General features: G+C 42.3%; 51 protein-coding genes and 1 riboswitch (2 of these 52 cut by a window edge). Of the genes, 31 read left to right on the forward strand and 20 right to left on the reverse strand.

Translation table 11 applies throughout. The features are described from left to right. The 4 genes from Q0R52_RS16225 to Q0R52_RS16240 form a co-directional block, all read left to right on the forward strand. On the forward strand, window positions 1–2,694 hold the 3' portion of the coding sequence (locus Q0R52_RS16225) for an efflux RND transporter permease subunit (protein WP_295796108.1). The gene continues 741 nt to the left of window position 1, outside the view; only the last 2,694 of its 3,435 coding nucleotides appear in the window; the start codon falls outside the window, past its left edge; it ends in the stop codon at window positions 2,692–2,694. A 139-nt stretch (window positions 2,695–2,833) separates the two neighbouring features. Further along, window positions 2,834–3,097, forward strand: a complete 264-nt coding sequence (locus tag Q0R52_RS16230; RefSeq protein ID WP_295796110.1) for a hypothetical protein — start codon at window positions 2,834–2,836, stop codon at window positions 3,095–3,097. Beyond that, entirely contained in the window at window positions 3,058–3,330 is a 273-nt protein-coding gene (locus Q0R52_RS16235) for a hypothetical protein (RefSeq protein WP_295796112.1), read from the forward strand. Before Q0R52_RS16230 ends, Q0R52_RS16235 begins: the two co-directional genes overlap by 40 nt. A 136-nt stretch (window positions 3,331–3,466) precedes the next feature. Further along, on the forward strand, window positions 3,467–4,087 hold the full coding sequence (locus Q0R52_RS16240) for a TetR/AcrR family transcriptional regulator (protein WP_295796114.1): 621 nt from the start codon (window positions 3,467–3,469) through the stop codon (window positions 4,085–4,087). Between the two features lie 515 nt (window positions 4,088–4,602). Here Q0R52_RS16240 and Q0R52_RS16245 read toward each other — a convergent pair. After that, entirely contained in the window at window positions 4,603–5,841 is a 1,239-nt protein-coding gene (locus tag Q0R52_RS16245; protein ID WP_295796116.1) for a nucleoside recognition domain-containing protein, read from the reverse strand. 90 nt (window positions 5,842–5,931) lie between these two features. On the opposite strand from Q0R52_RS16245, the gene Q0R52_RS16250 reads away from it, so the two are divergent. The 5 genes from Q0R52_RS16250 to Q0R52_RS16270 all read left to right on the forward strand — a co-directional run bounded on the left by Q0R52_RS16250 (window position 5,932) and on the right by Q0R52_RS16270 (window position 8,953). Beyond that, on the forward strand, window positions 5,932–6,369 hold the full coding sequence (locus Q0R52_RS16250) for a DinB family protein (RefSeq protein WP_295796117.1): 438 nt from the start codon (window positions 5,932–5,934) through the stop codon (window positions 6,367–6,369). Window positions 6,370–6,376: 7 nt separating this feature from the next. Further along, complete coding sequence (locus Q0R52_RS16255; RefSeq protein WP_295796119.1) at window positions 6,377–6,832, forward strand: DinB family protein; 456 nt, start codon at window positions 6,377–6,379, stop codon at window positions 6,830–6,832. After that, window positions 6,811–7,248: a DUF3052 domain-containing protein gene (locus Q0R52_RS16260; protein ID WP_295796120.1), complete on the forward strand. Its 438-nt coding sequence runs from the start codon at window positions 6,811–6,813 to the stop codon at window positions 7,246–7,248. Before Q0R52_RS16255 ends, Q0R52_RS16260 begins: the two co-directional genes overlap by 22 nt. 153 nt (window positions 7,249–7,401) lie before the next feature. Continuing rightward, window positions 7,402–7,935: an AraC family transcriptional regulator gene (locus tag Q0R52_RS16265; RefSeq protein ID WP_295796121.1), complete on the forward strand. Its 534-nt coding sequence runs from the start codon at window positions 7,402–7,404 to the stop codon at window positions 7,933–7,935. Between the two features lie 142 nt (window positions 7,936–8,077). Next, window positions 8,078–8,953 carry an ice-binding family protein gene (locus Q0R52_RS16270; RefSeq protein WP_295796122.1) on the forward strand — a complete coding sequence of 292 codons (876 nt, stop codon included), beginning with the start codon at window positions 8,078–8,080 and terminating at the stop codon, window positions 8,951–8,953. A gap of 95 nt (window positions 8,954–9,048) precedes the next feature. On the opposite strand, the gene Q0R52_RS16275 is transcribed toward Q0R52_RS16270, so the two are convergent. The 3 genes from Q0R52_RS16275 to Q0R52_RS16285 form a co-directional block, all read right to left on the reverse strand. Next, window positions 9,049–10,164: an aminotransferase class I/II-fold pyridoxal phosphate-dependent enzyme gene (locus Q0R52_RS16275; RefSeq protein ID WP_295796125.1), complete on the reverse strand. Its 1,116-nt coding sequence runs from the start codon at window positions 10,162–10,164 to the stop codon at window positions 9,049–9,051. 80 nt (window positions 10,165–10,244) lie between these two features. Then, a complete protein-coding gene (locus Q0R52_RS16280; RefSeq protein ID WP_295796126.1) occupies window positions 10,245–11,708 on the reverse strand; it encodes a S41 family peptidase in 1,464 nt (487 codons plus the stop codon). Between the two features lie 53 nt (window positions 11,709–11,761). Then, window positions 11,762–12,127 (reverse strand): DUF6717 family protein, encoded by a 366-nt coding sequence (locus tag Q0R52_RS16285; protein ID WP_295796128.1) that lies wholly within the window; start codon window positions 12,125–12,127, stop codon window positions 11,762–11,764. Window positions 12,128–12,244: 117 nt separating this feature from the next. On the opposite strand from Q0R52_RS16285, the gene mqnE reads away from it, so the two are divergent. The 3 genes from mqnE (at window position 12,245) to Q0R52_RS16300 (ending at window position 14,938) form a co-directional block, all read left to right on the forward strand. Then, window positions 12,245–13,438 carry an aminofutalosine synthase MqnE gene (gene mqnE, locus Q0R52_RS16290; protein WP_295796129.1) on the forward strand — a complete coding sequence of 398 codons (1,194 nt, stop codon included), beginning with the start codon at window positions 12,245–12,247 and terminating at the stop codon, window positions 13,436–13,438. Window positions 13,439–13,545: 107 nt separating this feature from the next. Beyond that, a complete protein-coding gene (locus Q0R52_RS16295) occupies window positions 13,546–14,166 on the forward strand; it encodes a histidine phosphatase family protein (RefSeq protein WP_295796131.1) in 621 nt (206 codons plus the stop codon). Window positions 14,167–14,170: 4 nt separating this feature from the next. Next, a complete protein-coding gene (locus Q0R52_RS16300; protein ID WP_295796133.1) occupies window positions 14,171–14,938 on the forward strand; it encodes a menaquinone biosynthesis protein in 768 nt (255 codons plus the stop codon). Window positions 14,939–15,047: 109 nt separating this feature from the next. Here Q0R52_RS16300 and Q0R52_RS16305 read toward each other — a convergent pair whose 3' ends face one another. Continuing rightward, window positions 15,048–16,181, reverse strand: coding sequence for a glycosyltransferase family 2 protein (locus Q0R52_RS16305; protein WP_295796135.1), 1,134 nt, complete (start codon window positions 16,179–16,181; stop codon window positions 15,048–15,050). Between the two features lie 61 nt (window positions 16,182–16,242). Beyond that, the gene (locus Q0R52_RS16310) at window positions 16,243–17,463 is read right to left on the reverse strand and encodes an alpha/beta hydrolase-fold protein (protein ID WP_295796137.1); all 1,221 of its coding nucleotides are present in this window, start codon (window positions 17,461–17,463) and stop codon (window positions 16,243–16,245) included. Window positions 17,464–17,582: 119 nt separating this feature from the next. Here Q0R52_RS16310 and Q0R52_RS16315 point away from each other — a divergent pair, with 119 nt between their 5' ends. The 4 genes from Q0R52_RS16315 (at window position 17,583) to Q0R52_RS16330 (ending at window position 22,658) form a co-directional block, all read left to right on the forward strand. Then, window positions 17,583–18,392, forward strand: a complete 810-nt coding sequence (locus Q0R52_RS16315) for an SDR family oxidoreductase (RefSeq protein WP_295796138.1) — start codon at window positions 17,583–17,585, stop codon at window positions 18,390–18,392. A 353-nt stretch (window positions 18,393–18,745) separates the two neighbouring features. Then, window positions 18,746–19,222, forward strand: coding sequence for a hypothetical protein (locus Q0R52_RS16320; protein ID WP_295796140.1), 477 nt, complete (start codon window positions 18,746–18,748; stop codon window positions 19,220–19,222). Between the two features lie 316 nt (window positions 19,223–19,538). Beyond that, complete coding sequence (locus Q0R52_RS16325) at window positions 19,539–21,731, forward strand: bifunctional alpha,alpha-trehalose-phosphate synthase (UDP-forming)/trehalose-phosphatase (RefSeq protein ID WP_295796142.1); 2,193 nt, start codon at window positions 19,539–19,541, stop codon at window positions 21,729–21,731. Between the two features lie 135 nt (window positions 21,732–21,866). Then, window positions 21,867–22,658 carry a hypothetical protein gene (locus tag Q0R52_RS16330; protein WP_295796144.1) on the forward strand — a complete coding sequence of 264 codons (792 nt, stop codon included), beginning with the start codon at window positions 21,867–21,869 and terminating at the stop codon, window positions 22,656–22,658. A 188-nt stretch (window positions 22,659–22,846) separates the two neighbouring features. Here Q0R52_RS16330 and Q0R52_RS16335 read toward each other — a convergent pair whose 3' ends face one another. Continuing rightward, window positions 22,847–24,631 carry a glycoside hydrolase family 15 protein gene (locus Q0R52_RS16335; protein ID WP_295796145.1) on the reverse strand — a complete coding sequence of 595 codons (1,785 nt, stop codon included), beginning with the start codon at window positions 24,629–24,631 and terminating at the stop codon, window positions 22,847–22,849. Window positions 24,632–24,980: 349 nt separating this feature from the next. Between Q0R52_RS16335 and Q0R52_RS16340 the strand changes: the two genes are divergently transcribed. From Q0R52_RS16340 to Q0R52_RS16380, 9 genes are all read left to right on the forward strand, one after another. Continuing rightward, the gene (locus tag Q0R52_RS16340; RefSeq protein ID WP_252790243.1) at window positions 24,981–25,616 is read left to right on the forward strand and encodes a peroxiredoxin; all 636 of its coding nucleotides are present in this window, start codon (window positions 24,981–24,983) and stop codon (window positions 25,614–25,616) included. A gap of 140 nt (window positions 25,617–25,756) precedes the next feature. After that, window positions 25,757–25,954 (forward strand): cold-shock protein, encoded by a 198-nt coding sequence (locus Q0R52_RS16345; RefSeq protein WP_090650362.1) that lies wholly within the window; start codon window positions 25,757–25,759, stop codon window positions 25,952–25,954. Between the two features lie 117 nt (window positions 25,955–26,071). After that, the gene (locus Q0R52_RS16350) at window positions 26,072–27,304 is read left to right on the forward strand and encodes an MFS transporter (RefSeq protein WP_295796149.1); all 1,233 of its coding nucleotides are present in this window, start codon (window positions 26,072–26,074) and stop codon (window positions 27,302–27,304) included. A gap of 357 nt (window positions 27,305–27,661) precedes the next feature. After that, window positions 27,662–28,573: an oxygen-dependent coproporphyrinogen oxidase gene (gene hemF / locus Q0R52_RS16355; RefSeq protein WP_295796151.1), complete on the forward strand. Its 912-nt coding sequence runs from the start codon at window positions 27,662–27,664 to the stop codon at window positions 28,571–28,573. A gap of 146 nt (window positions 28,574–28,719) precedes the next feature. Further along, complete coding sequence (locus tag Q0R52_RS16360; protein ID WP_295796153.1) at window positions 28,720–29,076, forward strand: hypothetical protein; 357 nt, start codon at window positions 28,720–28,722, stop codon at window positions 29,074–29,076. Between the two features lie 270 nt (window positions 29,077–29,346). Then, entirely contained in the window at window positions 29,347–31,935 is a 2,589-nt protein-coding gene (gene gyrA / locus Q0R52_RS16365) for a DNA gyrase subunit A (RefSeq protein ID WP_295796154.1), read from the forward strand. A 3-nt stretch (window positions 31,936–31,938) separates the two neighbouring features. Beyond that, on the forward strand, window positions 31,939–33,057 hold the full coding sequence (locus Q0R52_RS16370) for a hypothetical protein (RefSeq protein WP_295796156.1): 1,119 nt from the start codon (window positions 31,939–31,941) through the stop codon (window positions 33,055–33,057). 6 nt (window positions 33,058–33,063) lie between these two features. Beyond that, window positions 33,064–34,374 carry a hypothetical protein gene (locus tag Q0R52_RS16375; protein WP_295796158.1) on the forward strand — a complete coding sequence of 437 codons (1,311 nt, stop codon included), beginning with the start codon at window positions 33,064–33,066 and terminating at the stop codon, window positions 34,372–34,374. A 181-nt stretch (window positions 34,375–34,555) separates the two neighbouring features. Further along, complete coding sequence (locus Q0R52_RS16380; protein WP_295796160.1) at window positions 34,556–35,350, forward strand: SDR family oxidoreductase; 795 nt, start codon at window positions 34,556–34,558, stop codon at window positions 35,348–35,350. A 59-nt stretch (window positions 35,351–35,409) separates the two neighbouring features. Here the strand turns inward: Q0R52_RS16380 and Q0R52_RS16385 are convergent, their stop codons facing one another. After that, window positions 35,410–35,586: a hypothetical protein gene (locus tag Q0R52_RS16385; protein WP_295796161.1), complete on the reverse strand. Its 177-nt coding sequence runs from the start codon at window positions 35,584–35,586 to the stop codon at window positions 35,410–35,412. 243 nt (window positions 35,587–35,829) lie between these two features. Here Q0R52_RS16385 and Q0R52_RS16390 point away from each other — a divergent pair, with 243 nt between their 5' ends. From Q0R52_RS16390 to Q0R52_RS16400, 3 genes are all read left to right on the forward strand, one after another. Further along, window positions 35,830–36,300, forward strand: a complete 471-nt coding sequence (locus Q0R52_RS16390) for a GNAT family N-acetyltransferase (protein WP_295796163.1) — start codon at window positions 35,830–35,832, stop codon at window positions 36,298–36,300. After that, a complete protein-coding gene (locus Q0R52_RS16395) occupies window positions 36,297–36,920 on the forward strand; it encodes an RNA-binding domain-containing protein (RefSeq protein ID WP_295796164.1) in 624 nt (207 codons plus the stop codon). Before Q0R52_RS16390 ends, Q0R52_RS16395 begins: the two co-directional genes overlap by 4 nt. Before the next feature lie 169 nt (window positions 36,921–37,089). Then, complete coding sequence (locus Q0R52_RS16400) at window positions 37,090–38,421, forward strand: MATE family efflux transporter (protein ID WP_366520911.1); 1,332 nt, start codon at window positions 37,090–37,092, stop codon at window positions 38,419–38,421. On the opposite strand, the gene Q0R52_RS16405 is transcribed toward Q0R52_RS16400, so the two are convergent. From Q0R52_RS16405 to Q0R52_RS16430, 6 genes are all read right to left on the reverse strand, one after another. Further along, the gene (locus Q0R52_RS16405; RefSeq protein WP_295796168.1) at window positions 38,418–40,715 is read right to left on the reverse strand and encodes a glycoside hydrolase family 95-like protein; all 2,298 of its coding nucleotides are present in this window, start codon (window positions 40,713–40,715) and stop codon (window positions 38,418–38,420) included. The two genes, Q0R52_RS16400 and Q0R52_RS16405, sit on opposite strands and share 4 nt — an antisense overlap. Window positions 40,716–40,742: 27 nt before the next feature. Continuing rightward, complete coding sequence (locus Q0R52_RS16410) at window positions 40,743–41,681, reverse strand: histone deacetylase (RefSeq protein ID WP_295796170.1); 939 nt, start codon at window positions 41,679–41,681, stop codon at window positions 40,743–40,745. A gap of 342 nt (window positions 41,682–42,023) precedes the next feature. Next, complete coding sequence (gene kynU, locus Q0R52_RS16415; RefSeq protein ID WP_295796171.1) at window positions 42,024–43,304, reverse strand: kynureninase; 1,281 nt, start codon at window positions 43,302–43,304, stop codon at window positions 42,024–42,026. Between the two features lie 34 nt (window positions 43,305–43,338). Further along, window positions 43,339–43,941, reverse strand: coding sequence for a DNA-3-methyladenine glycosylase (locus Q0R52_RS16420; protein ID WP_295796173.1), 603 nt, complete (start codon window positions 43,939–43,941; stop codon window positions 43,339–43,341). Then, the gene (locus tag Q0R52_RS16425; RefSeq protein WP_295796175.1) at window positions 43,938–44,585 is read right to left on the reverse strand and encodes an alpha/beta hydrolase; all 648 of its coding nucleotides are present in this window, start codon (window positions 44,583–44,585) and stop codon (window positions 43,938–43,940) included. The genes Q0R52_RS16420 and Q0R52_RS16425 overlap by 4 nt, the downstream gene beginning before the upstream one ends. Then, window positions 44,582–45,061, reverse strand: coding sequence for a GAF domain-containing protein (locus Q0R52_RS16430; protein WP_295796177.1), 480 nt, complete (start codon window positions 45,059–45,061; stop codon window positions 44,582–44,584). The genes Q0R52_RS16425 and Q0R52_RS16430 overlap by 4 nt, the downstream gene beginning before the upstream one ends. 98 nt (window positions 45,062–45,159) lie before the next feature. Here Q0R52_RS16430 and Q0R52_RS16435 point away from each other — a divergent pair, with 98 nt between their 5' ends. Further along, complete coding sequence (locus tag Q0R52_RS16435) at window positions 45,160–45,408, forward strand: hypothetical protein (protein WP_295796179.1); 249 nt, start codon at window positions 45,160–45,162, stop codon at window positions 45,406–45,408. Between the two features lie 232 nt (window positions 45,409–45,640). Here the strand turns inward: Q0R52_RS16435 and Q0R52_RS16440 are convergent, their stop codons facing one another. The 6 genes from Q0R52_RS16440 to Q0R52_RS16465 all read right to left on the reverse strand — a co-directional run bounded on the left by Q0R52_RS16440 (window position 45,641) and on the right by Q0R52_RS16465 (window position 55,339). Then, on the reverse strand, window positions 45,641–46,357 hold the full coding sequence (locus Q0R52_RS16440) for a diphthine--ammonia ligase (RefSeq protein ID WP_295796180.1): 717 nt from the start codon (window positions 46,355–46,357) through the stop codon (window positions 45,641–45,643). Between the two features lie 128 nt (window positions 46,358–46,485). Next, window positions 46,486–48,123, reverse strand: coding sequence for a RagB/SusD family nutrient uptake outer membrane protein (locus Q0R52_RS16445; RefSeq protein WP_295796182.1), 1,638 nt, complete (start codon window positions 48,121–48,123; stop codon window positions 46,486–46,488). Window positions 48,124–48,143: 20 nt separating this feature from the next. Then, a complete protein-coding gene (locus tag Q0R52_RS16450; protein WP_295796184.1) occupies window positions 48,144–51,377 on the reverse strand; it encodes a SusC/RagA family TonB-linked outer membrane protein in 3,234 nt (1,077 codons plus the stop codon). 571 nt (window positions 51,378–51,948) lie between these two features. Continuing rightward, window positions 51,949–52,632, reverse strand: coding sequence for an NAD-dependent deacylase (locus tag Q0R52_RS16455; RefSeq protein WP_295796186.1), 684 nt, complete (start codon window positions 52,630–52,632; stop codon window positions 51,949–51,951). Window positions 52,633–52,794: 162 nt separating this feature from the next. Further along, window positions 52,795–53,370: a DUF6580 family putative transport protein gene (locus Q0R52_RS16460; RefSeq protein ID WP_295796188.1), complete on the reverse strand. Its 576-nt coding sequence runs from the start codon at window positions 53,368–53,370 to the stop codon at window positions 52,795–52,797. A gap of 49 nt (window positions 53,371–53,419) precedes the next feature. Next, window positions 53,420–55,339, reverse strand: coding sequence for a TonB-dependent receptor (locus Q0R52_RS16465; RefSeq protein ID WP_295796190.1), 1,920 nt, complete (start codon window positions 55,337–55,339; stop codon window positions 53,420–53,422). Between the two features lie 106 nt (window positions 55,340–55,445). Then, window positions 55,446–55,641, reverse strand: a riboswitch (cobalamin riboswitch). 90 nt (window positions 55,642–55,731) lie between these two features. On the opposite strand from Q0R52_RS16465, the gene Q0R52_RS16470 reads away from it, so the two are divergent. Together Q0R52_RS16470 and Q0R52_RS16475 are read left to right on the forward strand one after the other, a co-directional pair. Then, entirely contained in the window at window positions 55,732–56,979 is a 1,248-nt protein-coding gene (locus Q0R52_RS16470; protein ID WP_295796192.1) for a serine hydrolase, read from the forward strand. A gap of 186 nt (window positions 56,980–57,165) precedes the next feature. Continuing rightward, window positions 57,166–57,671: the 5' portion of an SRPBCC family protein gene (locus Q0R52_RS16475; protein ID WP_295796195.1), read on the forward strand. Its footprint extends 202 nt past the window's final position; the window shows 506 of its 708 coding nt (coding positions 1–506); the start codon lies at window positions 57,166–57,168; its stop codon lies off the right edge, out of view.

Here is a 57,671-nt window from a genome sequence, read left to right on the forward strand (position 1 = left end):
GTGAAAGCGATGGCTATAAGAAATCCAAAAGGACAAGCCATTTACTTGCGTGACATTGCTGATGTAGAGGATTCATTTTTGTTGCAAGAGAGCTATGCCCGTTTAAAAACGAACGAAAACCCCAAATTTAAAAATGTAATTACCCTGAATGTTAGCAAACGAGCAGGCGAAAACTTAATTGAGGCATCTGATAAAATAAATGACCTGATTAAGCAGAAACAAAAATCTGTTTTCCCGAAAGGCTTGAACATTACGGTAACCGGTGATCAATCAGATAAAACCCGTACCACGCTGAATGACTTAATCAACACAATTGTGATTGGTTTCTTATTGGTAACTGTTATCCTGATGTTTTTTATGGGTACCACCAATGCCATATTCGTGGCGTTATCGGTTCCGCTCTCGTGCTTTATTGCCTTCTTAATAATGCCGGCTATAGGTTTTACGCTTAACATGATCGTGCTGTTCTCTTTCCTGCTCGCGCTGGGTATTGTGGTGGATGACGCCATCGTGGTAATAGAGAACACTCACCGTATTTTTGCCAACGGAAAAGTGCCTATCAAGCAGGCGGCTAAAATGGCCGCAGGTGAAGTATTTTTACCAGTATTTTCGGGGACCATGACTACGCTTGCGCCTTTTGTTCCCCTTGCATTCTGGAATAGCCTCATCGGTCACTTTATGTTCTTTTTACCTATTACCTTAATTATTACGTTACTCGCTTCGCTGGTTGTAGCCTACATCATGAACCCGGTTTTTGCGGTCGACTTTATGAAACCGCACCACGAAGGCGAGCATGACAATCCAAAATTCGATAAAAAGACCCGTCGTGTGGTATTGATTTTGGGGGTATTAGCCGCTTTTAGTTATTTGATGTTTATAGTTGGTAAATGGACCATGGGTATGGGTAACTTTATGGCGCTGGCTATCATTTTATACCTCCTGAACCACTTCGTTCTATTGAAAGTGATAGACCGGTTTCAAAAAAATGGATGGCCGCGTTTTCAAAACTGGTATGCAGGGTTACTTGAAAAAGCTGTTCGCAGACCGGTGACGATCCTTTTGGGAACGATTGTACTGTTTATTTTAACGATATTTTTTATGGTAGCCCGCTCGCCAAAGGTTGAATTTTTCCCGGCAGGCGACCCCAACTTTGCTTACGTTTATATCACCATGCCTATCGGTACCGACCAGGCTACTACCAACAAGGTGACCGGGCAATTGGAAAAACGGGTAGCACAGGTGGTAGAACCTGATAAAGGCTTGGTTACTTCCATCATATCCAACGTTACCAAAGGAGTTACCGACCCGCAGGATGAAGACCAGGGCGATTACGAAAACAAAGGGAAGATAACTGTTGCCTTTGTTGAATTTGGTAAACGCGAAGGCAAGGACACTAAAAAGGTGCTGGCTAATATCCGCGCTTCGGTACAAGGTGTGCCGGGGGTTAAGATTTCAGTTTCGCAGGAAGCCTCAGGTCCGCCGGTGCAAAAGGATATCAGTATTGAAATTATCGGCGATAACCTGGATTCGCTGGTTAAAACAAGTGATCGCCTTAAGAACTATTTGGCCAAACAAAATATAGCTGGTATTGAAGGATTAATTCCTGACGTACAAAACGATAAGCCGCAGATAGTATTTGATATTGACAGGGAGCGCGCTAACCGCGAAGGCATCACTTCTGATCAGATCAACAAAAATCTGGGTGCAGCAATTTACGGCGCAAAAGCTGGCGATTTCAGGAATACAAAGGAAGATGATTACAAAATAATGGTAAGAGCGGCGGAAAGTCAAAGGGGCGATATCGATGCCTTGCGAAACTTGAAGATAACTTACCGCGATCTAGCGACCGGTGGTTCCATCCGCCAGGTGCCTATTTCAGCCTTTACCGATATCCGTTATACCGATACGTATAGCAATATCAAGCACAAGCAACAACGTCGGGTGTTAACATTGGGGTCGAGTGTAATAAAGCCTTACAACGCTAACGAAGTTAACGCCGCTATTTTAAGTGCCATCAATACTTTCAAAAAGGCAGACAATATCCAGATAAAAATGGGTGGTGGCCAGGAAGATCAGATGGAAGCGATGAACTTTTTATTAGGAGCATTGGCTACATCATTTGGCCTTATCCTCATCATCCTGATGATTCAGTTTAACTCAGTAGGTAAAACATTCATTATCATCAGTGAGATATTCTTTAGTATCATCGGTGTATTGCTGGGAGTAAGTATCTTCGGTATGACCATATCCATCGTGATGACAGGTGTGGGTATAATTGCCCTTGCCGGTGTGGTAGTGCGAAACGGGATTTTGCTGGTTGAGTTTACTGATATGCTAATTGCTGAGGGCGCCAACCTGCACGATGCGGTAGTTGAAGCAGGTCATACCCGTATGACACCAGTGTTACTAACCGCAACTGCTGCCATATTAGGTTTAATACCACTGGCAGTTGGTTTCAATATTGATTTTGTTGGTTTGTTTACCCATTTTCAGCCGCATATTCACTTTGGCGGCGACAACGTGGCGTTCTGGGGCCCGTTAGCCTGGACAATGATATTCGGCCTTGGTTTTGCAACCATAATCACACTGATATTAGTGCCTTGTATGTATATCATCAGGGTTAATATGAAAAACTTTTTCTTCGGTAAAAAGGAAAAAGCAGCTGAACCAGTGTTGGAAGAAGCTACTGCCTGATAACTGAAAATAAATTCTTAAAACACAACGCCCCGGAGATTTCCGGGGCGTTTTTATTTTATAGCGGTTTGTGGTTTTTAATTGCTGTAACGCAAGGTGAATTGCATTTGGGAATGATTGTTGTCTTGTAACTGCCATCATGAAAACATCAACACAACTAAAAATATCAAAACCATTTTGGCAAGTACTGGGCCTGGGCATATTGGCGGGCATGCGCACCACCTCGGCGCCGGTTATCGCCAGTCAAATATTGAACAAACATCCTTCTAAACACCTTGCGGCCTCACCTTTGCGCTTTATGCAGTCGCCAAATGCCGCTTTGGGTATGAAATTACTGGCCCTGGGTGAAGTAGTAGGCGATAATTGCCCAATACACCCAACCGGATTGCTGCCGGCGGGGTAGTTGGTCGTTGCCTGGCAGGCTCGTTAGCGGGTGCAAGTATTTATAAGGCAACGGGTAACAATGCGCTTATCGGCGCGCTTCTAGGGTCGGCTGTTGCGCTTGGTTCCACCTTTGGCAGCTATTACCTGCGCAGGTTTGTGGTTGCTAAAACAGACATTTTCGACCCTTATATTGGTGCAATTGAGGACGCCGTTGTAGCGGGGGCGGGAGCCGTGTTAATCATTTCAGCGTAATTTTGCGGCTGTTTGTAGCGCTTGCTATAGGTAAATCGTATATATGTTTAGAAAAATTGATAGTTTTGTTAAAAAAGTCAGGATTTACTCAGCAACCAGTTTTACCTTACACAAGTATATTACTATATAATTGTTAATGATGATAACAGCTAACGACCAGCAGGATGTAAAAAAGGAGAAGATTTTAGAGGCTGCCCACCATAGGTTTTTACATTTCGGCTATTCGAAAACTACCATGAATGAAATAGCCGGCGACCTTTCGATGTCGAAAGCGCTGCTTTACTACTACTTCCCCGATAAAAGCCAGCTTTATGTGGCAGTGATGCGCAAAGTGGCTGATGGTTATTTAAAATCGCTTACTGACAGAATAAATACTTTTGCTGATTTAAAAGAGGCATTTATTTTCCAGATTGATACCCAGCACGAATTTATTGTAACCAACTATAATTTTTTCGACTTCTTCAGGCTCAACGAACAAAACCTGCCCGACGCTATTTGGGAGATTGTAACCCAGGTACACGAATCAGAAACGCATATGCTGGTTAGTGCTATTAAAACAGAAGTTGACCGTGGAAAAATAAAACCAGTATCAAACCCAACTGAAATAGTTGAGCTGCTGCTCGATGCGCTTCATGGAGTAAGGGTGAAATCAGTTTCGCACAAAAAAACAATGTTCCCCAACAAAGAGCACCTGGAGGAAATCCGCTCAAAACGGTTGCTGCTTGCTGATATATTTATCAAGGGGTTGATGTATTAGTCCATAGTCGATGGACCATAGCGTTGAAGGGATAACTGCCTGAGGACCAAAAGCCACATTGTGTCACCTGTTAGTCAAAAGTCTTACGGAGATACTTAACGCAGGGGCATTAATAGTATATTTGACTAAATAATTGAATTGGTCAACCCTGATCAATCAATTAATAAAAATACTTCTAATTAGAGGTGATTGTTTTAGAGTGATTGAAGCGGGCCCGGGAATATTTCGGGCCTGCTTTTTTTTGCAAGCCTTAAAGCAGTAAATAACCGTTTACTCTATTAATACCGGGCACACCTAACTATTATCGAAATAAAAATTATGATAAAAATCCATAATATTATTATTCCCAGCCGGCTGGCTTTAATTTTGGCTTCCTTCTGCGCAGCGTAATCCCCTTTCATTTTTCAATAATTTAGCCTTGTAAACTAAATTTAAACTACCTGCGTCGTAAAACCAAATTGTCGCCAAAAGAAAATGAAAAATCACATCATTATAAATTATTGGTTTAATTGAGATTAACCAAAAAATAAATAGGATATTGAAATTGCAGTTATAATACCGAAAAAATCGGCAATTAACATAGCCGATAAGGTATAACGTGTGTGTTTTATCCCTACGGCACCAAAATATAAAGCAATAATATAAAAAGTGGTATCAGCTGTGCCGTATAACACGCTTGACATATGCCCAATAAAGCTATCGGCGCCAAAATGCTTTAAATTGTCGAGCATAAGGGCCCGGGCACCCGAACCGCTAAGCGGGCGTATAAATGCAATAGGTAATACATCTGTAAAACGTGTATCTATATTAAAATGACCGAAGAACCATCTAAATCCGTCGCCAAGATATGTTAACGCTCCGCAAGTACGGAACAAACTTACCGCAACGAGCAAGCCAACCAAATATGGAATAATTTTAACAGAGACCTCGAAGCCCTCTTTAGCGCCTTCAACAAAAGCTTCGAACACATTAATTTTTTTTCGTACGCCACCTAAAATGAAAATTACCGGAATACCCAGATAAATTATATTACTGAAAACTGCTGAAAATCCACTTATCTGAGCTTTGTTAAGGTATTCCGTAAAATACCATATTAACACTGCTATAAAACCTGTTATACCAAGAAGCCAGGCTAAAACTACTTTATCAAATAAATTTATTTTTTGTTTTATCGATACAACAATCAATCCGGCAAGTGTTGCAACAAATGTTGCCACTATACAAGGAATAAAAATATCTGTCGGGTCTTTAGAGTGATAAATAGCTCGTTGTGCAATTATGGCTATCGGCAAAATGGTTAAGCCGGATGCATGCAGCACCAAAAACATAATCTGTGCGTTAGATGCCGTTTCCTTATCTTTATTTAACTCCTGAAGGCCTGCCATGGCTTTTAAGCCAAGCGGTGTTGCTGCGTTATCGAGTCCTAATAAGTTTGCAGAAAAGTTGAGCATCATTTGCCCTGCAGCAGGGTGATTTTGGGGGACTTCCGGAAAAAGCCTGCTGAAAAATGGGCCTACAATCCTCGAAAGAAAGTTTATAGCTCCCGCCTTTTCACCTATCTTCATTATTCCCAACCAAAGTGACATAATACCAACAAGCGGAAGAGCAATATCCATAACTGATGACTTTGCCGAATCAAATGTGCCTTCAGCCATCATCTTAAAGATTTCTGTATCGCCAAAAAATATAAGCCTGATAAGGGCTATTACAAAAGCAACCAAAAAAAATGCTACCCAGATATAATTAAGCGCCATAGATAATATTTACGCTTTGAAGATAAAGTTTTTTGATTATTAATAACGAATAACCATCTTTAAATTGATTTTTAAGGACATCGCCAATACATGATCACAGATACCACAAAACAGCTAAAACAAACTATAGACGATATTTTACGACGGGATACTGCTGCCATTGACTGGGCTGCCAAACCCGCACAGGATAAATGGAGCAAAAAACAAATTATAGGGCATTTAATTGATAGTGCCCAGGTTAACCTGCAGCGTTTTGTGCGCTGTACCTATGAGGAAAACTTTAAGCTGACTTATGAGCAGGTGGAATGGGTTGATGCAGCTCACTACCAGGACGCCAATGTGAATGAATTACTTGGTTTGTGGAATTTATTGAACCTTCAAATAATAAGGGTGCTTGAAAACTACCCCACATACCGGCTGCAGGCTCAATGCGATAACAGCAAAACCGAGCCCAGTCTGCATACCGTTGAGTGGCTAGCAGCCGACTATGTGGCACATATGCAACATCACTTAAAACAGTTTAACTAAATATAAAATGAACGCGTTAACCGAAACCTGGCAAATTCATAACCGCATTAATTTGTATTTATTGGATGCAATTGACGAGGGAAATTTGGGTGATATATCATCATCAAAAGGGCGTACGGTTGGCGAGCAATTTGCACATATGCATAATGTAAGGCTGATGTGGCTAAAGGCAGCGGATCCGGTACTGCTAACCGGGCTGGATAAGGTTGATAAAGAAAATATTAGCAAGGCAAAACTTGGGGAGGCATTAAAAGCCAGCAGCCTGGCAATTGAACAACTATTTGAAAAGGCCGGTACTGACGGTAAAGTGAAAGGTTTCAAGCCCCACGCGACCGGATTTTTAGGCTACCTGGTGTCGCATGAGTCACACCACCGCGGACAAATTATGCTTACTTTAAAACAAGCTGGTCACCCGGTTGATAAAAAAATACAATTCGGCATATGGGAGTGGGGGACAAGATAGCGGTACAACCGGCGGGATATTCCGGCACCCCACTGGCTAAAAAGCTGGGGATCAAAGCGGGTTTCAACATGGTGCTTATCAATGCCCCGGAACATTATTTCAGCCTGTTTACCGATCTGCCTGCCGATTTAACAATTAACAATGGCGAGCCGGCGGCTAAAGACTTTATCCATTTCTTTACCAAACAAAAAGACGAATATTTAAATCTTCTGCCCGAACTTAAGGGCCAAATTAAACCCAACGGCATGATTTGGGTGTCGTGGCCTAAAAAGGCATCGAAAGTAGCAACCGACATAACCGAAGACATTATCCGCAATTTTGCGTTGCAAAACGGATTGGTAGATATCAAAGTTTGCGCGGTTGATGAGGTATGGTCGGGATTGAAATTGGTGATACCGGTGGCGGAGAGAGGGTGATTGAGTTGAGATTAACTACCTTAACTATCAATTTTCTACATGCAATATACATTAGTTTTTTCCTTTTGAGTTTTTAACCCTTGCTTTTTTTGCAATACTATCCGTTTAATGGCGTTTAACTTATACCTGTTCATTAATTCTAACTCATTTATAATGAAGTTCTACATAAAAAATATGGTATGCGTTCGGTGCAAGATGGTTGTAGAATTTGAATTGAAAAAACTAGGACTGCGTTTGACACTGATAGAATTAGGAAAAGCTGAGACAACAGGACCCGTTTCAGTTGAAAAAATCAAAAGGTTTAAGCAGGCCCTGCTTAAATCGGGATTGGAATTACTGGAAAATAAGAAAAATATCCTCGTCGAAAAAATAAAAAATGTTGTGATCAACATGGTTTGCTATACCGACAACAAGTTAAAGACCAATTTTTCTGATTATTTAAGCGAAGAATTAAACTTAAATTATACCTACATGGCCAATGTATTTTCGGCAGAGCAGGGTAATACAATCGAGCATTTTATCATATTTAATAAGATAAAACGGGCGAAAGAGCTTATTTGCTACGATGAGCTTAACCTTACTCAAATTTCCCTGGCGCTGAATTATAGCAGCGTTGCACACTTGTCTAATCAATTCAAAAAAGTTACCGGGATCACTCCATCCCGCTATAAACTATTGAGCGCTTAAGCGTTGCCTCCTTTTAAACGTGTGAATTATGCAACTTATTTAAAAAGTTGTGTAACACTTTGTGCTTTCGTAAGAGGTATGTTTGTGCCATCTACTTAATCATTGAAATATTTTAATTAATCAATTATTTAAATTATTAATCATGAGTGAAAAAACAAACTTACCAGCAAGCTGTAAACCGGCCCTGCAAAACATTGATTTATTAAAGGCATGGTACCCTATAGCGTGCTTTGCCATGTGTCTTTTGTTAATCATCTCCGGGTGTAAAAAGGATAGTGAAAACGCTACCCTGCCAAATGCCGACAGTTCGGCCAACCTTTCTTTATCTACTGTACTTGCAGCAACAGTTAGCTCGCCCGTTAACTTAAAAACGGCAAACGACTTTACAATATTAACTGAAACCGGGATAACAACAACCGGCGTTACTGCCATAACTGGTAATATTGGCACAAGCCCTATAGCAGCAACAGCTATTACCGGGTTTGGATTAATAATGGCAACTGATAATCAGTCTTCGCATACCCCCATAGTTACCGGCAAAGTGTACGCATCTAACTATGCAGCCCCTACACCGTCGAAAATGACAACGGCTATCGCCGATATGAAAACCGCATTTACTACGGCCAACGGACTTACCATTCCATCGCCGATAGTTGAAAAATATGCCGGCGATATTAGCGGGCATACTTTACGGCCCGGCTTATATAAATGGGGCACCGGGGTTTTAGTAACAGGCGTAGGCGCTACGTTAAGCGGAGGGCCAAATGATATTTGGGTTTTCCAGATAGCAAAAAACCTTACGGTAAGTAATGGGGCTATAATTACTTTGTTGGGAGGCGCGCAAGCCAAAAATATTTTTTGGGTAGTTTCGGGCAAAGCAACGCTTGGCACAGCTGCAAATTTTAAAGGAATTATCCTTAGTAAAACGCTTATCTCGCTTAATACCGGCGCCCGGGTAACCGGCAAATTGTATGCACAAACTGCAGTTACCCTGATTGCAAATACAGTGCATCCTTAGGCAGTAAGGTTAAAATAGATTTTCAAAAAAAATAGGTTTGTCGGCTTTTAAAAAGTTGACAAATCTTTTTCGTTATAAAAGCAAGCCACCGATCACTATCCCAGGGCCACTTCCAAATCCTCAATCAAGTCATCGATATGCTCCAAACCAACCGACACTCTTAATAAATTAAACGGTGTTTTGGTATCCGGTCCTTCAACAGTAGCGCGATGTTCGATCAGACTTTCAACACCGCCAAGGCTGGTGGCGCGGGTAAATAGTTTAAGCCCGTTTATTACCCGTCGTGCCTCGGCCTCACCTCCTTTAACGGTAAATGAAAGCATTCCACCGAACCCAAGCATTTGTTGCTTGGCAATTTGATGCTGCGGATGCGATGACAATCCGGGGTACATTACCTGCTCAATTTTGGGGTGTTTTTCAAGATATTCTGCCAGCAACTGTGCATTATGAATATGGCCCCGTATACGATATGGTAATGTTTTAATACTGCGTACCAGCATGTAGCAATCCATAGGCGAGGGGATTGCGCCACCATAGCCTTGTACATCCCTTATTTTTTGCCACCAGTCGTCTTTTTGAGCGGTTACCAATGCTCCGCCCATCAGGTCGCTGTGGCCGCCAAAATATTTGGTTGACGAATGCATTACCAAATCGGCCCCAAGTGAAAGGGGCAACTGGCAAATAGGTGTGGCAAAGGTATTATCGACAGCAACCTTAATGCTGTGCCTATGCGCCAGCGCGACAATCTTTTTGATGTCGGTTACTTTAAGCAGCGGGTTTGATGGGGTTTCGAGCCATATTAAGCCGGTGCCGGGCATAAGGTGACGGTTTACTGCATCAATATCATTTACATCGATAAAATCGAATTTTAGGATACCCGCGAACAGGATTTTTAGTTGGTTGCGTAAACCATGGTACATGTCATCGGGCGCAATAATATGCGTGCCCGGTGCCAGCGATTGAAAAACAGACATACCTGCCGCATTGCCTGATGAAAATGCCGCGGCATCTGCGCCGCCTTCAAGTTTGGCTATAACATTTTCAAGCAGCGCCCGGTTGGGGTTGCTCGAGCGGCTGTAGATATGCCCGCCCGGAAAAGTACCATCTTCAGCACGTTCAAACGTGGTGGATAAAACGATAGGCTGTATCACTGCTTTTGACGCACCATCAACATGGTTGCCGGAGTGTATGGCGATGGTTTCTGGTTTCATAAAGGCAAATGTAATCCAGAGGCGTAATATTTTACATTTGTTTACTGTAAATATTTGCAGCATCTACATTATTTTGCAGTTTATTTTTCCTGTATCCAGGCTGTAGCGGCCTTTATCGTTGCATCGTCGTCTTTTTCCGCAGTGTCATTAATTACCACGTCAGGTGTTATCTTACCCAGGTACTGTTTTTTATTTCTGTCTGCAGTGTAATTATTTGCTAAATATAGGTAAGCGCCGGTGGATAATTTAAAGCCCGCATTTGCCGTGGTAAAACCACCGGTAGCGGTGCCAAAGAGTTTTGCATTGGGTTTTCCAACAAAGCATAACGCAGTCATTTCACCGCTGCTGGCCGTCTCGTGGCCGGTTAAAACGGCTATTTTTAATCCGGGCCTTTTTGTCACATAAGGCGACAGTACCTTTGCTGTGACGCCATTGTTAACGGTTACTTTTCCGTTTTTGTAAGCCCAGGCATCGCTTTTACCATTTTCGGGCGATATGAAAAAGCCCAGTGTGCCTTCACCAATTATTGGCCCCAGGCCAGCTATCATCGGGTGCATGTTGCCTCCGTTATCGTGCCGTAAATCAACTATCCATCCGGCAATTTGATTTTGTGTATCAAGCTCGTAAATTAATTTTTGAGTTTTAGTGGCAAAAGCAGTTGATGCGGTATCGCTAGTTGACCCAAATCCCGGCATCCATACATAACCAATATTACCCGGCAGCAGTTTTGCAGTTGGTTGCCGCGGGTCGTCGTTTTGTTTTGAGTAACTTACAGCGTTTACTTTTGACTGCAAAAACGAATGATTATCGCCGGCCGCACGTAGCTGGCTCATGATATAGCCGGTTAGCAATTGTGCATCATCCGTTGTTTTTAGACCACCTGACAGTTTAGATACAGCAGAATCGATGGCTGGCCAGTTTAATTTTTTTGTATAAATGGAATGTTTCTTAATCAGGCCCGTAAATTCACTCACAAATTGCTTTACCTCTTTTGACGGTGGTGAATTATCAAAAGGTACATCTTCCATCAGGTAATCATCAAACCAGGCGGTGCCCTCACCAAACAGGTAACCGCCAATCAGTATCTTTTTTGCAGTACTGTTGATAACAACGGGCAAAGTGTACTTAACCCAGGATCCATCCGATTGAAGTGGAACGGCAGGTGAGTCAGACCGCTGCATTGATATAATAACGCCATCTTTGTCCTTTACCTGGCAATACAACGCAACCGACGTGTTGGTGCTGCCTTCTTTAATGAAGGCTGAAAACCTGATAATTTTCAACTTACTGGAAGCTATATCCAGTGGTTGCCAAAACATGCTGTAGCTGCTACTGCCAGCTGCATTGTGCAATTTGAGAGCACCAGAACCGCTATGTTTCACGCTTTCATCGATTGCAATAGTAAAAGCGTTAGCTGGTTTAAACGTCCAGTTCGCGGGCATAGTTGCAAGTGTATCATTTTTTAAGTCGAAACCGGGATTTTTTATTTGAGCGGACGTATTCAAGAACGCGATTATGCAACAGGCTGTTAAAAGTTTTTTCATTTAGGTAATTGTGATGAATCGTTTGTCTGTTATTCAATGAACAAATCAGGTAGTTACACCTTCTTAAAATAAATAAATTGCGGCAGTTTCCCAAATACCCATTCAGTAACCTCGCAAAGCCACATTTCCTGGTTTAATGTTTCACCTTCATAATTGGCCAGTAAATAAATGCCGCCGCCACCAACTTCCTTTGAATAATCGTGAATTAATTTTAAGACATTGCTCCCGTCAAAAGGTTGTTCGGCCAATATAAGTTCTACCGGTGAAGTCCCCTTTCCAACATAATCGAGCATGGTATCTGCACCTTCAACCATTTCCAGTTCTGCCTTGGTACCTTCCCAGTTTGGTATGTCGATATACCACTTTCCGGTGTCTTCTTTTATGAATTTATAAGTCTGTAATTCCGTTTGCGTATTCATAGTAGCGAATATAGCAAAATTCGGAGTGGATGCTGGCGATGAATAGTTGTAATAATCTCCTGTTATATTACACCCCAATTACACTAACATTTCCTATTTTTGCACAAATATTAATTAATGGAAGCCGAAGACAATCTGCTTATATTATTACAAAACCGGCACCTGTCTGCTGGTTTAAAACAAATTGCCGAAAAGGTATTGAAGGGCAAACGCATTACTTTTGATGAAGGCGTTTTGCTGTACGAGGAAGGTGAATTGGGTTATTTGGGTGTGTTAGCCAACTACATACGCGAAAAACGCCACGGCAACAAAACTTATTTCAACCGCAATTTCCATATTGAGCCAACCAACCTTTGTGTTTACGATTGTAAGTTTTGTTCGTACTCCCGTTTGATCAAACAAAAATCGGAAGGGTGGGAGTACACGATGGACGAGATGATGGACATCGTAAAAAAATACGATGATGAGCCGGTTACCGAAGTGCACATTGTTGGCGGTGTGTTGCCGCAATATGATGTTGCTTTTTACAGCGAATTGTTCAGCAAAATAAAGGCCCACAGGCCAAATCTGCATGTTAAGGCTTTAACGCCAGTTGAGTATCATTACATATTTAAGAAAGCTAAAATTGACTACGCTACCGGTATGAAAAAGATGCTTGATGCCGGTTTGGAATCGATCCCAGGCGGCGGCGCAGAAATTTTTCACCCTGAGATACGTGAGCAAATTGCGAAAGATAAATGTACAGGCGACCAATGGCTGGCGATACATGAGGAATGGCATAAACTGGGTCAGCGCTCAAACGCAACCATGCTTTACGGACATATTGAAAAATACTGGCATCGTGTTGACCATATGGACCGATTGCGCCAGCTGCAGGATAAAACAGGCGGCTTCCAAACATTTATCCCGCTGAAATTCCGCAACCAGGATAACCAGATGTCACATGTGCCTGAATCAACAGTCGTTGAGGATTTGCGTAACTATGCCATCGCACGCATTTATTTGGACAACTTCGACCATATAAAAGCTTACTGGGCCATGATCAGTCGGACTACTGCGCAGCTATCCCTGAACTTTGGTGTGGACGATATCGATGGCACACTGGATGATACCACTAAAATATACGCGATGGCCGGCGCTGAAGAACAGCACCCCGGTATGAGCACCAAACAATTGGTAGAACTGATAAAGAACGTTGGCCGCGAACCGATTGAAAGGGATACACTTTACAACGTGGTTACCGACTACACTAATTTTGAATTCCCTGAAGAGGCAAAACCGCAATTTTACAGGCTGCCGGTCGTGAATTAGTCATTGAGTCATTAGGTCATAAAGTCATTAGCTAAAGTTAACTAGTGTCTACGAAGGGAAATGACCAATGACAGCAAAGCGAAATGACTTAATGACAGTAAAACGAAATGACTAAAAAAGAAATATACATTGTCCGCCACGGGCAAACCGACCTGAATAAACGCGGCATTGTGCAGGGGCGGGGCATGGATACCAACCTGAACGATGAAGGGCGCAAACAGGCGCGGCAATTTTTTGAGGCTTTTGGGGATGTAGCATTTGACAAAATTTATATCTCTGCGTTAAGGCGTACGCAACAAAGCATACAGCAATTCATCGATTTAGGGATCCCTTATGAAAAATTATCCGGGCTGGATGAGTTGGCCTGGGGCATACACGAAGGACAACCCGCCACCGCTGAAAATAAAGCTGCTTTTTTACAATTGATGCGCGATTGGATGGATGGCAAGCTCGACTCGAAATTTGAAGGCGGCGAAAGCCCTAACGAAGTAAAAGCCCGGCAGCAGGAAGCGCTAAAAGTTATCATAAGCCACCCTGAAGAAAAGACGGTTTTGATATGCATGCACGGCCGCGCGATGCGCCTGTTATTATGCCTGCTTACCGAAAGGCCGCTTACCGAAATGGATAGCTTCCCACACCAAAACCTGGTGCTTTATAAAGTTAATTACGATGGCAAAAAGTTTGAAATTACCGACTTTAACAATGCCAATCACCTGAAAATATCTTAACACTTTGGATACCAAAATACGAATATCAGCGGTAAGCTACACCAATACCAAACCATTTTTATACGGCATACAACACAGCGACATGATCAATGATATCGAGCTTAGCCTGGATATGCCCTCGGATTGTGCCCAAAAACTGATTGACAATAAGGTTGATATAGGCCTGATACCGGTTGCTGCCATCTTGAGTTTACCGCGTTGGGAAATAGTTTCCGACTATTGCATCGGTGCGTCCGGCCCCGTTAACTCGGTTTTTATTTTTAGCAATTGTGAAGCAAAAGATATCAAAACATTGCAGCTCGACCCCGAGTCGCGCTCATCAAATAATTTGGCGCTTGTGTTGCTGAAAAATTACTGGAAGGCCGATCATCAGACGATTAAAAATGCGCCGGACTATGCTGCCCCGACAGACCCGCACTCAGCTTTTGTACAGATAGGCGACCGCACCTTTGGCAAAAAACAGCAGTATAAATACGTGTACGATCTGGCCGAAGAATGGCATAAATTCACCGGCCTGCCGTTTGTGTTTGCCGCCTGGGTTGCCAACAAACCTATCCCGGCAGGCTTTATGGAGGAGTTCAACAAAGCCTTAAAATTTGGCCTGGAACACCGGACAGAACTACTAAAGGAACTTCCTCAACGGGCGGATTTTGACCTGGAAGATTACTTAATGCACAAGCTTGATTTTGAGCTGACAGAGGATAAAAGGAAGGCGTTGCATTTGTTTCACGAATATATTAAGGCATTGAACCGGGATTCTTCACAGGATTAAATCATTTTTTTTAAAGGCGTTCAGGAGGGCTAAGCCGTTAAGCAGATTTGATGGATTTAAACTGATTTAACTTCAGTTCTCATCAGTGCAACGGTAACTTGACAGTAATTCATTTTTCGTCTCTCAACATCTTCAGCGAATAAAAGCTGTCGCGCCAATAAATGCCGCCTTGCTTTACAGTTATTACCGATGCTTTTAAAACTATCCAGCCAATAAAGAATCCGGAAAATGGGATCATGAATGCGTACCACCATTTGTTGGGCGGGATAACCGACATATAGATGATGTGAAACAACAGCATGCCGGCGGCCATCAGCCTGATAGTTGCGGTACCAAAAATAAACATTACAGGCATGGGCAACGCGATTGATACCAGGACAAGTAACACATTGGCAATTGCTATTGATAATTTATAATCGGACACAGAAAAAGAGTTTTTTAATAATCCGTTACCAAACTGTGTAAGGTTTTTATACCATTCCAAACATACGTATCCTTTACCGGCCAATACATCCTGCATCAGCTTTGCCTGTTTAACTTTTATACCAAGCTGCAGGTCGTCATCGGGCCTCAGTTTAATTTCCACATGCGTCCCAATTTTCTCATAGGCGTCGCGCCTTATTAAATTGAAGGCACCGATACCCGAGGATGATTTTGATTTCGGATTTCTGGCCTCCCAGGGTTTCATATGCATCATCGGCATAATGCAAAATGTGGCATATACGCTGTTTAAAAGGCTCGACCTTGATATCATTTCAGGCAGTATCGTCAGGTGGTCTAGTTTATTGCGTATCGCATAGCCCATCGCCCGGCTGATAGCATCAGGGTGGAAAACAATATCCGCATCTGTAAACAGAATCCATTCTTCCGTGCTGTTGAGATAACCTTGGTACATCGCGTTATTTTTGCCCATCCAGCCTTCCGGCAGCGTATTGATGGTTACTATATTAATCTGTGGGTAGCTGCTCTTAAAATCGTTTAGTATTTCGGCGGTACGGTCGGTCGACCGGTCATTTATCACGATGAGCCGGTAGCTTTGATAATTGATATTGCAAAGGCTTTTCAGTGCCATATCAAGGTCTTCCTCTTCGTTACGTACAGCAACGATTATGGCAAGCGGCACTTCCGGCTCTATAATTGGCTGCCTGCTTAGCTGTTTTATTTTATTGAACCCAATAACGAGGAAGAAATTTAGAAATATTGTGATTAAGCAAATTGCCAGGCTGCAATAAAAAAATACCATTGCGATTAGATTTTGGGCCAAAGCTAATGAATATGAGATATTATTAAGCCTGATAAAGTATTCACTTCAACAGGCTCTTCAATTTATCCTTAACTTTTGCATCTTCCGGGTTTAGCACGAGGGCTTTTTTATAACTGGCGACAGCTTTTTCGCGCTCATCTTTTTTTACATAGGCATCGCCCAGGCTGGTAAACGCTTTAGATGATGAAGGATAATTTATAGCATTCATTTCAAACAGACTTATTGCATTATCCAGCGTTTCGGGATTCTTCATTAAATAGGATGCCCAATCGTTAATATTCGCTTCGTTTGGTAAGATAGTATAGCCGTAACGTCGTGATAAATTCAGGTAATGCTTCATTAATATGGCAGCATTAACCTGTTTTGGCTCCTGTGGCGGCAAATCCCATTGCCCGAAAATAAACCGCAGGGCATCATAATAGGCTTTTACGGGTTCGGTCATATGGATATCGTCAGGGTAATTTAGATACTTATGATCCAGGCCGATAATTTGCCTTTGGGCTATCAGCGAGTCAAATTTCAGCAGATTAGTATGGAAAGTGCTTTTATCAGCTACTCCCTCGCTGGCATCGCTATAAAAAAGTATTTTGCTTATGGCCGATCCCTTTTGCAGCTTCTTATCTGCCAGCTTTAACAAATATCCGTTATCCCACCAAAAAGAGGGGCTCAGGGCTATGTAAGCATTGAACATGTTGGGATTGTTCAAAAAGCAATCAATAGCTGTTATCCCGCCAAAAGAATGCCCGGCGAATATTTTAAAAGGATGTGTTTTATAATGCGTTTCAACATATGGTATCAACTCTTCGCTAATAAATTGCAGAAACTTATCATTTCCGCCGCTTGGTTTAAGCCACGACGTTGCGCTGGTATCGGGTTTCCCATAATAATCAATAATACTATGGGTAGGTGTGAGATCTCTTGTGCGGTTGGTGTTTGGGATGCCTACTATAATCATTTCAGGCATCACATTTACATCCCAACGGCTCAGGTACCTGCAAAGCTCGGCTATCATACTAAAATGACTTTCACCATCCATTAAATATAATACCGGGTAACGTTTTGCGGTATTTAGGGAGTCGGCAGGTGGAACATAAATATAGATCTTGCGGGGTTCGTTAAGGATCTTTGAGGGGATTTGTGCGTTATCGGCTGTTAATGGTTTATAATCAGCCGTATTTTGGGCCTGTAAAAACAAGGGAATAATAGAAAATAAAAAGATAAAGCTTTTCAGGAACCTGGGGTTTAAGTAAAGACTGATCATAGTTAATGTAATTGGTATTGAAGGTATTAATAAAACCATAAATTTTAAGATTAATTTACACCGGGCTAAAACCAGATCAGTTATTTGCGATTTGTATATTTATAACTCAACAATATCATATGAATTCAACCCCATCATTAAGCGGACAATCAGCATTGGTAACAGGCGCCGACAGCGGCATAGGCAAAGGTGTGGCATTAGCTTTGGCACAGGCCGGCGCCAGGGTTGTTATCAACTATGCCCATAACAAAGATGCAGCAGACGCAACCGTAAACGAGATAACGGCTGCAGGTGGTGAGGCATTCGCTTTCCAGGCGGATGTTAGCCATGAAGCAGAGGTGCAGGCCATGTTTGCCGAAATGTTTAATCAATACGGCACTATTGATATTTTGGTAAACAACGCCGGCCTGCAAAAGGACTCGAAGTTTGTTGATATGACGCTCGATCAGTGGAACACCGTAATCAACATCAACCTTACCGGTCAGTTTTTATGCTCGCGCGAGGCTGCAAGGGAATTTATCCGCAGGGGAGTGGTTGAAGTCAGGAGCAGGGCGGCCGGAAAAATTATCTGCATGAGCAGCGTACACGAAGTTATCCCATGGGCTGGCCACGTAAACTATGCTGCCAGCAAAGGCGGTATCAGCATGTTTATGAAAAGTATTGCGCAGGAACTGGCACCCCATAAAATAAGGGTAGTGGGAATTGGGCCCGGCGCTATACAAACGCCTATAAATAAAGCAGCATGGGATACGCCAGAGGCTTTGGACAAACTTTTAACCTTAATACCTTATAACCGGATTGGTAAACCCGAAGATATCGGCAAGCTAGTCGCCTGGCTGGCATCGGATGATGCTGATTATATTACCGGCACCACCATATTTATGGATGGGGGCATGACGCTATATCCGGGTTTCGCGGATAACGGATAAAGTTTTAATAGTTGTAGAAGTCGTACGGTGGTGGGTTGGCAATTAATAGTTTCTGTTACCCGGTGCCTTATCTGCGCGTTTTTGGAAAAAAAGAGGCAATTGCATCAAAACTTCCAATATGTGATTAATTTCATGTTAAGTTATTGTAAAATAGGCGTCACCATTTAATGAGGGCCATTTTTGATGCAATTTTCTGTTTACATATTGTAAAAAATACACTAAGTAAAATATGATAATTTCAAAATATCGTGTTAAAGTGACGGTTATTATAAAATATTCATAAAAATTCATTTTTATTTACACAATTATCAATTTAACCTTATTTTTGTTGCGGATTTAAAATTTAACATAACATGAAAAAGATATTTTTAACAATCGCAACTGCTGCTTTATTCAGCGTAAATGTATTCGCCGGTGATGGCGGTAAAAAAGTTGATGGTGGTGCGGCTTCTTATGCTGTTCAACAGGCATTTGCCTCTGATTTTGCCAGCGCAACCAACACTGTTTGGACTGTAACTAAAAACTGCCAGAAAGTTGATTTCTTAATTGACGGTGTAAAGAAAACTGCTTTCTACACTTTGGCTGGTGATTTTTTGGGTACAACTCAAACTGTTTCTTACAAAGCTATCCCTGCTAAATCGCAAAAAATGATTGCCGATAGCTACAAAGGCTATACTGCCGACAACGTTATTGTTTACCAGGCTAATGAAGCTTTAAACAACGACATCGAGCCAACTTCGTACTTTGTTGATTTGAAAAACGACAAACACGAAATTTTGGTAAGGGTTGCAAACTCAGGTAGTGTTGAGTTTTTTAAACAGGTTAAATAACTATTAACTAATAACACATTGTGTAAGCCATCCGCATTTGCGGGTGGCTTTTTTGTTTAATACGAATTTTAATGAAGCGTTAATCCGCTCGAATTTCACGGATTTGATTTGCAGCGGATTAGGGGAATGAACCAACCTAAACAATAGCATCGCCGATTACCTTCTTTTCTTAAAAAAGCCCTAAATGGCATAAAAATGCACTTTTTTAAAACAACTTGGGCGAATAAACCTTGTTAAGTAGTGCGAATTAATTATCGAATCGTACGCTCGATTCGTGTAATCCGAAATAATTCGTGGAATTAGTGCTACTAAAATTATGTCAAAAACAATAATAGTTTCAAACAGGCTACCCGTAAAAATTTCGAAAACAGGTGATGAATATACATCGGCTGCAAGCGAAGGGGGGCTGGCTACCGGTTTGGGATCAATTTACAAAAAAGGAAATAACAAATGGATTGGCTGGCCGGGTATTGAAGTTGCCGAAGAAAAAGACCGCGATCAAGTAACCGCTCAACTGAAAGACCTGAGCCTGGTGCCGGTATTTTTAGACCAGGAAGAAATTAATCAATATTATGAAGGCTTTAGTAACGATGTTTTGTGGCCGATATTTCATTACTATACGTCAACATACGCTGTTTATAAGGAATCGAACTGGGATTATTACAATATAGTAAACCAAAAGTTCAGGGATGCCATATTGGCAATTGCCGAACCCGGCGACGTTATATGGATACACGACTACCAGTTAATGCTTTTACCACAACTGGTGCGCAACGTAATGCCTGATGTTTCTATCGGCTTCTTCTTGCATATCCCTTTCCCGTCGCATGAAATGTTCAGATTGATACCCTGGCGCAAAGAGTTGCTGGATGGCATGTTGGGCGCCGATTTAATTGGCTTTCATACGTTTGACGACGTGCGGCACTTTTTGGGTGCTACAACCCGCATACTTCCTGTAACTTCTTCGGCAAACGTTATTACCAGCGGCGATCGCTCTATAGTCGTCGAATCGTTCCCGATGGGGATTGATGATAAAAAATACGCTTCATTACCGCTTGAAAAAGAGGTTATTGAACAGGTTGCTGTAATAAAGGAAACTTTTAAGAGTACAAAGCTCATCATATCCATCGATCGGCTCGATTACAGCAAAGGTATATTGCAGCGCCTTCAGGCTTTTGAGCAACTGCTGCAGTTGCATCCGGAATATTGCGGCAAAATAACCCTGCATATGATTGTGGTACCATCGCGCGATACTGTGCCGCAATACGCTCATCTACGCGATGAGATTGACAAGAGAGTCGGGAACATTAATGCCCTGTACCGTAATATGGAATGGACGCCGATTCATTACTATTACCGTTCGTTCCCGATTGAAACACTCTCAGCATTGTATTACTCGGCAGATGTTTGCCTGGTTACCCCGATGAGAGATGGAATGAACCTGGTTAGCAAAGAATATGTGGCCAGTAGAATAAACAACGATGGTGTTTTGATATTGAGCGAAATGGCAGGCGCCTCGAAAGAATTAATTGACGCCATAATTGTTAACCCTAACAATACCAACGAAGTATGTGATGCAATTATAGCAGCCATTAACATGCCATTGGGTGAGCAGAGACGGCGTATGCAAACTATGCGGCAGTTGGTAAGTAAGTTTAACATCACCCATTGGGTAAAAATTTTTACGGACAGACTCAAGGAAGTGAAACAAATGCAACGCTCTATGCAAACGCGTCACGTCAGCTTCGCTACCGAACAATCTATTATTAACAGGTACCATAAGACCAAAAAACGCATCATATTTTTAGATTACGACGGCACACTGGTAAATTTCAAATCGAACATAAACCAGGCAACGCCGGATAAAGAATTGCACACTATTATCGACAGGCTAAGCGAGGATCCTGCTAACATGGTGGTGCTTATAAGCGGCCGCAAGCACGAGAATTTGGGTGAATGGTTTGACGAAAAAAATATTTACCTGATCGCGGAGCATGGCTCATGGTTTAAACAGCAAAATACAACATGGCATAAAGTATCCGGACTGTCCGACAGTTGGAAGCATGATATTTACCCTGTATTGGAAACCTACGTTGACCGTACGCCGGGCTCATTTATTGAAGAAAAAACGTATTCACTGGTATGGCACTATCGCAATTCCCAGGGTGGCCTGGGTGAGTTGCGTGCCAACGAATTGATGAATAACCTGAAATACCTGGCAAGCGATAAAGGATTACAGTTGCTTCCCGGTGATAAAGTACTGGAAGTTAAGAATATGGAGATAAACAAAGGTAAAGCCGCTTTAATGCTGCTTGATAAAAACGACTACGATTTTATTATTGCCTTTGGAGATGACTATACAGATGAAGACGTGTTTAAGGCCTTGCCTGAATCGGCTGTAACCATTAAAGTGGGTGGCAATGTTTCTGCTGCCAAGTTTTACCTGCGCAACCCGGCGGAGGTGAGGAGGTTGCTATTGAGCTTTGCCGAGGCCGTGCCAGTTCATTAACTGCAGGTGACTGATGGATAGTAAATGGGGAATGATTGGCATTTTACGCACAACGCGTTAAAAATATTGTAGCATTCATTGAGTTTGTTTCATAGATAAAATCGGAAAGTCAATCTTTACCGGAAATGAATAACTATGAAATTGTTTTTAATTGCAGCCTTATCCGCATTTACAATTCCCGCCATTGCAAAAACCGGTGATACTATACGGGTTGAGCCCGCCACCCTCGAACTAAAAAACCTGCAAAAAGGTGATATCAGCTATCTGCAATTCGTTAAAAAAACGAAAGATGGCGCGGCAACCCGGGTTGCACTTATTAAGTTTAATGTTAAGGCCGGACAATATCATCACAAACCTACCATTACGGTAACCCAGCAGTGGGAAATGGATACAATAGTACATAAATGCTATACCGTATTTGATGCTAAAAACTTCAGTACGCTACTACATGATACGTATTGGAAACGCCTGGGTTATTCCGTCAAGCTTGATTTTGAAACCAAACATCTATCCTATACAAACGTGAATAGTAAAAGCGATGTGCCTGATTCAATAAAAACAGAAGCTACAAAAGATTTTAACGACTCCTTTCACAAATATAACCTCAACTGGCATGCTGATATGCTTATTTACTCATTGCTACCCTACAAGGAGGGTCGGGTATTCCTTATCAATTACTACGACCCGGGTTTTGAAAAATCGACAGAGGTTGCCTACACGGTAACAGGCAGTGATTTTTTAATCGGCAGCAGCGGCGAAAAGGTTGATTGCTGGGTGCTAAACAATTATAATGATAATAATGCCCCGGATAAAGGGTATGAACGGTTTTGGATATCGAAAAAAACGCACGAGGTTTTGAAGCTGGAAAATGATTTTGGCGGTGGGAGAGGCTTTAGGTATAAGTTGAAATTGGGGATTGCAGGCTGATGTGAAATTACACCGACAATATTATCCGTAATATTAAATTGTGATTGCGAGCGAGGAACGAGCGCGGCAACCGCACGCCCGCACAGCCGCTCTTGCAAAATGGATACCTCTCTATTCGCCCTGTAAAGTTCGCGGTTGCCGCGCTGCGCTCGCAATGACAAATTGAAGAAAAAGTTACTTTAACCTCCCTATAAAAATATCGGCCTGTCCAATTTAATAGCAATCCGGTAAGCTGCATTCATCAATCCCACATGACTATAAGCTTGTGGGAAATTGCCCCATTGGCTGCCGTCATTTTCGTCAACATCTTCGCTGAAAAGCAGCAGGTGATTTGAATATTTCAGGATGTTTTCAAACTCGCGCATGGCGTCGTCCATGCGGCCAACGCAGGCCAGGGCTTCGATGTACCAGAAGGCGCAAATGAGGAAAGTAGTTTTGGGTTTGCCAAAATCGTCTTTATATAAATATCTGTAAAATAAGCCATTACTCGCTTTTAGTTCTTTTTCCAGTGCAATTAAATGGTCTTTTGCACGGTCTGACGCGGGATCGAGGTAGTTCATCATTATCAGCTGCAGGGTGCTGGCATCGAGGTTGGGGTTGCCGGCCGAGTTGGTGTAAACTTTCCGTACAGGGTCGTAACAACTTTCGATATGTTTGGCAGCCTGCTTTTTAACCTTTATGGCCCTTTTTACCAGGTCTTTGTTATCAATGGTCAGTGCCATTTTTTCGGCGGCCGAGGCACCGGCCCATTGAAACAGGTTGCTGTAACAATGGATGTTGGCCATGTTGCGGAATTCCCAAATACCGGCATCTTTCTCATCGATGGTACGCTCAATTTTGCTCAATAAAAACTCAATCCAGCGCACGGAATCCTTTCTTTCAGAGAATATAAAACGATGGTCGGTATACAGCGGTAGCAGGGATATCATTACCTGCCCATAAATATCATTCTGTATGTGTTCCGATGCCTGGTTCCCCACGCGTACCGGCTGATTAGCCATATAACCGGCCAGGTCCTCGCGTATTTCTTCCACTAAATCCTTTTTACCGGTGATGCCGTAAAGGGGTTGGTAGCGTTCGTGTTCGTTAAAAGATATATCAGTTACATAACTAAAATATTTCTCCATCTCTTCAAAATGGCCGATGTGATTTAGCGAGGTAAGCACATAATAAGTATCGCGCAGCCAGCAATAGCGATAGTCCCAGTTGCGGCCGCTCCCCGGCGACTCCGGCAAACTGGTGGTGCTAGCCGCAATAATAGCCCCTGTATCTTCATACTGGTGAATTTTCAAGGCCAACGCCGACCGGATGACAAACGGCTGGAAATAAGTAGCTATGGATGAGTGCTTTATCCAGGTTCGCCAGTATTGGGTAGTTTCGCGCAGAAAGCGTTCGGCGGTGCTGACAAGCGGCGCTTCCAATGGTTCGCCGTAGGTAAGCACCAAGTACTTGCATTCGTTCAACACAAAAGGCTGCTCGTCAAAAACATAACTGATGGGGATATTAGTGGTAAGCCGCATATTTTCATCACCACCCAAAAACTGTATATGGTTGCTGCCGCGGTTTACATGCAGCTTTGTGCGCCCGTAGTCAGATACCGGGTCGCATTTTACAACAATTTGCGCGGTACCTTCAACCGGTTCAATTTTACGGATAAGCATTAGCGCTTTATAATAACGCTGATGCTCGTAAAATCTTGGAGCAAAGTCTGTTATGCGGTATTTGGCGCCTTTTGCCGTAGTTATTTCGGTTGCAAGTACATTGGTATTCTCCAAGTAATATTGATGCGATGTATAATCGTCAGTAGGTAAAATGGAGAATGAGCCGCCTTGCTCTTTATCCAGCAAACCACCAAAAATAAAAGTGCTGTCGAAGCGTGGCCAGCACAGCCAGTCGATATTAGTATTCTTGTTTACATGCGCCAGGAACGCACAATTGCCAATTATCCCGGTATCATAGGTATGTCTCTTCATAGAGGGACCGCCGTTTTAAGGCAGTTAGTTTGTTTAACAATGATATTGGGGAATTGTTGGGGGGGGGATTATGCGAAGGGGCGAATTGCATTCGCCATTGGCGGACGGGTAATCAACTATATTTTGCACCTGATTGCGGATACCGTTCAATAAACGGCTATGGGGCCACAGCAGTTGGGTAGATTCTGTAAATTGACTTGGCAGACGAGGGCGGATGCAATTCGCCCATACAATATGCGATAAACTATAATCCCTATGTAATTAATAGAATTAAATAAAAATCAATATTGATAAGTTCAACAATCCGCTTACCTTAGTATATTATTTAAATAAATAAACATTTAATATTATGGGTTTACGATTGGGAGACTTAGCTCCAAACTTTAAAGCACAAACTTCGCAGGGCGAAATTGATTTTTACGAATTCCTGGGCGATAGCTGGGGTGTATTATTTTCGCACCCGGCCGATTATACCCCGGTTTGCACTACGGAACTGGGTAAAACAGCATCGTTAAAAAGCGAATTTGACAAACGGAATGTTAAGGTAGCCGCCTTGAGCGTTGATTCTGTTGAATCGCATAAAGGCTGGATAAACGATATCAATGAAACCCAGAACGTTGAGGTAAATTTCCCGATAATAGGGGATGAGAACCGCGAAATAGCTTTGGCTTATGATATGATACACCCCAATGCATCGTTAACTGCTACGGTGAGATCGCTATTTATTATCGCACCTGATAAAACGGTGAAGTTGATGATTACTTATCCTGCGTCAACCGGCCGTAACTTCCAGGAAATTTTAAGGGTGATTGATTCGTTGCAGTTAACAGCAAAATACAGCGTTGCAACACCAGCCGATTGGAAAGACGGGGAAGACGTAATTGTGGTGCCCGCAATTAAGACAGAAGACATCCCGGCAAAATTTCCGAAAGGTTTTACACAGGTTAAACCCTATTTAAGGACGACGCCACAACCAAATAAATAATTTTATTTGGTATTTAATAATTTTATATATTTGAACTGATGGTTTTTCTAAATCCTTCTGATAATAATGCCATTTTATTCAGTATGGGTCTGGTTTTTAAATCTTTAACACAAATTTTTAATACACAATTATAATTATTTATGAAAACTGGAAAAGTAAAATGGTTTAACACACAAAAAGGTTATGGTTTTATTGTTACCGAAGATGGTAAAGATCTTTTTGTACACTTTAAAGATGTACAGGGCGGCGTAAATGCCATTAAAGATAACGATAGCGTTACATACGAAGTGGAGGAAGGCAGAAAAGGACTACAGGCAGTAAATGTAAAAAAAGCATAATTGAAGGAAACCGATGTTTCACACAAAGCCTCTGCTCCACAGGGGTTTTTTTGTGCTCAAAATTTTTGATGATATATTAATAAATCTGTTATTTTAGCCCCACCAATAACCCTGAATATGACCGACGCAGCCGCCGCCAAAGCAAAAAGAAACATTATATTTTTAGTACTGGTAGCCTCTTTAGGCTATTTTGTTGATATATACGATTTACTTGTTTTTCTGATTGTAAGGATAAAGAGCCTTAAAGAAATTGGTATAAGTGACGCAGATATGCTGAGTAAAGGCCAATTGATAATTAACCTGCAAATGGCAGGTTTACTATTAGGCGGAATATTGTGGGGCGTGATGGGCGACAAATTGGGCCGTATAAAAGTTCTGTTTGGGTCAATTTTACTGTATTCTATCGCAAACTTTGCCAATGGTTTGGTTCATGATATAAACACTTATGCAATTATCCGCTTCATTGCCGGCGTTGGCCTTGCCGGCGAATTAGGCGCAGGCATTACCTTGGTTAGCGAAACATTAAGCAAAGAAAACCGGGGATACGGAACAATGGTTGTTGCGGTAATTGGCCTTTTAGGTACCACAGCGGCATTTTTTGCTGCAAAATTCGGCTGGCGTAATGCGTATTTTATTGGGGGCGGATTAGGAATAGTGCTCTTGTTACTAAGGATAGGGACTTTTGAATCGGGGATGTACAAAAAACTCGAGCAAACGGAGGCAAGTAAAGGTGATTTTTTTATGCTCTTTACCAATTGGGGAAGGTTTAAAAAATACCTGTTCTGTATATTGATAGGCGCGCCGTTGTGGTATGTAGTAGGCGTATTTATCGGTTTTTGCGACAAATTTGGCGTTGCCTTAGGCGGCAAAGTTCCGTTAAGCCCTGCTGACGGGGTGTTTTACAGTTATTTGGGTATTGCCATCGGCGATATTTTTGCAGGACTGCTCGCGCAGATTACCAAGTCGAGAAAGCTTACGATGGCAGTATTTCTGATTTTATCGGTTGTTAGCGTTGTGTTTTATTTAAGCGCAACGGGGATCACCCCGGCGGAGTTTAAGTGGCTGGCGTTTTTTATGGGATGTTCTGTGGGTTATTGGGCAACTTTTGTTACCATCGCATCCGAACAATTTGGTACCAACATCCGCGCTACAGTTACTACTACGGTCCCGAATTTTGTCCGCGGCTCGCTGATTCCTATAACCTTAGGATTTAATGCGTTGGTAGCCAGCTACGGTTTTATTAACAGTGGATATATTATGATGGGTATATTAACTCTTGTTGCATTATTATCTTTAAGCCAGCTAAAAGAAACATTTGGCAAGGATTTAAATTACCTGGAAATCTCTTGACCAGAAATTGTAAGGGCAAAAAACAAAATTGTCAGTTAAAATATTGATTGTCAATTTGATTTGACCTAAGTCGATTAATTAAAGATATCAACCCTAATTGCTATAGTATATTAATATAACAATCTTGTATACAGTTAGTTACAAACAGTATCAACCCTAAGAAGCGACAATCCTGTCAACTACCTATCTGGTTTGCTTAACTTAACGACACACGTTTGCTGACTCAATGCCGTTTATATCTTGTACGCTTGCGTTATACGTTCGCATTTATAAGATAATATTTGCATTTTAAACAGGCCCTTAATTCAGTTAATGAATTTTTAAACTTAATCAACCTAATCAACTAAATTTGCCGCGATGATAACCAAGGAACAAATAGCAGCCGAATACCAGTTGATACAGGATGAAATTTGTGCCGCGCTGGAGCAATGTGATGGCCTGGGCCATTTTGAAGAGGAACTGTGGGAACGTGATGGCGGAGGGGGCGGCCGCACCCGGATTATTCAAAACGGGAATGTTTTCGAAAAAGGCGGGGTCAATTTTTCAGCCGTGCACGGGCAACTGCCGCACAATATGAAAAAGGCATTGAATGTTGACCAGGAAGATTTTTTTGCAACCGGGGTATCTATCGTTATCCACCCGAACCACCCGATGGTGCCCATTATTCACATGAATATCCGGTATTTTGAAATGCCGTCGTTAAGCCCGGAACACGAGCCTTTGCGCTGGTTTGGCGGGGGGATTGATCTTACGCCGCATTATGTTATTGAGGAAGATGCGCGCTATTTCCATGCTTACTTAAAATCGGTTTGCGACAGCTTTAATCACGACTTCTATAACCGTTTTAAAACATGGGCCGACGATTACTTTTTCATCAAACACCGCAACGAAACCAGGGGAGTAGGTGGCATATTTTACGATCGCCTCACTGCCAGTGATGATATTAGCTGGGAAAGTATTTTCGAGTTTTCAAAAAAGCTGGGTCGCGCGTTTATTCCTATTTATACCGAGCTGGTTAAGCGCAACCGTGATAAACAGTTTACCGAACAGCAGCAGCTATGGCAATACCAGCGCCGCAGCCGCTACACCGAGTTTAATCTGGTGTATGATGCTGGCACAAAATTCGGACTGGAGACGAACGGACGGATAGAATCGATATTGATGAGTTTGCCGCCAACGGCCAAATGGGTTTATAATTATAAACCCGAACCTGGGAGTGAAGAGGAAAAAACAATATCGTTACTGAAAAAAGGAATAGCATGGGTTTAATAGTCATCGGTGATTTGCTGCGCTGTCATTTGCATCGTGTCACTGGTCATAGGGATATTGGAGTACCATTTATATTGATGTTTAATTAAACTATGAATACAGGAAAAACATATAAAACGGGTTGCCTAATAATTTTAACGTTAATCATGACGTCATTTAATGCTGCCAATCCGCTGAAAGGTACCTGGGAGTATGCCGGGGATGTGTTTAATGGCAAAGCCGAAGGCCCACCAACAGACTACTCCCTGCAGCGTAAATATGGCTCGAAAAGCTTTGAGTCGTTTTTGCTGGAGAAAAGCGAAAAGCCACATAAATACGAGACAGGTGATTACACCTTGAGTGCCGACACCTGTTCAGAAACACAAACTTATAGCTCGCAAGATTCGCAGCTGATAGGGGTAACTGTGCATTACCTGTATACCATTCAGAATGATACGCTTACACTAAGCGGAAAGCTGCCAAACGGCAACTCTGTTAAGGAGTTTTGGAAAAAGGTTAAATAAGCATAAGTGGTTTACGAGAAACTTACGAAGTTTTAAAAACTTCGTAAGTTTGCCGTTTACCAACTTCGCCCGCGTTTTCGGAGCCTGGACGTTTGGGACATTTTTCTTCTTTCCGACTTTACTGACTTTCCGGCCTTTTCTGACTTCTTCACACACGGATTTGTTACCAACATTCATGGAAAAAACCATAAAGTTTCTTAACTTCGCGGGTTGTATAGGAACACTTTTTTTATACACGATTATAGAGAAGAATCTACAGAGAAATAAAAAATGGCCGAAGAAACAGGAAACGGAAGTACCCCACCAGAAGACAGAATAATTTCCATAAATATTGATGAAGAAATGCGAGCCGCCTACATTGATTATTCAATGTCGGTTATCGTATCACGTGCATTGCCTGATGTACGCGACGGTTTAAAACCGGTTCACAGGCGCGTTTTATATGGCATGCTCGATTTGGGTTTAGCCAACAACAAACCCTACAAAAAATCAGCTCGTATAGTAGGAGAGGTGCTGGGTAAGTACCACCCCCACGGCGATACATCAGTTTATGATGCCATGGTTCGTATGGCACAGGACTGGAGCCTGCGCTACCCCTTTGTTGAGGGACAGGGTAACTACGGTTCGATTGATGGTGACCAGCCCGCAGCAATGCGTTACACAGAAGCAAGGCTTGAAAAGATTGCGGAAGAAATGCTTGCCGACATCAACAAAGATACTATTGATTTCCAGCTAAACTTTGACGACTCGTTGCAGGAACCCACTGTTTTGCCTGCTAAATTCCCTAACCTTTTGGTTAACGGTGCATCGGGTATCGCGGTGGGTATGGCGACCAATATGGCGCCTCACAACCTTACCGAGGTTGTTAACGCTACACTGGCACTTATTGATGATCGCGATATCACCGTTGATGGATTAATGGTGCACATCAAAGGCCCTGATTTCCCAACTGGAGCAATCATATATGGCTATGAAGGTGCCCGCCAGGCTTTTGAGACCGGTCGCGGCAGAATAGTTATCCGCTCGAGAGCTGAAATTGAAATTTATAACGGTGATCGCGAACGTATCATCGTCTCTGAAATACCTTACCAGATAAACAAGGCGCTGATGATTGAGCGTACTGCGGAACTGGTGAACGATAAAAAAATTGATGGTATATCAGCCATCAGGGACGAATCGAACAGGGAAGGTATCCGCGTAGTTTATGAAATAAAGCGCGATGCCAATGCTGCTATAGTTCTTAATAATCTATATAAGCACACCGCCCTGCAAACATCGTTCAGTATAAACAATATTGCGCTGGTACACGGCAGGCCTATGCTGCTTAACCTTAAGGACCTGATTCATCATTTTGTTGAGCACAGGCACGAGGTGGTAATCCGCCGCGCCAAGTTTGAGCTTTCTGAAGCGGAAAAACGCGCACATATTTTAGAGGGTTTGTTGATTGCCTTAGATCATTTGGACGAGGTAATAAAGTTGATCAGGGCATCAAACACACCTGATGATGCAAGAGAGGGGTTAATTACCCAATTTGGCCTCAGTGACTTACAGGCACGCGCCATTTTGGATATGACCCTAAGAAGGTTAACTGGCCTGGAACGCGATAAGATTAAAGACGAGTACGAAGGCTTAATGAAACTGATTGATTATTTGAAATCCATTTTGGCTGATGAAGGCCTGCGGATGCAGATAATTAAAGATGAGTTGATTGAGATCCGCGATAAATATGGCGATGAGCGCAAAACCGAAATGGTACACTCATCGGCAGAGATGAACACGGAAGACTTTATTGAGGATGAGGATGTTGTAATCACGATATCTCGTGAAGGGTATATTAAACGTACACCGTTAACGGAGTACCGCAGGCAGGGCAGGGGTGGTAAAGGGGCGATCGGCAGCAATAGCCGGGATGCCGACTTTATTGAGCACCTGCTGATAGCATCGAACCACAATTATATGTTGTTCTTTACCGAATCCGGGCAATGTTTCTGGCTGCGGGTATTTGAAATTCCGGAAGGAACGCGTACTTCGAAAGGTCGTGCGATCCAGAATATCATCAACATACCTAAAGAAGAGAATATCAAGGCTTACATTAAGCTGATCAGCCTAAAAGATACTGAGTACCTGGAGAACAACTTTATTATTATGTGTACTAAGAAAGGTACCATCAAGAAAACGTCGCTCGAGGCTTATTCACGTCCGCGTGCCAATGGCATTAACGCAATTAACATTAACGAAGGCGATTCGTTATTAGAGGCAACTTTAACTACCGGCAGCAGCGAAATTGTAATGGCGCTTAAATCGGGCCGTGCAATTCGCTTCAACGAGTCGACTGTTAGGCCTATGGGCAGGACAGCAACCGGGGTGAGGGGTATATCTCTTGAAAATGAAGCAGACGAAGTTGTTGGTATGATAAGTATTGATAACCCGGAAACAACCGTGCTGGTAGTGTCAGAAAAAGGTTACGGCAAGCGTACAGACATTGACGACTATCGTGTAACCAACCGTGGTGGCAAGGGTGTAAAAACTTTAAACATTACTGAGAAAACAGGAAAACTTGTTGCCATAAAAGGTGTTACTGATAATGAGGATTTGATGATAATCAACAAATCTGGCATTTTAATCCGTATTGCCATTAGTGAATTGAGAACTATGGGCCGTGCTACACAGGGTGTTAGGTTGATAACATTGAAAGGCGATGACGAAATAGCATCGGTAGCCAATATTGAGCATGATGAGGATGAAGAAAAAGAGTTGGACGAAAATGCTGAAAACACCGGTACAGAGAACGGCGGCGGAGAAAACCCAGCAACAGAAGCTGCAGGGGAAGAGCCAGCAGGGGATGAACCAAAAAAATAATTAATGATTTACCGTAAAATTATATTACCGGTATTACTATTAACCTTTAGCACTTCTGTTGCATTTTGCCAAACAGAAGTGCTTAAAGGGGTAGTTAATAGCCTGGCATTTTATAAGCAGAAAAAGGATTTGAAATACCTGGCAAATGCCAAAAAATCCGTCGATAGTCTAATTACCAATAAAGCTGACTCCGCTGATATTGAAAAAATGGTTTACCGGGTAGTTGTTAATTCAAGCATATTGTATATTGATACGCTGAATAAACTTAACCAGCCGGCAAGTTTTTTCGCACAAACAACTTCACTTGTCGATAATCTTGTTTCCAGGCGAAAGGCCTATAAATACCAGGCCGAAATAGATTATTCAAAAAGATGTTTGGCAAACGTTTATATCCGGAAGGCTTTTGCGTACACGCGCAACTCTGATTACAACAATGCACTTGAGCTGTTTACCAACGCACAAAAGTATGCGCCCAATTTTAAAGAGCTGAAAGCATACATTGCATTTTCGAATAATAAACTCGGCAATATGCAGGACGCGGCAAAAAATTACGCCGACCTGGTAAATGCCGACAGTACAAAAATTGAATATGTGCAGGCCGCATCAAATAACTACAAACTATTAGGAGACACTGCCAGCGCCCTCGCCATTATAAAAAAAGGTCGCAAACTATTGCCAAATGATAAAACCCTGCTGCTTGATGAGGCGAATATTTACAGTAACAGGAAAGATTACCGGTCGTTAGCACCATTGTTACCGGCACTGCTTGACATTAATTCAAATAACGCCGATATTGCGTTTGTTGCCGCTGTTTGTTATGACAATTTAAACCAATATGATAAAGCAGAGTCTTTATATTTACATTCGATAGATTTGAACAGTTCGGCTTACGACCCTATATTTAACCTGGGGCTATTGTACTTTAAAGAAAGCACCAAAAAGCAGGAGCAGGGCAACACACCAAACAACACACGTGCTGCGCAATGGCTTGAAAAGGCCAATGAGATATCGCCGAATAACAAAAACTGCCTGCAGATATTGCAACAAGTTTATACACAGGCAGGTAACCAGGATGAAATTAACAAGGTAAACAATAAACTAAAACAGTTAACCAATCAATAATAAATCATGAAAATGAAACTTTTGATGACATGCCTTTTAGGCATAGCTTCGGTTGCGGCTTTTGCACAAAAAGGCGAACTGAAAGACGCACAATCAGCCTATGACAACTATGCCACCTTGCGCGGTCAAAAAGTTGCCGCAATCCAGGCACAATCTAAAAAGAGTCTTGGAGATGCCAAAACATCTATTGACAAGGCTTCAACCAACGAAAAGACGGCAACTATGCCTCAAACTCACGCGTTAAAAGCTGCTATCTACTCGTCGCTGGCGGTTGACGATACCGTGGCTACAACGTCGGCACCGTTATTTGCTACCGCAGATGAAGCAGTTAAAAAAGCTAAAGAATTAGATACCAAAAATGAATTTAAAAAACTGATTGACGATGCCAATATCAATCTTGCCCAATATAAGTTAACGGCGGGGGTTAAGGATTACCAAAGTAAACGGTATGACGAGGCTTATAAGGAATTTGATTACTATCGCACAATTTTGCCCGACGATACAAATGCTATTTATTATACAGCACTTTCCGCCGGTAATGCCGCAGATAAAGACCCTAAGTATTATCAATACGCGTTGGATAACTATAAAAAACTTGTTACCACCAAATACTCAGGAGCTCCCAAGGCATATTATGACATGACGACCATCTACCTGACTACAAAAGACACAACTAATGCATTGAAGATAGCAGCCGAAGGAATTGAAAAATTCCCAAAATACTCCGAATTGCGTAAACGGGAAATTGAAATCGCATTGGTATCAGGTAAACAGGCTGATGTTGTGTCTAAAATACAAGCTGCGATAACAACTGATCCTAAAAACAAGGACCTATATTATTACCTGGGTTTAACTTATTCGCAAGTTGCTGACGCTGCAATTGCGAGAGCGGCAAAAGCTAAAGACGATGCTACCAAAGCCAAGGAAAAGGCAACTGCTACGGAAAACCAGGGTAAAGCTGCAGATGCCTACAAAAAGGCATTGGAAATGGATCCGGATTTTTTTGAAGCAAATATGAATTTAGGTATCACATTAATGCAGCCAGCGTTGGACGTGTTTAACGCTGCTCAAAAATTGCCGTCGAGTGCACAGAAACAATATGATGCGGAGATGGCAAAATCAGACAAAATGTTGGAACCCGCAAAACCATACCTACAAAAAGCAGTCGACCTTAAACCGAACGATGTAAATGCGCTTACAAATTTAAGGAACTATTACAGGGCAAAATCAGATCCTGCGCATGCGGCGGAGAATAAGGCCAAGGCGAATGAGTTAAAACAAAAGATTGATGCTGTAAACTCCGGAGGGGGTAAGTAGTAAATAAGGGAGAGAATAAGTAACTCTCCCTTATAATTAAATTTAGTACTTAACATAATGTTAATTATGTGATAAATTATTATTTAAGATTTAAGAGACATTGTCAATATCATTCCATCTTTTTTGCAAATCTTAACATATTGAAAAAACATCCTTAAACTTGTTAAAAGCAGAATTAACTATGGATTTAAAAATAAAAAATAAAACGGCGCTGGTAACCGGCTCAACTGCGGGTATCGGTTATGCAATTGCAAAAGCGTTAGCTAATGAAGGTGTAAATGTTTTTGTAAATGGACGCACGGCGGAGCGCGTTAACCTCGCCGTGGAAAACTTAAAGCGGGAAACGGGAAATGCGGCGATTAAAGGCTTGGTGGCAGATTTTGCCGACGTACACCAGGTTAATCTATTAATTGAGCAATTGCCAGAGGTTGATATTTTGATCAATAATGTTGGAATTTTTGAACCAAAGCAATTTAGTGATATACCGGACGAGGACTGGATTAAATTTTACGAGGTAAACGTTTTAAGCGGCGTGCGTTTGTCCAGGGCATATTTTAATAAAATGCTGGCTAAAAACTGGGGGCGTATTATATTTATTTCAAGCGAATCGGCTATTCAAATTCCTGAAGAAATGATTCATTACGGGATGACGAAAACCGCCCAGATCGCCGTCGCTCGTGGCCTGGCTGAACTAACTAAAGGCACCAATGTAACGGTAAACGCAGTATTGCCCGGCCCAACATTTTCTGAAGGCGCAGGTACATTCGTTAAAGACATGGCGAAGCAACAAAATATCACAGTTGAAGAAATGGAAAAGGAGTTTTTTAAAACTGCCCGCCCAACATCAATCCTTCAGCGATTTTTAACGCCGGACGAAATAGCAAGTACGGTTGCCTACATAGCCAGCGATTTATCAATCGGAACCAACGGAGCAGCAATCAGAGCTGATGGCGGCCTGGTAAAGAGTCCGTTTTAACTTTTCTTTAAACACAACAAAGGCTCTGGTAGTTTCCAAAGCCTTTGTTGTTTATGCGTTTAGTGATGCGTAGTGTCCTTCTTCATCGTGTCGATTTTTGCCGGTGGCGGCGGAGTCATTTTGGTTGTGTCTTTTTTAGTAGTGTCACTATCGGTTGCGCTTTTTGACGAGCCGCAGCCAGCTATTGATCCAATTATTGCAGCGATTAGCGCAAAATTTACGATTTGCTTTTTCATAGGTTTTGTTTTTTATCGATAAATGTTTGATAACAACACTAAAACTTTCGTTATTATTTGCAATATTTTCGTTTTAGAAAATATTAACAGAATTACTTTTCCCGATAAAATCAAAAAAATTACCTCCCTCCCACAATTTTAAATGGCTTTTTCAGCAGAAATTTCTGATATTTAGATGCTTGGGCTTATGTAACTTTTGTTGATACTCCCCTACTTATTTTATATTTAATCTACTGATAGACAATGCATACTATAATAAATGATGAAGCCTTTCTTAAAAATAATTATAAAATTTCAACCGATAAAAACCTGCTCGACGTTGAGTTAATTTATAATTATTTAGACGGGGAATCGTATTGGGCCCAGGGCATCCCGGCAGAAACGCTGAAAAAGGCAATTGAGGGCTCATTATGCTTTGGGGTTTACCATGAGGATAAACAAGCAGGTTTTGCCCGCGTGGTGACTGACAATGCCACATTTGCCTACATTTGTGATGTTTTTATCCTTTCGGAGCATCGCCGTATCGGCTTATCGAAATGGCTGGTACAAACAATTGTTAAATATCCCGGTTTACAGGGCTTAAGGAGGTGGTCGCTGGCCACTGCAGATGCACACGGACTTTACAAACAGTTTGGTTTTAGCGAACTGAGTAAGCCCCAAAATTGGATGGAAATTCATTCGCCTTATAAAGCGCTTAAAAAGGAAAAATTATGAACGTGAAGCGGTTAATTTTTGAGGGCGAAGGTGTAACACTCGACTTTAAAAAAACCATTACCAGCTGCGAGAAAATCGCCCGCACCATGGTTAGCTATGCCAACAACAGGGGCGGCAAGCTGCTGATTGGCGTAGCGGATGACGGCACCATAAAAGGTGTAAAATCAGAAGATGAGGAGCGCTACATGATAACTAAAGCAGCGCATCTGTTCGCCAGGCCAGCACTTGAGCCTGTGTTTGAAGAAGTTTATGTTGATGATAAGCTGGTGCTGGTAGTTGATATTGCTGAAAGTACCATAAAACCACATTACGCATTGGCTGAGGACGGTAAATGGTGGGTTTACGTTAGGGTGAAAGACAAGAGCGTACTGGCCAGCAAAATTGTTGTTGACGTGCTCAAACGATCATCTGGCGACGAGGGCGTCCTGATAGAATACTCCACCAACGAAAAAGCACTGCTTCAATACCTTGAAACTACTGCCCGTATCACCATAAAAGAATGTTGCGATTTGCTAAAGATTGGCAGGCGTAAAGCCCAAAAGCTATTGGTTGATCTAATCCTTTCGGGTATCATCAGGATAAACACGACTGAGAAAGAAGAGTTCTACACAGCGGCTTAAATCAAAATTCAAGGAGCAACGTCAGCATACTGAGAAATGAATAATAATGAAATTCTTTTCTCATGGCAATTTTTGAATAATAAGTATGTACTAACTTAGCCTCAAATCTTCGAGGCTTTCATTGATGACCTTTTTTACCAAGTATAAACCGCATTATCGCACTAATCTTGTGCTAGCTTTACCCGTTGTAATATCACAAGTGGGCCATACACTGGTGCAATTTGCTGACAGTGTAATTATCGGGCACTTTGCTGGCACTATCAGCCTTGCAGCTGTTGCTCTTGGCAGCAACATATTTATTATTGTGATGGTAATAGGGCTCGGTATATCCTATGGATCAACCCCGCTTATTGCGCAGCTTAACGGACGCAACGATTACGATGAGTGCGGCAAGCTGCTTTCGAACAGCCTGTTAATAAATTTAATTACAGGAATATTACTTTTTACGGCTACAGCCTTGTCGTCGGCATTTCTACTGCAGCACCTGCACCAAACTCCGGAGGTTGTACGGCAGGCCAAACCGTTTTTAATGTTGTTGGGCTTGTCCGTTATCCCAATGCTGATATTTAATACTTTTAAGCAGTTTGCAGAAGGCTTGGGCTTTACCAAACAAGCTATGCTTATCTCAGTATGGGGCAATGTCCTGAATATAATTTTAGGAGTCATTTTTGTAAAGGGCCTTTTTGGCGTACACCCAATGGGAGTTAAAGGCGTTGGTTACAGTACACTGATAGACCGAAGTATTATGGCAATTGCCATGAGTTTGTATATTTTTAAATCCACACGTTTTAAAACGTATTTAAACAGTTTTTCCATTATACGTGTGAGTCGTAAACGCTGTATGCAAATATTGAGGATAGGCGCGCCGGTGGCATTGCAATATGCCTTCGAAATCAGTGCTTTCAGCGGTGCAGGCATATTGATTGGTACAATTGGTTACCATCAGCAAGCCGCCCACCAAATAGCACTTAATATGGCCGGCATTACTTACATGATGGCCAGCGGCCTTTCGGCTGCTGCGGCAATTAAGTCCGGAAATTATTTCGGTGTTAAGGACCACCGTACTTTAAGGGATTCGGCGATATCAAACTACCATATAGTGATCGCATTTATGTTCGTAACAGCTTTTATTTTTACGCTTGGGAATCATATATTACCATGGATGTATACTACAGACAAAGTAGTAATAGATATTGCAGCACAGCTACTTATAATAGCCGCACTGTTCCAGTTGTTTGACGGCACCCAGGTTGTTGGCTTAGGCATACTGCGTGGCATGGGCGACGTGAATGTGCCCACGGCTATAACATTTATTGCATATTGGGTAGTAGGTTTACCGGTTGGTTATTTGCTGGGGATGCCGCTTCATCTAGGCGTTAATGGTATTTGGTTCGGATTGGTGCTTGGCCTGGCGGTATCCGCTATCCTGCTATTTTTACGTTTTCAATTTATAAGCAAAAAACACCGGGATAAAACCATTGCAATTATTGCCCAGGATTAATCATAGCCATTATTTATGGTGATTTCGCCTTTAGCTTTAAAATTTAATGTAAGGTAGCCAGTCGGGCCGTTTGTTATCTCAACTCCTTTTTTCGACAGTATAACGTGGGTTCTGAATGGCAATTTAAGTTTCGTTATACCGCCCTTTTCCGACGATATCTTTACTTCGGTTACTTGGGCATCTGCTTTTTTAGCGCTTACCAAAAATGCCCCCTCGGCTCTTAACGTTTTAAAGGAAATATCTTTCCAACTGTCAGGAACCGCCGGGAAAACCTCTATAAACCCAGCGTAGCTTTGCAGCAGCATTTCCTGCAGGCCTGATGCGAAAGCAAAATTCCCCTCCAGCGTAAAAGGCCTGTAGGTAAATTTTGACAGCCCCGATTTTGTTTGGTCGCCGTTTAGGTGAAAGCTGTTTACAGAACAAAACGCTTTTGCAAAAATACCTAATGCATCGGCAGCTCCTGCCCCATCTTTTGCACGGGCCTTCAAACTGCCGAGCCAGGCATAAGAATAGCCGCACCAATATGCCGGGCCGATGCTATCCAATTGATGGATGGTGTTCTTAATTATCTTTTGTGATCTCGGCCCGTCCTCCCATTTTATTAGACCTAACGGATAGATTGACATAGCATGAGAAAAATGCCTGTGCGATTGATTATAGGCCATGGTTGGCGCAAACTTCAGTTCATTATTTGCTGTAAGGGCAAAATCACCCAATTCAAGGGATATTTTACGCCAGTGGGCGGCTTCTGCGTTTTGTCCAAGTTCCGTTGCCAGCTCGGCCGCAGCTCGGAATGTAAATTTCATTAGCGACAGATCGTAGTTAGTATTTTGAGGAAACCAGGCACTTAATGAATTGTCGTTAATTTCCGGGCTCGAGCTCATGGGCAATTGGCGTTTACCATCTTTACCGGTAACTGTTAGGTGTTCCAGAAAAGTTGCGGCGTCCTTAATCCATGGATAAGCCCTGTTTTTTAAAAACTGCCTGTCCATGCTATAACGCCACTGCAGGTAATAATGCTGGCCCAGCCATGACGACACTGTGGGAGATAGCGAATACTGTATCCACCCACCCATCTCGATACCATCGAGGGTGGTTACACCGGGCACAGCAAGACCCGGTTCATTAAAATACATTTTGGTATACCGTTTATAATCGGCTTTATTGGCATCCAGGTGATTGAGGTAACCCATGCCCTCTTTCAAATGATTGCTGCTGTATGATGGCCAATAGCTAAGCTGGGTATTTAAATCGTGGTGATAATCGCCCTTCCAGGGTGGGATACGGCCGTTGTCGGCAGTCCATACTGCCTGCAGTGAAATTGGCGGCGCATCGGCTCGGGCCGCCGAACCAAATTTATACTGTTCAAGGTACCATTGCTTTTCGAGCAAACTGTCAGGAACATGAATGGCAGATTTGCTCCAAAACTTTCCCCACCATGACTGATGGCCGGAAAAATCATCTTTAAAGCTATGTTGTAAAGCTTGTTCGGTCAGTACCGATGCTAGTGGATTTACTTTTTTATCGGCTTTTTGCGAAGATATGCTCCAAACACCTTCAACACTGTTACCAATTCTTTTCCACCGCACGTTAACTTCATATTCAAAACCACCCCATCCTTGCTGCTCGTAAGTAATGCTGTTTCCCTGTCGTTTTACTGTACCCTGCTTGTACCCCAATTTGGATAAATCATCCCCAACCAGCGAATTTACCTCGCCTTTTGTCGGTGGGGCCTGGTATAAAGGCGGTACTATTTTAGGAACGAAATCTAACGGCACGTTTTCAAATCTGAACCAGCCAACGGGGTTCGTAGCGTTTACATAAGTTTTTAATGTAGTGCCATCTATCCATTTTACTTCACAAAGCGCATTGTTTATTGAAAGATGTACCGATTTAACTTTTCCCCACGCTTTGGTATCAAACTCGAGCCCTGCGCCAGGTATTTTTGACGGTGCCGGTTCATTGTCGTAAGGCTCGTCGAAATATTTTTGTACCTGCTCATAGTTCGTTTTTTGCACAACCTGTTCGTGCACCCATTGGTAACTGAATTCTTTCCGGTGCAGACCTTTCATTGGGCGTTCGTCCCAGAGATCAGCCCTATCCAGCGAGAAGCGCAAGTGGTTTTGTTTTTGCCAGATGAGCGCGCCCAATGTGCCGTTACCCAGGGGAATACCCTCGTCCCACCGGGCTGCAAGAGAATCAAATTTTAGGTCGTGAACTCCAGGCTGGGCAATTCCACTCGCGTGGGCGAACGTTAAAACTGCAACAACAATCAGTTTAATAAATTTATGCATTGTATTGTAAGTATGTTAGTTGTGTGTTTAAAAATACATTTCACCCGCCAGCCTGTAAGTATTGCAATGTGCGTTTACAATATCCTTGATGTCCGGCGAATATCCGCCACCCATGCTCACCTGCACTGGTATTTTATTGGTTATACATTGCTCGAAAACAAACCGGTCCCGTTCTTTACAACCCTCAATTGTCAATGCCATCTTACCCAATTTGTCGGATGACAACACATCCACGCCAGCAAGGTAAAATATAAAATCTGGTTTTTGCCTGCTTATCAAATCGGGCAGCGTTTGTTTTAGCAAATGCAAATACTCTTCATCTGTCACACCATCCGGCAGTGCAATGTCCAAGTCAGATTGCTCTTTCCGGAATGGGAAGTTATTGGCACCATGCATCGAAAATGTAAACACATTTGGATCACCGGCGAATATCTGGGCCGTGCCATTTCCCTGGTGCACATCTAAATCTATTATTAAGACAGAAGAGGCCAATTTGTTATTTAACAGGTAATTAGCCGCAATCGCCTGATCGTTTAACAGGCAAAAACCTTCGCCCCAGTTTGTGCCAGCATGATGGGTACCGCCGGCAATGCTAAAGGCAATTCCAAATTCTCTTGCGTAGTGGCAGCCATCGATTGTGCCCTTTGCTATCCGTATTTCGCGCTCGATTAGGCTAGCCGACAATGGAAAGCCCGTCCGCCTTTGTTCGCGCGGCGGAAGGGTTAAATCGCGCAGCCGTTCCCAGTAGGTTTCATTGTGTGTCCACAGAATAACTTGTTCATCAAGTAGCCCTGGCGAAAATAAATTACCAGCTTCAATAAGTCCCTCATGCAGCAACTGTCCGGGTATCAGCTCGTATTTCAGCATCGGGAAACGATGGCCTTCTGGTAAAGGATGTGCATAAATCGGATCGTAAGCTATTTTTAAATTGGTCATAAATAATTTCGCTGCGCTGTCATTGGTCATTCAACCCGGTTTACGTAAGCCTTACCTGAACGCCAACATTATCTGCTGATTAGCGGACAATATTATACCATCAGTTGTTATAATAACCCAAAAAACGTTGCTGTTCACAGTGAAACATATAGAACAGGGTGGAACAATAAAATGTCGATACACTTCGTCAAAAAGTTCATTCATGGGCCAGATAAGTTGTTTTTGAGTTTTAATACATCGTCAAAAACGCAAATATTACTGACAAAACTGTGTCAGTATTTCTTCATTTTTATTTCCGAAATTTGCAGCTCCATAATAACCGACAGGTAAAAAGTCGCATACCCATTAATAAATCAATGTTGTTTATTCCCTTTACAACTTCACTCCCTCACTCAATATCTGCCCAAATTCAAATACCTGTTTAAAACTGTTATACAACGGCACAGGGCTTATGCGGATAACATTTGGTTCGCGCCAGTCGCCTATTATGCCGTTATCGGTTAGATAATTGAAAGTGGCTTTGGCGTTTTGTTTGCAAACTATGGAAAGCTGGCAGCCGCGGTCCTGTTTATTTGGGGGAGTAATGATCTTAAAAAGCTCGTCGCCGTTAGCTTGGTTAACTTCGTTTATAATGAACTCCAAATAAGCCGTCAGGAGCTCGCTTTTTTTTCGGAGAGGTTCTATGCCGCCTGCTTGTTCAAAAATGTCCAGGGCGGCTTTATGCAGCGCCAGGAGCATTATTGGACTGGTGCTTACCTGCCATCCTGCGGCGCCGCGGTCGGCTTCAAATACCGGCGGCATTAAAAAACGACGATCTTCGCGGTGGCCCCACCAACCGGCAAAACGGTCCAACGAATTATCGCTAAAGTGCTTTTCATTCACAAATGCTCCACTTATTCCTCCTGGCCCCGAGTTCATATACTTGTACGAGCACCAGCAGGCAAAATCCACATCCCAATCGTGTAACTTCAAAATCACGTTGCCCGCGGCGTGTGCCAAATCAAAACCGGCGATGGCGCCAATATCATGGCTAGCCCTGGTTATCGCAGCCATATCAAAACACTGACCGGTATAATAGTTTATGCCACCAAATAACACCAGTGCAAGTTCGTCTTTATTATCGGCGATCGTTTTAAGTATTTCTTCAGTCCGTAAAGTATCTTCTCCCGGGCGTGGAAATTGTTCAATAATTGCGTCTTTGGGGTCATAACCATGAAACCTGACCTGGCTGGCTAAAGCATACTGGTCGGACGGAAAAGCGCCGCCTTCCATTAATATTTTAAAACGCTTTTGTGTTGGTTTATAGAAACTTACCAAAAGTAAATGAAGGTTTACTGTAAGCGAATTCATAATGGTTATTTCTTCGCTTTTTGCGCCGACAATACCCGCAAGTGTGCCGGTAAGTTGTTTATGATAACCAAGCCATGGGTCATCTCCGGCGAAAAAACCTTCAATCGCCAGGTCTTGCCAGTTACCCATTTGTTCATTAATATACTGCCGCGCAGTTACAGGCTGCAACCCTAATGAGTTACCGCAAAAATAAATCGCGTCCTTCCCATTGTGTTTCGGCGCAAGAAATTTACCCTGAAAATCTTTTAGCGGATCCTGCTCATCCAATTGGGTGGCATACTCCAAAGTGTTTTGGAAATTCATGTGCCAATATTACAAAAAACCAAACAGAGATGATTTATTTGTTGGGTTTGCTGACGTAAATATTCCCTTTTACATAAAAACGATAAGGCAGCAACGCATCTTCACCGGCGTAGTCAACGCCCACACGCGGCACGGCTGCAACATTTTCATCAGGGAAAGTTAATCCCCTGTCCTCGATCCAAATGGTATCGCTCTGCAGGCTACAGGCATTTATAGCACGCGAGATTCCCAGTGCTTTTGCAACCGAGCCCGGCCCCATAGTAATGGTTGGTTTAACAACCGGCATGTTGCGCCTAACCTGCATTACTTCCAAACCTTCTGTTGGTTGGATGGCGCGGATTAGAATTGCGTTTGGGTTGCCTTCAACATTGGTAACGATATTAAACATCTCGTGAATACCGTAACAAAGATAAACGTAAGCAATTCCACCGGCCTTGTACATTGTTTTTGTTCTGGGGGTAAGCCGGTTGCCATAAGCGTGTGAAGCTCTGTCAATAACGCCGTTATAGGCTTCTGTTTCAACAATATAACCGCCGGTAATTACACAGTCGATACAGGTAAATAAATACTTACCGATCAGGTCGCGACTTAAAGCAACCACATCCGGGTTATGGTAATAGGTTGCGGGTAACTTCATTCTGCGAGGATATCTTTTAGTATTTTACTGATCTCATCCGCCCGGTTAAATATCATAATATGGGTACCGCCCTTTACTATAATCGCGTCCCTTATTCGCCGGTAATCAAAAACATGATCCTTATTACCGGTAATGGTGCATACATTTTGCGGGATGATTTTATTATTCCAGGTCACCGTTGCTCCCATAGCCCATTTTACAAATCCTGGCGATGAGTTTTTTAACATATCATTAAACAGCCATTCATCGGCTTCATTCATTTTGCCAAATACAAACCTTATCATAAAACCCAATGACGTTACCAGTTTTCCGGGGATTAATTTGTAAACAGGCAATATGCGAAATAGCGAGAAATACACAGGTGCTTCGTCAATTGTTTTAACGCTGGATATAAGGATCGTTTTTTTGAGCGGCAGGATTTTGGAAATTTCAATGGCCAGCATTCCGCCTAACGAATTGCCGATAACCACCGATAATGGCGTTATATTGTATTGTAAGATAAGCTTTTGCGCGTAAGTTTTTAAAGTATCTGTTTTATCAGGTTCAAGCCAATCAACCTTAACAACATCATGGCCGCTTAAATCAATTTTGTTATAGGCCCTGCTGTCCGCACCAAGCCCGGGTATTACAAATATTTTGCTCATTTAAAATTTACCAGCTCTATGATCTGCTGAAGATACACCGCGTCGGTTTCATCAAACTGATCAAACGCCTCGCTGTCTACATCAAGCACAGCAACAACTTTGCCATCGTTAAACAACGGCAACACAATCTCCGATTTTGAAAGCGAACTGCAGGCAATATGACCAGGGAACGCATCAACATCGGGAACTATTAAGGTTTTTTCCTGCTGCCACGCGGCACCGCAAACTCCCCTGCCCAAACCAATACGTGTACAAGCAACCAGCCCCTGGAATGGCCCAAGCACCAGTTCGTCGCCTTTAACCAGGTAAAATCCAACCCAAAACCATTTAAACTGCTCCTTTAATGCCGCACAAACGTTGGCCAGGTTAGCTATCAAATCCGACTCGCCCGTTAACAGCGCTTCAATTTGCGGGATTAACGATTGGTATTGTTCTGCTTTATTGGTTGATGTGGTGATGTTTAAATCTTCTGCCATGGTACAAAAATAGACAAGCCCCGTTAAAAGTTAATAAGCCCAATCTCATATTTATTGTTTTATTTAGCAAAATAGCAATCCGTTGTTAAATTTATGCCATGAGAATCATCGCTGAACTCCCCCATCCCGAATTCAAAATATCCATCCTCAATATGAACCGCAAGTTTATTGTTAAGATAGAGCAGGGGAGCTATGAACAAACCTATAAAATTGCCGAAGCCGATTTGCTCGACGGTGTAAACAGTGTATTCGAATTGCTGGATGAAGAGTTTTTAAAAACCGTTGCCGCCAGGTTTACCGCGATGCGCTCGGATTTCAAGCAAACTTATAGTCGCTACAATTATTAGTTTATATAAAATCGTGTAACTTATTGACAAATAATGAATTAACACACTGCATCTTGTTGTGCAGAATTTTATTTGGCAAATAATGCTTAAAATTACCTATTTAGCTACTTTATGTCTTAATTGTTTATTACTAAAACACGACGTAACAATCTGGTTATTAAATAATTAATAGAGTTTTAAAATCGCAACCAAATTTAATTCTGCGCCCAAAAAGTGCCAAATAAATGGGAAGTCAAGCCCAAATAAGGTCCTGGTACCAAAATCCGGTGAGTTTGTTTTCAGCTTGCGAATGCACGCAGTCGTCATCTGTTTTAGGTGCGTTAAACTCCCTAAACACTTTCTCTCCTAACTTATATTTTATTTCCTTTTTAAAGATCGGCCCTTTAAATGCGAAGGTGTGAAACTCGCCATTTTCGCCGCAAACGTCAACACCAGCCGGCAATGAGGCAATAAGATTGGGGCTTATCTCCTGCCCTGCCAGTTCGCCTAGTTGTTCCTGTGTGCAGGCTATTACGGTGCCGAATCCCAGGTTTAAAAACTCGTTTATCAGCTCATGCGTGTCGCGTTTCCATAACGGGTAAATCCCAAGCATATCTACCTCGGCCAAACGTGCGTCGCGATAGTCTTTCAAATCCTCTAAAAATATATCACCGAAAATAGAGTGGGTAATCCCCTGCCGCTTAAAAAAATCCAGGTGCCCGCGCATGGCATTATCGTACGTTTCCATGTCCGGCATTTCGGGCAGGCGGATTTGATATAACGGAATCCCAATGCTTTCAGCCTGTGCAATCAAAAGTTCAACCCGTACGCCATGCATTGATATCCTGTCGGCAGCATCATTTATTGTCGTCACAAGGTACTTGATATCGATGTCCGGGTTTTGAAGACAATGGTATAAAGCCAGGCTGCTGTCTTTACCCCCGCTCCAATTAAAAATACATTTTAACATATTCATTATCGTAAATGCTTGCAGCAAACATATCCTAAAAAACCCTAACCTTAAACAAAAAATGGCCGCACAATTTTCGTGTGCGACCATCATTGTAAACATTAACTGATATTATAAGAACGAGGGTATTATTTTTTTGGATTTAAAACCGGCGCACTTCCTGCTCCCGGCGGATTTAAAACAAATTCATCAGCCGGTACATCCCAATAATCAAGGAAGTTGTAGTTAATTGTTGCATGTGTGCTCAATACACCATTTGGTGACAGCACTACCGCATTGGTACGGCCACCACCTTCTGAAATGTCATATATTACACCCCATCTCCTGGCATCATAAAACGCAGTACCGCGGAATAGCAATGCCAGGCGGCGTTCTTTCCGCAGTTCTTCAAGCGCCTGGGCTAAATTCAAGCCAGTGTTTGTAACTTTAGGCAACCCGGCGCCCTGGTAGTCTCTAACGTTTTCAATGCTTGCCAAGCCTAATTCTATCTGGCCGGTATTGATAAGCGCCTCGGCTTTCATCAGCTCGTTTTCTTCGTATGAAGGACCGATATAAACTTCCTGGTTGCCTGGCGTTTTGTCGGCTAACTGAATGGCACCATTATGAGGCACCACGTCAATTTTTGCATCATATAGCTTCCACCTTGTACTAAATGTAAATCCACCTACCTGGTTAAAGAATGGGGTAACCTGCAGAAAGTTCTCAGCAAGGCGTTTATCGTTCGGTTTAATATCCTGCACAAGCCTCTCGCTTATGGTAAAGCTGCTGGCGGTTTCGTCGCCAGAAGTATTTGCGGCAACTGAGCCTCCACCCGGCGAAAATATATAGTTGTTGGTTGTCGTAAATCCGGCAAAAACATTGTCTGATGCCTGGATACCAGTATTGGCCAGAGCCAGAACAGCCTGCCAGTTGGCAGCAGTCATCACGCTCGTACGTGTATTTGCCAACAGGTTGCGTGCCATCAAAGTATTGATACTGCGGACAAACATCGCCGGGGTTGGCACCTGGGCGTTACCTGCCTGGAAGAATGAAGGTATTAATTTACCCATTAATGCGGTATAGGTGTCGTTTGCGGTTATACCACTTAAAATGGATGCGGCCTGCTGCAGGTTTTTGTTTGATTCAGCAATTAATGCTGCGCTGTTGACATAAGTAGCGTTGGTAGCGCTTATTCCATTATTTATTATGCCGGCATAATAAACCGAACCAAGCCTCGCATAGGCATAGCCCTTCCACCAGTAAGCCCACGCTTTATATGTGGCAAGCTTTGTACCAGCGTCGCCTGACAATGGCACTGTACCTGCAAGCGCCAGGATTTGATTACAAGCGTTATTCAATCCATACATGCTCTGCCATTCGTAGTAGAACATATTTTGGCTTTGCTTGTCGCGGGTGTTATTGAGCCTTAAATTTGCTATTTGCGGCTGAGTGTTAACCACTTTTGTGCCGTCATCCAATATAGCGTAGTCTGGTACGTTTACAAGGTTCACGTTCTGGTTTGCTGCCTGTGCCGAAACATCATCGGCAAGCAATTCATGAAACCCATAGCATAACGAGAAAAAGCTATCACCTAACCAGCCATCGCCGTTAACAAAACCGTTAATATAAATACTGCCGGCTGCAAGTGACGTTAGTCCCGATTCTGTTTTTGCCTGCTCAAGCGTTGGTGAATTGGGATTTTTTACATCCAATTGCTTTTTGCAGGCGGTTGTCATTGCCAAGCCAGCAACAAAAACCGTTGTTATAATGTGTTTATATTTTTTCATTTTTTTCTGATTTAAGTCGATTAAAATCCAAGATTTAAGCCAATTTGATAAGATTTACTGTTAGGCGTTGAATCATGATCCACTCCCCTGTCAAACGGTGAGTTTGATGCACCAGAGCTTGTTTCCGGGTCGAAGCCTGTGTACTTGGTAAAGGTTAACAAGTTGCGCCCGGTAAAGGTTAACACTGCCTTTTTAAACACTTTGCTGCCCAGTAATTTGGAAAAATCATATCCAAGTGAGATGTTTCTCAATCTAAGGAACGACGAACTTTCATAAAAATAATCCTTCGTGCCGTTCCTGGCTCCGTTTATGCCGCCTATAATATTGGCATAAGCGCTCCTGTAATAAGCTGTATAAGCGCCTGAGGTTCCGCCGATATCAACAGCTTTATCATAATCACCACTTATACCATCACGGTATTGCCATTCTTTGGTTTGGTTATAAAGGTGACTGCCATAAACCCAGTCAAACTGGAAACCAAAATAGAGCGACTTATAATTGAAATTATTTATAAAAGACGCGTTGAACTTTGGATTGGGATCGCCAAACGAACTAACTTCGTTTGCAAATTGAATGCCTTTGGTGGCGATGTCCACAACCCGGCCATCAACAATAGTGTACTTGCCATAATCGGCAGGTTGTATATATGGTACTCCCTTGCTGTTAGTTTCGTTCACACTGGTTAATGCTTTATTACCGTATATCTGGCCAATTTTCTGACCCGCAACCAACGCTAACTGGGTGCTGCCGGCAGCAGTGGTAAGGATAATTGGTGGTCCGCTTGTGCCAGTAATCGTGGTAGTTTGGTTACTGAAATTGGTGGTGAAATTCCAGTTAAAATCTCTTGTTCTTAATACCCCAAGGTTCAACGATGCCTGGAAACCATGCGAAGAAAGACCAATAGCATTGGTTTTTATAAGTGAACCACCTGTTGAAGGAGCAGTGTTTATGCTGTAAATAACGTTACTTGCTTTACGGCTCCAGTAGGTAGCGCCGATATTAATTTCGCTAAACCATGCGCCTGATGCACCTTTTATAGACAGGTCGGTTCCAATTTCGTATTCCTTCGATACTTCCACCTTCAGGTCTGGGTTGGCCAGTGAGGTAGGCAGGTTAAAGGTAAGTGACGAGCCTATATTTCCAGGGTTTATAGTTGGGTACCTGTCAAAAGGATATGGTTGCGTACCAGCTTCTCCAAATCCACCCCTTATCTTAAATTCAGGGAACAAACTGCCTAAGCCCGAATTTTTCCAGAAACCAAATGATGATGGCCTGATGTATCCGTTCACGTTAGGGAATGTGAATGGTTTTGAGCCCCCGCCAAATGCTGATGAATAATCGCTCCTGAAACCACCTGCTACTCCACCATAATCACCAAAATCAATTTTCTGGTTCACTATAAAACCGTAAGTTATAAAAGGTGTGGTATAATCAAATGATACTGCCTGGGTGGCTGTTTGATTAAAGTTATAAATCGCATAAACCGGCAGTTCCAAACCGTAGCTATTGAATGCTTTATCTACGTTTTTACGATAATCATACCCTAACAAAGTACTTGTGGTAATTGGCAGGTTGATATGAAAATCTTTTTCAAAATCGGTTTTAATAACGGCCGAGCCATTAAAGTTTTGAAAAGTTGTGCTGTTGGTGCTTTTATCTAACTCACCATTTGGATCGGAAGCGAAAGCTCCATAATACGAACCCAGGTCGATAGCGGTAAGTGTTGCAGCCTGATTTTTGAAAATAGTGTTTTGTTCAGTATGCTGATAATTCAGACCATACTTAGCATTCAAGGTTACAAACTTGTTGATCTTGTATTCGGCCTGTATACTTTGTAACAGGTCTTCGCGGTTAGTAACCCGGCTTGCCCATTGTGTGTAGTAATTAGGATTGGATCCATTTACGCTGATGGTACCCGAGTTTAATGATAGCGGGTAGCTGCCGTCAGAGTTTTTTTGATTAAAATCATAAAAAGGCGAAGCGTTCAACACATCAAATATACCACCGGCGTTGCCGATGCCATAATTGGGGTTCAGCGTGTTTTTAGTATAAATAAGTTGCGTTACCGAACGGATGGTAAAACCTTTAAACAGTTCGGCGCCAATATTTGCGGTTAAGTTGGTCCTGTCATTATAACCGTTATTCCTGATGTTACTTTGCTGGTGGTTGTTTGACAGCGTTAAGGCATAATCAGATTTGTCGGTAGCACCCGAAAAAGCTACACTATTGTTTGAGGTGTATGCAGTTTTGAACAATTGCGCCAGGTGATCGTAGTACTTCAGGTTAGTTCCATACTGCTGGTGTGCAATATTCAGCGGGTTCGACATAGCGGTTGGTGCACCAATTGATGGATCGGCGCCGTGGGCCCATTGAATGCCAAGGTACCTGCCGTCCTGGTTTCTAACAATAGGGTTTCCGCTGGCATCGATAAATATACCATTGGCATCTACCGCAAAACTGCTCAATTTAGCCTGGTGAACGTCTCCCTTGTTAATATAGTTGCTGCCACTATAGCTCGACGAAATATCAATGTGATTTTTGCCAGACTTGCCTTTTTTGGTAAATATCTGGATAACGCCGTTTGCACCTTGCGCGCCATAAATTGTAGATGCAGCAGCACCCTGAACAATTTCGACGTGATCAACTATTGCGGGGTCAATCTGGCTAAGGTCGGTCGTGCGCGATTCGATACCGTCAACCAGGATCATAGGCGACGTACTACCTTGTACGGTATTGATACCACGCAGAATAATGTTAGTCCGCGCTCCCGGAGTACCATCAACCGACGAAATTTGGGCACCGGCAACCTGGCCAATCAAACCCTGGTCAATTGACGCTTGCGGCGAAGAAGTTAATGCTTTACCCGAAACCGACTCAACGGCTATACCTAACCGGGCCTTACTTGTTGCGATACCCGAACCGGTAACAACAACTTCGTTTAATTGCCTCGAGTCGGGGGTTAACGTAACGTTTACAATTCCGTTTGCCGCTATTGGCACCTCTAATTTCTGATACCCAATAAACGTAAATGTTAAGATAGTAGCCGAAGATGGTACACTTAACGAGAATTTTCCTTGTACAGAGGTCTGTGTTCCGATTTTGGAACCTTTAGCAACAACACTTACCCCGGGCATGGGTAAGCCATCATCTTTTGCAATAACCGTTCCGCTAACGGTACGGGTTTGCGCCTGGGCATAATTGCCGGCCGCAAAAAGCAAAAGAAAGAAAATACTGAGGAGTAGATTTTTCTTCATTCTGAAATGATTAGTTAGTTAATAGTTATTAGTTAATTAATCCACAATCTATGTTGTAACATTTGCATTACAAATAGCTAATGAATTTTTAACGAAATCGTATTAAATAAGTGAATTCAGAAGAAAAATTGCAAATAATATATTATTTATGTAAATTTAATGTTACAATAATAATATTTTAGTATAACTAACCATATAGTTACAGTGAAAAAAACGAGCCAGTAATGAAAATATTGAACGGAAATGTGCGAAAGTTTTGTTTTTGTTAAAAAAAATAAAAATAGCGGGCCACCTTCAGGCAGTAAATTCAATTTTTCTTAACTAAATGACCATATAAGCTAATTTAAACACTTAATTTTTCAATATTTTACCAATTTTTCACCAAAAATTACCATTTATTGTAAATAAATTCGACACAATCGGTATAGTACATAGTTTATATTGAAATCTATTCAAATTTCAATTGCAAAATTCAGGTTTTTATTAAATATTGTGTATGTAAGCCTGTTTTATCAGGAAATATTAATGATTATAGCACATTGCAGGCCGCTTTATTAATAAATTATCCATTTTAGTTCAATAATTTATCTACAATGTTACTAACTCCTACAGTTGCCTTCTCTTCTATCTTTATAAATGAGCTATCGTCGCCGATATTAGGAATTTTTGGATCGATGATATATTTCGGAGTATCAGTCGGCACGTAGTCAACCAATCCGGCTGCCGGGTAAACCGCCAGTGATGAACCGACAAGGATAAAAATATCTGCTTCAGTACAAATTCTTGCGGCCTTTTCAATCATAGGCACGGCTTCTCCAAACCATACCACATGGGCACGCAACTGCGAACCCATCTCGCACTTGTCCCCCATTTTTATCTCCCAGCCGTTTATCGGATAAGTTAGGTTTGGGTTCCGGCTCGATTGCGACCGGGTAATAATACCGTGCAAGTGGACTACATTGGTTGAGCCCCCACGCTCGTGCAGATCATCGATGTTTTGGGTGATGATGGTTACATCATATTTTTCTTCGAGCCTGGCCAGCGCATAATGTGCAGCATTAGGATTTGCCTCCAGCACCGATTTGCGGCGCTGGTTATAAAAGTCCTGCACCAGGTCCGGATTGCGGCGCCAGGCTTCGGGGGTTGCCACGTCTTGTATATTATACCCCTCCCAAAGGCCATCGCTGTCCCTGAAGGTTTTTAAGCCGCTTTCGGCGCTTATGCCGGCGCCTGTTAGTACAACAATTCTTTTCATGATGTTTCTTTTAGAGAAGCAAAACCTTGCATCTCGAGATTTATTATTTTCTGAACCAACCAGAATAGGGATACAAAGTATTGTATTTCTACAGAAAAATCATCCCACAAAAAAAAGCGGCCCTTTTTAGTGAACCGCTTTTATTTTTAATACTATGTTATATCAAACAGCGAGTTCGTTTTTAGTGCGTAATATAGTGTATTTGCTTTTTGCCAACTCAAAGCCGCCAAACAGTACAGCGCCGAATACAAGATCACCCAAAAGCATATTCCGCTCAAAAGGTATCGCAGCAACCAGCGATAAAGCATAGCCACCAAGGGTATGCGGATATTGCGCGCCATAGAAAAAAGGCAAATCTGTAAATAACCAATGGAATAGAACAGCAACCAATGCCGCAAAAGCAACGTTTCCAACCGAGACTTTCTTAATAAAAGTTCCGATAAACACCATCAGCAAAAATGGCAGATAAACCCATATCGCGCCCGAATACCAAAGTATAAGTTTAGACGTATATAAATAGTTAATCAGGATATCGCTTAAAAATAATGTGCAAAAAACTGTCAGATATGCTTTCCACTTATCAGTAAAATAAGCACCGCCAAACAAGGCAATTGCCCCAATCGGGGTAAAATTACTTAAGGTATAAGGAAAGTTATAACTAACTAACCTCCCTAACGACACAACTAGCATTAATGCAATAAGTACTACGGTACGGGTATGTATTTTCTTTAGTGACATATCTTTATTTATGCTGTAAAATTACGTATTATCCTGTTAAATAAAAATGTTAGTTTATTTGGTACTTAATCCCCGCCATAAAATTAAATCCGCGGGTATTGTAACCTACCCAATCAATATATTTTGCATCAAACAGGTTCTTTAGATCGGCAAAAAATGTGATTTGTTTGTTAGCATCATATTGCAGGTGTGCATCAACCAGGTTATAATGTTTTAAATTAACCACGCTGGATGAAAAATCAGGGTTAAATTTGGTATCGCTCCTGTCGCCGGTGTATTTATAATCTAAGCCGGCTGAAAAGTTTTTAATAAACTGATAAGCAACCGAGGCCCCGTAAGTGTTTTTAGGCCTTCGGAAAAGGTTAGCAGTTTGCTTACCGTTAACATCGGTTTGTTTGCCGGTTACATAAGCGGCGTATGCCGATGCGGTAAGTTTATCAATGTTTAATTTTAGTTCGCTTTCAAATCCTTTATCCTTCTGAAATGCACCATTTTCGTAAACACCATACGGCGGATTGTTTAAATTTTTAAAATAGATAACATCCTTTGTATCATATTTATAAAACACGGTATTAAACGACAAAGTATTTTTAACAAGTTCCCAATCAAAGCCAGCCTCATAAGATGTGGTTGTTTCAGGTTTCAGGTTTGTATTGCCGTATTGAGAAAATAGCTGATATAATGATGGTGTCTTAAACGCCGATGCAATGGTTCCAAACACTTTAAACTGGTCGGCAAGGTAAAGCGACGGGTTAACGGTATAAGTAAAGTTGCTGCCATATTTGCTGTGGTGATTATACCGGCCGCCCAACTCCAGGTGGAATATGCCTGCTTTGAAAAATAGGGACGTGTAAACACTGGCAATACTGTTATGCAGGTCCTTCAGCGTATCGTAAGTGCTAAATTGGTTTGATTTGCTGTATTTAAAATTCGCACCACTGGTTATGTCAATGTACTTGTTAATGTCATAGTTAAAAATTGCTTCGGCATTAGTGATACCACCCCTGTTTTTTTGGTACGAAGCGGAATTAAAGTTAGATGGGCCGGCCAGGTCGTTGTAATTGTTTTTTACACTATTTTGGCTGACGTTGAACCTTAAATCGCCTTTATCTAATTGAATTTTAGCACCTAATCCACCAAATACAAAAGTGTTATTGTAGGTATATGCTTTATCATCGGTAAATGCACCGGCAGGCAAATTGCCTTTGTTGTAGCTTGCCTGTAAATTACCGTTCAATGTAAATTTCTCTGAGACCTGCTGGGTTAAATTAACACTTGCCGATCGTTGGTGAAAGCCGTCTTTCTTAAAGTTGCCATTGCCTGTAGTATCAGTAGCAGCCGCAAAGCCCTTTGAGTCGGTATTTGAAAGGTTTATGGCGATCCCTGTATTATTAATCCGCCCGTTTAAGCCGGCTGATTCGTTGAATGTACTGTAAGTACCACCGCTTGCCTGCAGGTTAGCCTTAAGTCCTTGTTGTTTGGGATGTTTGGTAATGATGTTAATTACACCGGCAACTGCATCTGAACCATATAAGGTTGAGCCGCTTCCTTTTAAAATTTCGATGCGTTCGATCTGGTCGAGCGGGAAAGCATTTAAATCATAACTGCCATCGATAGACGACGAATTGTTAACGGCAAAACCATCGACCAAAATCAGCATATTGCCCGTCGATGCGCCACGAAGGAAAATGGACGAGCTTATTCCCGGCGCGTTGTTGGCTCCCGAAAATGTAATACCCGGCACCGAGTTTAACAATTGCGGCAAGGTTTTACCGGTTGATTTGTTGATCTGTTCGGCAGTAATAACGGTTACTACCCTGCCAATTTCGCTCAATTTCTTTGGCGACCGTGTGGCGGTCACCACCACATCATTCAATACCCTGGAAGTATCCTGGGCATGCGCAGCTGTATTCAACAGCGCCAGTTGTACAAACCCCAGGCCTGCAGCAACAAAGTAAAATTTTTTCATGTTGTTGTGAGTTTAAACCCACAGCATCACAGAAATGGAAAGTTTGGAATGGAAATACACCTCCGGACGGGCATTCACATTCAAGCTTCAATCCCCGAAAGCTATGAATAATATTAATGCCTTTGGCAGGTATTCTGACTTGCTCCCCTTTTGCCCGGCCTTCCCATCCGCCGGATAGCGAACAGTGACCATTTAATTGGGCATTGGTTATAGAGCTTACAGCTGCGGGACAGTTACGGATTTACACCGTATTCCCTTTTAATCCTGGTGATAAGCCAGGAACCTTAAGCGCTGCAAAAGTAGGATAAGAATTTAAAAACTCAAATATTGTTGTTGATTAAGTTGACTGGGTTAATTGCGTTGATTAAGTTTGATTTAACAATGCCCGCACCATGAAGAAATACATTTTACTTTATTTGTTTTTGATGATGACTATTACCGCTTTTGCACAACAGCCTGACACCATTTTCCTTAAAAACTTATTACAAACTCACCCCGAGCTTTTCAGCGGCATTTTAAAACATCGCACCAACAACGAAGTGCAGATATTGTATACGCAAATTAACCGCGACAAAAACAATGTGCCACACTTTACATCGTACAGCTATCATCTCAACGCCAACCATTATTTTTACCCGGCGAGCACTGTAAAATTGCCTACAGCAATATTCGCACTTGAAAAGCTAAACGAATTGAATATACCCGGGTTGACAATGCAATCATTTATGAAAACCGACAGTTCGTTTACCGGCGAAACTAAAATGTTGGAAGATACTTCCTCCGCCAGCGGCTTGCCGAGTATTGAAAACTACATCAAGAAAATCCTGCTGGTGAGCGATAATTTTGCTTACAACCGCTTATATGAGTTCGTTGGCCGGGCTGAGATCAATCAAAAGCTGAAAAAACACGGACTTAACAATACCCGAATTATTGGCCGGCTGGCTATTTACGATGGTGGCGACAATGCTAAACACACCAATGCGATTGACTTTTATAACGGTGATAAGCTGGTTTACCACCAACCCGCGCAATATGATGCCAACGAATATCCCATGCATCTTGACAATATGATACAGGGAATTGGCTACCTGGATAAAAACGACAAGCTGATAAACAAGCCTTTCGATTTCAGCGAAAAAAATGTTTACACTATTGCCGACATGCAAACGGTATTAAAACGCCTGTTGTTTCCGGGTGTGTTTCCCAAAGAACAACAGTTTAACCTAACGGCCGACCAGTATAAGTTCATCTACCACTACATGAGCATGTTCCCTGGCGAAAGCACCAAGCCTACCTACAACCGGCCTGAATATTACCCTGCCTACTGCAAGTTCCTGTTTTACAGCGGCGACAGCACTGCCGCAATTAACCCTGATATCAGGATATTCAACAAGGTGGGCGACTCATACGGCTACAATATTGATAATGCTTATATTGTTGATTTCAAGCACAATGTGGAATTCATATTAACAGCAGTTGTACAATCAAACGAAGATGGCATCTATAACGACGACAAGTACGAATACGCCACTGTATGCCTGCCATTCATGAAAAACCTCGGGCAGGTCATTTATCAGTATGAGTTAAGCCGTACTAAGAAGTATGTGCCCGATCTGTCCAATTTTAAGTTCAAGTATTAGACGTTGATTGGTTGATTAAGTTGGATTGAGTTGATAAGGTTATTGAAAATAATAGTCAGCATTTTAAAATCAGCGAAATCAAAGTATTGGCTATAAATTAGCGGTTAAATGCCTTGTGATCAAAGAAAATCAAAACCTCTTTCGATATCTGTTGTTTAATATTTATTACCTATTTAAACAATTATTATGGCAACCACAGCATTACAGCGTATCAGGCACAATGGTAACGCAGCAATAAATTTAAACTGGCCCGAGAGGTATATATCGATAGCGGCAGGTGTAAAACTCAGTTTTTCAGGTATCCGAAATATCTTTAAGAGCCCCTTTACCAGCCTATTAAAGCTTGGAGCAGGCGGCTACCTTGTAAACCGCGGTATAAGCGGTCATTGCGAACTTTACTCACAAGCGGGTAAACTAAGCACCTCCCCTGTTAATGTAAATATCCGTACGGCTTTTAGCATCGATAAACCGAGGCCGGAAGTTTATGCCTTTTGGCGTCAGCTGGATAACCTGCCCCTGTTTATGAAACACCTGGACCAGGTAGATGTGATTGACGAAAAGCGTTCGCACTGGGTACTAAAACTACCCACCGGGGTGGCCAAAGTGAGTTGGGATGCCGAAATTGTTCACGACGAGCCCGGCTATATGATTGGCTGGAGTTCCCTCCCCGATTCAATTATCGATAACGCCGG

The organism is Mucilaginibacter sp., from assembly GCF_025359345.1.
GTDB lineage: Bacteria > Bacteroidota > Bacteroidia > Sphingobacteriales > Sphingobacteriaceae > Mucilaginibacter.

Excerpts from the sequence above, each read along its gene's own strand:
- Q0R52_RS16230 (WP_295796110.1), top strand. The coding sequence starts at position 2,834 with ATGAAAACATCAACACAACTAAAAATATCAAAACCATTTTGGCAAGTA.
- Q0R52_RS16240 (WP_295796114.1), top strand. The coding sequence starts at position 3,467 with ATGATGATAACAGCTAACGACCAGCAGGATGTAAAAAAGGAGAAGATT.
- Q0R52_RS16245 (WP_295796116.1), bottom strand. The coding sequence starts at position 5,841 with ATGGCGCTTAATTATATCTGGGTAGCATTTTTTTTGGTTGCTTTTGTA.
- Q0R52_RS16250 (WP_295796117.1), top strand. The coding sequence starts at position 5,932 with ATGATCACAGATACCACAAAACAGCTAAAACAAACTATAGACGATATT.
- Q0R52_RS16255 (WP_295796119.1), top strand. The coding sequence starts at position 6,377 with ATGAACGCGTTAACCGAAACCTGGCAAATTCATAACCGCATTAATTTG.
- Q0R52_RS16260 (WP_295796120.1), top strand. The coding sequence starts at position 6,811 with ATGGGAGTGGGGGACAAGATAGCGGTACAACCGGCGGGATATTCCGGC.
- Q0R52_RS16265 (WP_295796121.1), top strand. The coding sequence starts at position 7,402 with ATGAAGTTCTACATAAAAAATATGGTATGCGTTCGGTGCAAGATGGTT.
- Q0R52_RS16270 (WP_295796122.1), top strand. The coding sequence starts at position 8,078 with ATGAGTGAAAAAACAAACTTACCAGCAAGCTGTAAACCGGCCCTGCAA.
- Q0R52_RS16275 (WP_295796125.1), bottom strand. The coding sequence starts at position 10,164 with ATGAAACCAGAAACCATCGCCATACACTCCGGCAACCATGTTGATGGT.
- Q0R52_RS16280 (WP_295796126.1), bottom strand. The coding sequence starts at position 11,708 with ATGAAAAAACTTTTAACAGCCTGTTGCATAATCGCGTTCTTGAATACG.
- Q0R52_RS16285 (WP_295796128.1), bottom strand. The coding sequence starts at position 12,127 with ATGAATACGCAAACGGAATTACAGACTTATAAATTCATAAAAGAAGAC.
- mqnE (WP_295796129.1), top strand. The coding sequence starts at position 12,245 with ATGGAAGCCGAAGACAATCTGCTTATATTATTACAAAACCGGCACCTG.
- Q0R52_RS16295 (WP_295796131.1), top strand. The coding sequence starts at position 13,546 with ATGACTAAAAAAGAAATATACATTGTCCGCCACGGGCAAACCGACCTG.
- Q0R52_RS16305 (WP_295796135.1), bottom strand. The coding sequence starts at position 16,181 with ATGGTATTTTTTTATTGCAGCCTGGCAATTTGCTTAATCACAATATTT.
- Q0R52_RS16310 (WP_295796137.1), bottom strand. The coding sequence starts at position 17,463 with ATGATCAGTCTTTACTTAAACCCCAGGTTCCTGAAAAGCTTTATCTTT.
- Q0R52_RS16315 (WP_295796138.1), top strand. The coding sequence starts at position 17,583 with ATGAATTCAACCCCATCATTAAGCGGACAATCAGCATTGGTAACAGGC.
- Q0R52_RS16320 (WP_295796140.1), top strand. The coding sequence starts at position 18,746 with ATGAAAAAGATATTTTTAACAATCGCAACTGCTGCTTTATTCAGCGTA.
- Q0R52_RS16325 (WP_295796142.1), top strand. The coding sequence starts at position 19,539 with ATGTCAAAAACAATAATAGTTTCAAACAGGCTACCCGTAAAAATTTCG.
- Q0R52_RS16330 (WP_295796144.1), top strand. The coding sequence starts at position 21,867 with ATGAAATTGTTTTTAATTGCAGCCTTATCCGCATTTACAATTCCCGCC.
- Q0R52_RS16335 (WP_295796145.1), bottom strand. The coding sequence starts at position 24,631 with ATGAAGAGACATACCTATGATACCGGGATAATTGGCAATTGTGCGTTC.
- Q0R52_RS16340 (WP_252790243.1), top strand. The coding sequence starts at position 24,981 with ATGGGTTTACGATTGGGAGACTTAGCTCCAAACTTTAAAGCACAAACT.
- Q0R52_RS16345 (WP_090650362.1), top strand. The coding sequence starts at position 25,757 with ATGAAAACTGGAAAAGTAAAATGGTTTAACACACAAAAAGGTTATGGT.
- Q0R52_RS16350 (WP_295796149.1), top strand. The coding sequence starts at position 26,072 with ATGACCGACGCAGCCGCCGCCAAAGCAAAAAGAAACATTATATTTTTA.
- hemF (WP_295796151.1), top strand. The coding sequence starts at position 27,662 with ATGATAACCAAGGAACAAATAGCAGCCGAATACCAGTTGATACAGGAT.
- Q0R52_RS16360 (WP_295796153.1), top strand. The coding sequence starts at position 28,720 with ATGACGTCATTTAATGCTGCCAATCCGCTGAAAGGTACCTGGGAGTAT.
- gyrA (WP_295796154.1), top strand. The coding sequence starts at position 29,347 with ATGGCCGAAGAAACAGGAAACGGAAGTACCCCACCAGAAGACAGAATA.
- Q0R52_RS16370 (WP_295796156.1), top strand. The coding sequence starts at position 31,939 with ATGATTTACCGTAAAATTATATTACCGGTATTACTATTAACCTTTAGC.
- Q0R52_RS16375 (WP_295796158.1), top strand. The coding sequence starts at position 33,064 with ATGAAAATGAAACTTTTGATGACATGCCTTTTAGGCATAGCTTCGGTT.
- Q0R52_RS16380 (WP_295796160.1), top strand. The coding sequence starts at position 34,556 with ATGGATTTAAAAATAAAAAATAAAACGGCGCTGGTAACCGGCTCAACT.
- Q0R52_RS16385 (WP_295796161.1), bottom strand. The coding sequence starts at position 35,586 with ATGAAAAAGCAAATCGTAAATTTTGCGCTAATCGCTGCAATAATTGGA.
- Q0R52_RS16390 (WP_295796163.1), top strand. The coding sequence starts at position 35,830 with ATGCATACTATAATAAATGATGAAGCCTTTCTTAAAAATAATTATAAA.
- Q0R52_RS16395 (WP_295796164.1), top strand. The coding sequence starts at position 36,297 with ATGAACGTGAAGCGGTTAATTTTTGAGGGCGAAGGTGTAACACTCGAC.
- Q0R52_RS16405 (WP_295796168.1), bottom strand. The coding sequence starts at position 40,715 with ATGCATAAATTTATTAAACTGATTGTTGTTGCAGTTTTAACGTTCGCC.
- Q0R52_RS16410 (WP_295796170.1), bottom strand. The coding sequence starts at position 41,681 with ATGACCAATGACAGCGCAGCGAAATTATTTATGACCAATTTAAAAATA.
- kynU (WP_295796171.1), bottom strand. The coding sequence starts at position 43,304 with ATGAATTTCCAAAACACTTTGGAGTATGCCACCCAATTGGATGAGCAG.
- Q0R52_RS16420 (WP_295796173.1), bottom strand. The coding sequence starts at position 43,941 with ATGAAGTTACCCGCAACCTATTACCATAACCCGGATGTGGTTGCTTTA.
- Q0R52_RS16425 (WP_295796175.1), bottom strand. The coding sequence starts at position 44,585 with ATGAGCAAAATATTTGTAATACCCGGGCTTGGTGCGGACAGCAGGGCC.
- Q0R52_RS16430 (WP_295796177.1), bottom strand. The coding sequence starts at position 45,061 with ATGGCAGAAGATTTAAACATCACCACATCAACCAATAAAGCAGAACAA.
- Q0R52_RS16435 (WP_295796179.1), top strand. The coding sequence starts at position 45,160 with ATGAGAATCATCGCTGAACTCCCCCATCCCGAATTCAAAATATCCATC.
- Q0R52_RS16440 (WP_295796180.1), bottom strand. The coding sequence starts at position 46,357 with ATGTTAAAATGTATTTTTAATTGGAGCGGGGGTAAAGACAGCAGCCTG.
- Q0R52_RS16445 (WP_295796182.1), bottom strand. The coding sequence starts at position 48,123 with ATGAAAAAATATAAACACATTATAACAACGGTTTTTGTTGCTGGCTTG.
- Q0R52_RS16450 (WP_295796184.1), bottom strand. The coding sequence starts at position 51,377 with ATGAAGAAAAATCTACTCCTCAGTATTTTCTTTCTTTTGCTTTTTGCG.
- Q0R52_RS16455 (WP_295796186.1), bottom strand. The coding sequence starts at position 52,632 with ATGAAAAGAATTGTTGTACTAACAGGCGCCGGCATAAGCGCCGAAAGC.
- Q0R52_RS16460 (WP_295796188.1), bottom strand. The coding sequence starts at position 53,370 with ATGTCACTAAAGAAAATACATACCCGTACCGTAGTACTTATTGCATTA.
- Q0R52_RS16465 (WP_295796190.1), bottom strand. The coding sequence starts at position 55,339 with ATGAAAAAATTTTACTTTGTTGCTGCAGGCCTGGGGTTTGTACAACTG.
- Q0R52_RS16470 (WP_295796192.1), top strand. The coding sequence starts at position 55,732 with ATGAAGAAATACATTTTACTTTATTTGTTTTTGATGATGACTATTACC.